General features: G+C 71.5%; 45 protein-coding genes and 1 riboswitch (2 of these 46 cut by a window edge). Of the genes, 19 read left to right on the plus strand and 26 right to left on the minus strand.

The window, feature by feature from the left end:
- The 9 genes from ACIRL2_RS17990 to ACIRL2_RS18030 form a co-directional block, all read right to left on the minus strand.
- On the minus strand, positions 1–405 hold the 5' end (the start) of the coding sequence (locus ACIRL2_RS17990) for a hydroxyacid dehydrogenase (RefSeq protein WP_402233126.1). It extends 657 nt beyond the left edge of the window; the window shows 405 of its 1,062 coding nt (coding positions 1–405); it begins with the start codon at positions 403–405; its stop codon lies off the left edge, out of view.
- A complete protein-coding gene (locus ACIRL2_RS17995) occupies positions 389–1,408 on the minus strand; it encodes a dihydrodipicolinate synthase family protein (RefSeq protein WP_402233304.1) in 1,020 nt (339 codons plus the stop codon). Before ACIRL2_RS17995 ends, ACIRL2_RS17990 begins: the two co-directional genes overlap by 17 nt.
- Positions 1,409–1,531: 123 nt before the next feature.
- Positions 1,532–2,605: an NAD-dependent epimerase/dehydratase family protein gene (locus tag ACIRL2_RS18000; RefSeq protein ID WP_395863669.1), complete on the minus strand. Its 1,074-nt coding sequence runs from the start codon at positions 2,603–2,605 to the stop codon at positions 1,532–1,534.
- 9 nt (positions 2,606–2,614) lie between these two features.
- Complete coding sequence (locus ACIRL2_RS18005; protein WP_395863667.1) at positions 2,615–3,577, minus strand: carbohydrate ABC transporter permease; 963 nt, start codon at positions 3,575–3,577, stop codon at positions 2,615–2,617.
- 2 nt (positions 3,578–3,579) lie between these two features.
- Positions 3,580–4,485 (minus strand): carbohydrate ABC transporter permease, encoded by a 906-nt coding sequence (locus ACIRL2_RS18010; RefSeq protein ID WP_395863665.1) that lies wholly within the window; start codon positions 4,483–4,485, stop codon positions 3,580–3,582.
- A 140-nt stretch (positions 4,486–4,625) separates the two neighbouring features.
- Positions 4,626–5,885 (minus strand): ABC transporter substrate-binding protein, encoded by a 1,260-nt coding sequence (locus ACIRL2_RS18015; protein ID WP_402233130.1) that lies wholly within the window; start codon positions 5,883–5,885, stop codon positions 4,626–4,628.
- Positions 5,886–6,041: 156 nt separating this feature from the next.
- Complete coding sequence (locus tag ACIRL2_RS18020) at positions 6,042–7,334, minus strand: Gfo/Idh/MocA family protein (protein WP_402233133.1); 1,293 nt, start codon at positions 7,332–7,334, stop codon at positions 6,042–6,044.
- Positions 7,335–7,416: 82 nt separating this feature from the next.
- Positions 7,417–9,633, minus strand: a complete 2,217-nt coding sequence (locus ACIRL2_RS18025; RefSeq protein ID WP_395863660.1) for a peptidase C14 — start codon at positions 9,631–9,633, stop codon at positions 7,417–7,419.
- A gap of 332 nt (positions 9,634–9,965) precedes the next feature.
- The gene (locus ACIRL2_RS18030) at positions 9,966–10,799 is read right to left on the minus strand and encodes an IclR family transcriptional regulator (RefSeq protein ID WP_395863658.1); all 834 of its coding nucleotides are present in this window, start codon (positions 10,797–10,799) and stop codon (positions 9,966–9,968) included.
- A 214-nt stretch (positions 10,800–11,013) separates the two neighbouring features.
- Here ACIRL2_RS18030 and ACIRL2_RS18035 point away from each other — a divergent pair, with 214 nt between their 5' ends.
- The 7 genes from ACIRL2_RS18035 (at position 11,014) to ACIRL2_RS18065 (ending at position 19,473) form a co-directional block, all read left to right on the plus strand.
- Positions 11,014–12,387 (plus strand): aspartate aminotransferase family protein, encoded by a 1,374-nt coding sequence (locus ACIRL2_RS18035; RefSeq protein ID WP_395863656.1) that lies wholly within the window; start codon positions 11,014–11,016, stop codon positions 12,385–12,387.
- Positions 12,387–13,577: a mandelate racemase/muconate lactonizing enzyme family protein gene (locus tag ACIRL2_RS18040; RefSeq protein ID WP_395863654.1), complete on the plus strand. Its 1,191-nt coding sequence runs from the start codon at positions 12,387–12,389 to the stop codon at positions 13,575–13,577. Before ACIRL2_RS18035 ends, ACIRL2_RS18040 begins: the two co-directional genes overlap by 1 nt.
- The gene (locus ACIRL2_RS18045; protein WP_402233138.1) at positions 13,574–14,434 is read left to right on the plus strand and encodes an amidohydrolase family protein; all 861 of its coding nucleotides are present in this window, start codon (positions 13,574–13,576) and stop codon (positions 14,432–14,434) included. The genes ACIRL2_RS18040 and ACIRL2_RS18045 overlap by 4 nt, the downstream gene beginning before the upstream one ends.
- A 38-nt stretch (positions 14,435–14,472) precedes the next feature.
- Positions 14,473–15,294 (plus strand): SDR family NAD(P)-dependent oxidoreductase, encoded by an 822-nt coding sequence (locus tag ACIRL2_RS18050; RefSeq protein ID WP_402233307.1) that lies wholly within the window; start codon positions 14,473–14,475, stop codon positions 15,292–15,294.
- 93 nt (positions 15,295–15,387) lie between these two features.
- The gene (locus ACIRL2_RS18055; protein WP_395863650.1) at positions 15,388–17,562 is read left to right on the plus strand and encodes a peptidase C14; all 2,175 of its coding nucleotides are present in this window, start codon (positions 15,388–15,390) and stop codon (positions 17,560–17,562) included.
- Between the two features lies 1 nt (position 17,563).
- Positions 17,564–18,472, plus strand: a complete 909-nt coding sequence (locus ACIRL2_RS18060) for a GNAT family N-acetyltransferase (protein WP_402233141.1) — start codon at positions 17,564–17,566, stop codon at positions 18,470–18,472.
- Positions 18,472–19,473: a lactonase family protein gene (locus ACIRL2_RS18065; RefSeq protein ID WP_402233144.1), complete on the plus strand. Its 1,002-nt coding sequence runs from the start codon at positions 18,472–18,474 to the stop codon at positions 19,471–19,473. Before ACIRL2_RS18060 ends, ACIRL2_RS18065 begins: the two co-directional genes overlap by 1 nt.
- Before the next feature lie 142 nt (positions 19,474–19,615).
- Here the strand turns inward: ACIRL2_RS18065 and ACIRL2_RS18070 are convergent, their stop codons facing one another.
- Positions 19,616–20,515: an NAD(P)-dependent oxidoreductase gene (locus ACIRL2_RS18070; RefSeq protein WP_395863644.1), complete on the minus strand. Its 900-nt coding sequence runs from the start codon at positions 20,513–20,515 to the stop codon at positions 19,616–19,618.
- Positions 20,516–20,643: 128 nt separating this feature from the next.
- On the opposite strand from ACIRL2_RS18070, the gene ACIRL2_RS18075 reads away from it, so the two are divergent.
- The gene (locus ACIRL2_RS18075; RefSeq protein ID WP_402233147.1) at positions 20,644–21,285 is read left to right on the plus strand and encodes a TetR/AcrR family transcriptional regulator; all 642 of its coding nucleotides are present in this window, start codon (positions 20,644–20,646) and stop codon (positions 21,283–21,285) included.
- 63 nt (positions 21,286–21,348) lie between these two features.
- Here ACIRL2_RS18075 and ACIRL2_RS18080 read toward each other — a convergent pair whose 3' ends face one another.
- From ACIRL2_RS18080 to ACIRL2_RS18095, 4 genes are all read right to left on the minus strand, one after another.
- Complete coding sequence (locus tag ACIRL2_RS18080) at positions 21,349–22,017, minus strand: response regulator (protein ID WP_402233150.1); 669 nt, start codon at positions 22,015–22,017, stop codon at positions 21,349–21,351.
- A 5-nt stretch (positions 22,018–22,022) separates the two neighbouring features.
- On the minus strand, positions 22,023–23,348 hold the full coding sequence (locus tag ACIRL2_RS18085) for a sensor histidine kinase (protein WP_402233152.1): 1,326 nt from the start codon (positions 23,346–23,348) through the stop codon (positions 22,023–22,025).
- A 74-nt stretch (positions 23,349–23,422) separates the two neighbouring features.
- Positions 23,423–24,547: an acyltransferase gene (locus tag ACIRL2_RS18090; RefSeq protein ID WP_402233155.1), complete on the minus strand. Its 1,125-nt coding sequence runs from the start codon at positions 24,545–24,547 to the stop codon at positions 23,423–23,425.
- Positions 24,540–25,511, minus strand: a complete 972-nt coding sequence (locus tag ACIRL2_RS18095) for an alpha/beta hydrolase (RefSeq protein ID WP_402233157.1) — start codon at positions 25,509–25,511, stop codon at positions 24,540–24,542. Before ACIRL2_RS18095 ends, ACIRL2_RS18090 begins: the two co-directional genes overlap by 8 nt.
- Positions 25,512–26,408: 897 nt before the next feature.
- On the opposite strand from ACIRL2_RS18095, the gene ACIRL2_RS18100 reads away from it, so the two are divergent.
- On the plus strand, positions 26,409–28,199 hold the full coding sequence (locus ACIRL2_RS18100; RefSeq protein ID WP_402233159.1) for a cholesterol oxidase substrate-binding domain-containing protein: 1,791 nt from the start codon (positions 26,409–26,411) through the stop codon (positions 28,197–28,199).
- Between the two features lie 66 nt (positions 28,200–28,265).
- Positions 28,266–28,805 carry a 2'-5' RNA ligase family protein gene (locus ACIRL2_RS18105; protein ID WP_402233162.1) on the plus strand — a complete coding sequence of 180 codons (540 nt, stop codon included), beginning with the start codon at positions 28,266–28,268 and terminating at the stop codon, positions 28,803–28,805.
- A 24-nt stretch (positions 28,806–28,829) separates the two neighbouring features.
- Here the strand turns inward: ACIRL2_RS18105 and ACIRL2_RS18110 are convergent, their stop codons facing one another.
- Positions 28,830–29,519, minus strand: coding sequence for a hypothetical protein (locus ACIRL2_RS18110; RefSeq protein WP_395863628.1), 690 nt, complete (start codon positions 29,517–29,519; stop codon positions 28,830–28,832).
- An 84-nt stretch (positions 29,520–29,603) separates the two neighbouring features.
- Here ACIRL2_RS18110 and ACIRL2_RS18115 point away from each other — a divergent pair, with 84 nt between their 5' ends.
- Positions 29,604–32,960 (plus strand): hypothetical protein, encoded by a 3,357-nt coding sequence (locus tag ACIRL2_RS18115; protein WP_402233164.1) that lies wholly within the window; start codon positions 29,604–29,606, stop codon positions 32,958–32,960.
- Between the two features lie 74 nt (positions 32,961–33,034).
- On the opposite strand, the gene ACIRL2_RS18120 is transcribed toward ACIRL2_RS18115, so the two are convergent.
- The 5 genes from ACIRL2_RS18120 to ACIRL2_RS18140 all read right to left on the minus strand — a co-directional run bounded on the left by ACIRL2_RS18120 (position 33,035) and on the right by ACIRL2_RS18140 (position 38,803).
- A complete protein-coding gene (locus ACIRL2_RS18120) occupies positions 33,035–33,784 on the minus strand; it encodes a hypothetical protein (RefSeq protein WP_402233167.1) in 750 nt (249 codons plus the stop codon).
- Positions 33,785–33,924: 140 nt separating this feature from the next.
- Positions 33,925–35,271: a carotenoid oxygenase family protein gene (locus ACIRL2_RS18125; protein WP_402233169.1), complete on the minus strand. Its 1,347-nt coding sequence runs from the start codon at positions 35,269–35,271 to the stop codon at positions 33,925–33,927.
- A 308-nt stretch (positions 35,272–35,579) separates the two neighbouring features.
- Positions 35,580–36,647: a threonine aldolase family protein gene (locus tag ACIRL2_RS18130; protein ID WP_402233171.1), complete on the minus strand. Its 1,068-nt coding sequence runs from the start codon at positions 36,645–36,647 to the stop codon at positions 35,580–35,582.
- Positions 36,629–37,333, minus strand: coding sequence for an SDR family NAD(P)-dependent oxidoreductase (locus ACIRL2_RS18135; RefSeq protein ID WP_395863618.1), 705 nt, complete (start codon positions 37,331–37,333; stop codon positions 36,629–36,631). Before ACIRL2_RS18135 ends, ACIRL2_RS18130 begins: the two co-directional genes overlap by 19 nt.
- 87 nt (positions 37,334–37,420) lie before the next feature.
- The gene (locus tag ACIRL2_RS18140) at positions 37,421–38,803 is read right to left on the minus strand and encodes a DUF6421 family protein (RefSeq protein WP_402233174.1); all 1,383 of its coding nucleotides are present in this window, start codon (positions 38,801–38,803) and stop codon (positions 37,421–37,423) included.
- Positions 38,804–39,315: 512 nt separating this feature from the next.
- On the opposite strand from ACIRL2_RS18140, the gene ACIRL2_RS18145 reads away from it, so the two are divergent.
- The gene (locus ACIRL2_RS18145) at positions 39,316–40,671 is read left to right on the plus strand and encodes a nucleobase:cation symporter-2 family protein (protein ID WP_402233310.1); all 1,356 of its coding nucleotides are present in this window, start codon (positions 39,316–39,318) and stop codon (positions 40,669–40,671) included.
- A 121-nt stretch (positions 40,672–40,792) separates the two neighbouring features.
- Here ACIRL2_RS18145 and ACIRL2_RS18150 read toward each other — a convergent pair whose 3' ends face one another.
- From ACIRL2_RS18150 to ACIRL2_RS18165, 4 genes are all read right to left on the minus strand, one after another.
- Positions 40,793–41,536, minus strand: a complete 744-nt coding sequence (locus tag ACIRL2_RS18150; protein WP_402233177.1) for a transglycosylase family protein — start codon at positions 41,534–41,536, stop codon at positions 40,793–40,795.
- A riboswitch (cyclic di-AMP (ydaO/yuaA leader) is annotated at positions 41,537–41,728 on the minus strand.
- A 196-nt stretch (positions 41,729–41,924) separates the two neighbouring features.
- Entirely contained in the window at positions 41,925–42,260 is a 336-nt protein-coding gene (locus ACIRL2_RS18155; protein WP_402233180.1) for an EthD family reductase, read from the minus strand.
- Positions 42,261–42,403: 143 nt separating this feature from the next.
- Positions 42,404–43,228 (minus strand): phosphoenolpyruvate hydrolase family protein, encoded by an 825-nt coding sequence (locus tag ACIRL2_RS18160; RefSeq protein ID WP_402233183.1) that lies wholly within the window; start codon positions 43,226–43,228, stop codon positions 42,404–42,406.
- Position 43,229: 1 nt separating this feature from the next.
- On the minus strand, positions 43,230–44,474 hold the full coding sequence (locus tag ACIRL2_RS18165; protein WP_395863608.1) for a Tm-1-like ATP-binding domain-containing protein: 1,245 nt from the start codon (positions 44,472–44,474) through the stop codon (positions 43,230–43,232).
- A gap of 157 nt (positions 44,475–44,631) precedes the next feature.
- On the opposite strand from ACIRL2_RS18165, the gene ACIRL2_RS18170 reads away from it, so the two are divergent.
- Positions 44,632–45,417: an SDR family NAD(P)-dependent oxidoreductase gene (locus tag ACIRL2_RS18170; protein ID WP_402233187.1), complete on the plus strand. Its 786-nt coding sequence runs from the start codon at positions 44,632–44,634 to the stop codon at positions 45,415–45,417.
- Positions 45,418–45,549: 132 nt separating this feature from the next.
- On the opposite strand, the gene ACIRL2_RS18175 is transcribed toward ACIRL2_RS18170, so the two are convergent.
- Positions 45,550–47,169, minus strand: a complete 1,620-nt coding sequence (locus tag ACIRL2_RS18175) for a helix-turn-helix domain-containing protein (protein WP_395863604.1) — start codon at positions 47,167–47,169, stop codon at positions 45,550–45,552.
- A gap of 271 nt (positions 47,170–47,440) precedes the next feature.
- Here ACIRL2_RS18175 and ACIRL2_RS18180 point away from each other — a divergent pair, with 271 nt between their 5' ends.
- The 6 genes from ACIRL2_RS18180 (at position 47,441) to ACIRL2_RS18205 (ending at position 55,389) form a co-directional block, all read left to right on the plus strand.
- Positions 47,441–48,325 (plus strand): FAD binding domain-containing protein, encoded by an 885-nt coding sequence (locus ACIRL2_RS18180; RefSeq protein ID WP_402233190.1) that lies wholly within the window; start codon positions 47,441–47,443, stop codon positions 48,323–48,325.
- Positions 48,322–48,822, plus strand: coding sequence for a (2Fe-2S)-binding protein (locus tag ACIRL2_RS18185; protein WP_402233192.1), 501 nt, complete (start codon positions 48,322–48,324; stop codon positions 48,820–48,822). The genes ACIRL2_RS18180 and ACIRL2_RS18185 overlap by 4 nt, the downstream gene beginning before the upstream one ends.
- Positions 48,823–48,825: 3 nt before the next feature.
- Entirely contained in the window at positions 48,826–51,192 is a 2,367-nt protein-coding gene (gene pucD / locus ACIRL2_RS18190) for a xanthine dehydrogenase subunit D (RefSeq protein ID WP_395863598.1), read from the plus strand.
- Positions 51,193–51,556: 364 nt separating this feature from the next.
- Positions 51,557–52,945 (plus strand): NCS2 family permease, encoded by a 1,389-nt coding sequence (locus ACIRL2_RS18195; RefSeq protein ID WP_402233313.1) that lies wholly within the window; start codon positions 51,557–51,559, stop codon positions 52,943–52,945.
- A 37-nt stretch (positions 52,946–52,982) separates the two neighbouring features.
- Entirely contained in the window at positions 52,983–54,104 is a 1,122-nt protein-coding gene (locus tag ACIRL2_RS18200) for an XdhC family protein (RefSeq protein ID WP_402233195.1), read from the plus strand.
- 535 nt (positions 54,105–54,639) lie between these two features.
- Complete coding sequence (locus ACIRL2_RS18205; protein ID WP_402233198.1) at positions 54,640–55,389, plus strand: methionyl-tRNA formyltransferase; 750 nt, start codon at positions 54,640–54,642, stop codon at positions 55,387–55,389.
- A 4-nt stretch (positions 55,390–55,393) separates the two neighbouring features.
- Here the strand turns inward: ACIRL2_RS18205 and ACIRL2_RS18210 are convergent, their stop codons facing one another.
- On the minus strand, positions 55,394–57,671 hold the 3' portion of the coding sequence (locus ACIRL2_RS18210; protein WP_402233201.1) for an ATP-binding protein. It continues 146 nt past the right edge of the window; only the last 2,278 of its 2,424 coding nucleotides appear in the window; its start codon lies off the right edge, out of view; it ends in the stop codon at positions 55,394–55,396.

Raw genomic sequence — 57,671 nt, forward strand, 5'->3', positions numbered from 1 at the left:
CGCCACCTCGGCTACGGACCGGGCCATGCCCTGGCCGGCCTGCGTCACCCGCACCCCGCGCGCGAACGCGTCCGCGCCCACCACCGGCGTGATCGCCGCGCCGGTATGCGCCAACAGCCCGACCCGGGGCGCCGCCGCGAGCAACTCGCCGGTCAGTCGGGGCATTCCCCACGACGACACCACGACGTCGGCGATCCCGAAGGCCGCGCGCAGCGTCTCGACATCGGTGGGATCGTCCACCGGCACGAGGTCGGCCGGCGCCCGCAGCCGCTCGGCCGGCCCACCCGGACCGGCCGGGTCGGCCGCGCCGAAGAACTCCGCGCGCAGCCCGGGCGGCACGGCCAGCGCGACCACGGCGCGATCGGGCCGCACACCGGCCGGGCCCGGACTAGGCGAGCCAGGCATCGAGGTGCTCCGCCACGAACGCGTCGTCGGTCAGCCACGGATAGGCATTCGACACCCGCTCGATCTCCTCCGCCTGTCCCGGCGACAGCGCCTCCGCCGGATCCAGGCACCACGTGCCGGCCAACAGGCCCTGGCGCCGGAGCACCTCGTGCACACCCGCGATGCAGCCGCGGAAGCCGCCGCGCACGTCGAACACCGCCGAGTTCGCGTCGGTCAACTCCGGTGCCTGACCAAGCAGGTCGACCATCAATCGGTGATCGCCCGCGCGGGCGCGGCGGACCCGGTCGAGCAGCGTGACCGCGGTCGACGTCCAGACCGCCCACTGGCCGAGCAGGCCACCGGCGAACCAGCGCGGCCGGTCGCCGGCCCGATACGGGGTGAGCAGGTCGGTGATGATCGCGTCGTCGTTGCCGGTGTACAGCGCGACCTCGCCCGCCCGGTCGGCGTCGGCCACCGCGGAGAGCACGTCCGAGGTGCGGTAGCGGTCGAACGGCGCGATCTTGATCGCGGCCACACTCGGGATGTCCGCGAACGCGCGCCAGAACCCGGGGGTCAGGAACCGCCCGCCCACCGCGTCCTGGAGGTAGAACCCGATCACCGGCAGCACCTCGCCGACCGCGCGGGCCCGGTCCAGCAGCCCCTGTTCGTCCGCACCGGGTACGGCGGGGCTGAGCAGCACCGCGTCGTAGCCGAGCGACGCGGCGAGTTCGGCCTCGGCCACCGCCTGCGCGGTGTACCCACAGGCTCCGGCCACCCGTACCACCGGGCGGCCCGCCTCGCGCGCGACCGTCTCGGCGGCCAGTTCCAACACCGGCCGCAGCAGCCCGACCTCGGGCCTGCGGATCTCGAACTGCGTGGTGTGCACGCCGACCGCGATCCCGCCCGCACCGGAGCCGAGGTAGTACCGGGTCAGCGCCCGCTGCCGGCGCTCGTCGAACCGTCCCTCGGCGTCCAGCGCGAGCGGATGCGCGGGGATCACGGTGCCTTCGAGCAACAACTCGATCGGTGAGAGCGGCGATCCGGCCGAACCGGTCGCGCCGGCCGAATCGATCGAACCGGCCGGGTCGACCGGATCCACCGCGCCGATCGAACCCGGGTAATCCGTTGCGGAGTTGATCACGATGCCTCAGAACTTTCCGTCGCGGACCTGGAACTTGGTGGCCTTGCCGGACAGCGGATACCCGCGCCGGATCCAGTCCGCCTGCCAGGCCACGAGTGTGCGCAGGGGGACCTCGGGATAGCCGAACAACTCGTGGCACAGACTCGCGTCGGACAACAGCGCGCTGCCCGACTCGGCGCCGGTCACGATCGCCTCCCGACCGAACTCGGCACCGAACAGCGTCGCCAGGCGCCGTACGGACGCGGTCTCGGGACCGGTCAGGTTCACCGTGAACGGCGTCGCCGCGTGCCCGAGCGAACGCAACGCGACCTCGTTGGCGTAACCCTGCCACACCACGTTGGCCTGACCCGTCGTCACATCCACCGGCTCGCCCGCGTACACCGCCGCCGCGATGTCGGCGAGCACGCCATAGCGCAGGTCCACCGCGTAGTTGAGCCGGATGAGCGCGACCCGGGTGCCGCGCGTGGTCGCGGCGTGGGTGAACACCCGCTCGCGGCCCAGGCAGGACATCGCGTACTCGCCGACCGGCCCGACCGGGTCGCTCTCCACGCTGCCGCCGAAACCCGCGGCCACCAGCGGATACACATTGCCGGTGGAGAACGCGGCGATCCGCGCGGTCGGGTAGCGGCGCGCGATCCGGTCCGGCAGCGCGGCGTTGACCGCCCACGCGTGCTCGGGGGCGCCGGCCGAGCCGAACTTGGCGCCGACCATGAACACCACGTTGCCCGCGTCCGGCAGTTCGGCCGGGTCGCCGGTCATCAGGTCGAACGCGACGGTTCGCACACCGTCGGCCTCCAACGCCTCGGCCGCGGCGCGGTCCGACCAACGCGAGACCGCGTACACGCGCACCTCGCCGCGCCCGCCCGCGTCCAGCGCGCGGCGGGCCAACCGGCACAGGCTCGGGCCCATCTTGCCGCCCGCGCCGAGCACGACCAGGTCGCCCTCCAGATCGGCCAGGTCCGCGATCAGTGCCGCGGACGGGGTCGCGAGGAGTTCCTCCAACGCGGCCTCGCCGTCCGGGAACGCGAGCCCGGTGGGCGTGCCTTTCGCTTCGGCCACAGCTACAGCCACCTCATTCATGACGCGAGATCAGCCCTTGATTCCGGTTGCCGCCACGCCTTCGGTGACGTAGCGCTGGCCCACGAGGTAGGCCATGAAGATGGGGACGAACGCGACCACGGAACCCGCGAGGACCACGTTCAGCGGCACGTTCTGTTGTTGCAGCGAGGCGATGCCGACGGTCAGCGTGCGCATGTCCGTGCTCTGACCGACGATCAACGGCCACAGGAAGTCGTTCCAGTGCCACAGGAAGACGAACGTGCCCAGGGTGGCCAGGATCGGCTTGATCAGCGGCAGCACGATCCGGACGAAGATCTGGAACTCCGAGGCGCCGTCGATCTTGGCCGCCTCGAACAGCTCGTCCGGCAGTCCCTGGATGAACTGCCGCATCAGGAACACCGCTTGCGCGTTGGCCAGCGAGGGCAGGATCAGACCCCAGTAGGTGTCGACGCCGTTCATCTTCGCGATCAGGACGAACGTCGGGATCATCGTCACGTGGTAGGGGACCATGACCATCGACAGGAACGACCAGAACATCGCCTCGCGGCCGGGGAATCGCTTCTTGGCGAACGCGTAGCCGGCCAGCGCGGACAGCAGCAGCGTGCCGAGCACGCCGACGATCGAGTAGATGAGCGTATTGATCAGCCACTGGGGGACGTCCTGCGAACCGAGGACGTCGCTGTACGCGCTGGTGGTCAGGTTCCACGGCAGCAGGCTGCCCGGGAACTCGACCGCGCCGGAGGGCTTCAGGGACAACACGACCATCGCGTAGAACGGGAAGATCGTGGCCAGCGCGACCACGCCGAGCAGCAGGCCGCGCAGCACCTTGCCGCGCCGGGTACCGCGCATCGCGTACGGCACGGTGTCCTGCTCGCGGCGGGGACCGGAGCGGTCGCGGCGGCGCAACCGCAGGCGGGCGCGCGCCGGTTCGCTCTTCGCCGCGGCGACCGGCGGCGGCGTGATCTCGGCGACCTCGTGGGTGTCGAGGGACATGGTCACTTCTCCTTCCCGATCACCAGGCGCTGGATGATCGCCACGATGAGCGTCAGCACGAACAGGGCCAGGCCGATCGCGCTGGCGTAGCCGAGATCGAAGTACTTGAAGCCGGCGTCGTAGAGCTGGAACACCAGCGTGTAGCTGGCGTTCGCCGGGCCGCCACCGGTCATCACGTACACCGCGTCGAAGACCTGGAAGCTGGCGGTGGTCTCGATCACGGCGAGGAAGAACAGCGCGGGCTTCAGGCTCGGCGCGATGATGTAGCGGAAGCGCTGCCAGGGACCGGCGCCGTCGGTGAGCGCGGCCTCCTCCAGTTCGCGGGGCACGTTCTGCAGACTGGCCAGCAGGATCAGCATGCCGTAGCCGAACCGCGACCAGATGCCCACGATCGCCAGCGCCGGCACCACGAACACGTCGTCGGCCAGCCAGGATCCGGTGTGTCCGCCGATCCAACCCATCACCGTGGACCACGGTCCGTCGGTGGAGAAGATCCAGATGAAGACGGTGGAGGCGAGCACCAGGCTGGTGACCACCGGCAGGAAGAAGATCGAGCGGAACAGCTTCGACCCGCGGAACGCGCGCCGGGTCAGCAGCGCGAGCCCGAGCGCGGCGATGATCGTGCCGGGCACGGTGATCACCGTGTAGAGCACGGTCACCCTGAGCGAGGACCAGAAGACCGGGTCGTCCCACAGGCGGGTGAAGTTGTCCAGGCCGGTGAACTTCGGCGAGTCCATCAGCGAGTAGTCGGTGAAGCCGAGCAGCACGCCGGCGATGCTGGGGCCGAACCGGAACAGCACGAACAGCACGAAGGCGGGCAGGACGAACAGCAGCCCGATTCGGGCCTCGCGGCGGGCGTGCGGCCCGCGTCGGCGGAGCCTGCGGGGTTGTTCCGCGACTGCGGCCACGGGGACCTCCTTGGGCTGAGGAACGGATGAGGGAACGGATGGGAGCGGATGGGAGCGGATCCAGCTCGGATGGCGGGAGGGAACAGGCGCGGGTGAAGGGGTGGGCGGCCCGGACGCGGGGCCGGGCCGCCCGGCCGGGGTCAGCGCGCGAGCAGCGCGTTCGCCGCCTTGGCCGCGTCGTTGAGCGCGTCCTTGGGGCTCTTGTTGCCGATCAGCGCGGCCTGGATCTCCGGCGCGAGCACGCCCATCACGTCCCGCGACTTCTCCTTGAGCGGGCCGGCGCTCATCACGTCGAGCGTCTTGGCCACGTCGGCCTGGAGCTTGTCCCCGGGGTAGGGATCGGCGGCCGAGGTGCGGGCCGGGAAGTAGCCGTTGGACTTGACCAGCGCGAGGCTGTTCTCCGGCTTGGCGACGAAGGAGATCCACTTGCCGGCGGCGTCCTTGTTGGCGCCCTTGAGCATCGCGAACGAGCCGACCGTGCCGTACCCGGCGGACTTGACGTCCTTGAGCGGCGGCAGCACGACCGTGTTCTCCTTGCCCCAGAACTTCTCCACGTCGGCCGGGGTGTTCTGCCACGTGCAGGCGACCTTGCCCTTGGCCACCGGGGTCTGCTCCAGCTTGGGCGTGGTGGTGACCTGGTCCTTGTCCGTATAGCCCTTGTCCACCAGGGTCTTGAGGAAGCTCAGCGCCTTGACGCCGGCCTCGGAGTTGAACGCGACCGACTTGCCGTCGGCGGCGAACACGTCACCGCCCGCCTGCCACAACATCGGGTACCAGGTCAGGTTCAGCGTCTGCTGGGTGTCGCCGCTGTAGCTGGTCGCCTGGTAGCCCTTGTCCTTGAGCTTCGGCGCCAGGTTGAGCAGGTCGTCCCAGGTGGCCGGGTAGTTCGTCTCGCCGACCGCGGCGAACACCCGCTTGTCGCAGATCAGCGGGTTGGCGCTGGTCAGCAGCGGGGTCGCCATCGGCTTGCCCTCCACGCTCACCGAATCCAGCGCGGCCTTGCGGTAGTCGGCCTTGTCGGCGGCGGGCATGTACTCGTCCGCGGGCACCAGGCTGCGCTGGTACTTGGGCAGTTGGTCGGGCACCAGGTAGACCACGTCCGGGCCCTTGTTCGCGGCGATCGCGGTGGCCAGCGCGGTGTCGCGGTTGGCCCACGGGTAGGTCTCGACCTTGACCTTGTAGCCGGGGTTGGCCTTGCTGAACGCGTCGCTGAGGCCGGCCCAGTACTCCTTGTTCTTCGCCTCGTCGGCGATCACCGGGTACATCCAGGTGGTGATCGACTTGCCGCCCGAGCCGGGGCCGGAGGAGCCGCCGCACGCGGCGAGGCTCACGGTGAGGGCGGTGGCGAGCACCGGGAGGGCGATCGCGCGGACGGTACGCGGACGGATGCTTCTTCTCATGGGGGTCGCGTCTCCTGACAGCGGGGTTTGACGGGGTGTCAGTTCAAGGACCGAGGCGGTGGCCCGACCGCTCGCCCCCCGCCGGGAGGCGGCGGGGGCGGGACGGCTCGAGCGGCCGGACCGGCTCGGGGGTTGCTCAACCGAACGGGGCGTCGCTCAACTCGCGGGTACGGTCTCGGTGTTGCCGCCGTGTCGGGAGCGTTCGACGGCGAACGCGGCGAGGTGGCTGCCGAGCGAGTCGACGCCGTTGGAACGGATGTGGGCGTGGTCGCCGGTGGCCAGCGCGGTGACGAACGCGTCGATCAGCGCGGTGTCGCCGCCGCCGTGTCCGTCCGCCGCGTTCGACCCGGAGGCTCCCGCGTCGTGGGTGACCACCCGGTCGTCGGCGAAGGTGTGCACGGTGACCTGCTCGCCGTCGCCGCGCAACCAGCCGTGGCTGCCGAAGATCCGCACCTGGCGGTGCGTCTGCTCGGTGAACGCGGTCATCGTGAAGGTCGCGGTGATCCCGCCGGACAACTGCATCGCCACCACCTGGTGGTCCACCACGTCGTTGTCGCAGTGGTAGACGCAGCGCCCGTACGGGCCTTCGCGCAGCGCCCGGACCAACTCGGCCTGATCCCGCGGCCCGTGCGCGGCGTCGGTGACGTGGTTGATCGGCCACGCGTCGCCGGTCTTGCGCAGCGCCGGGAAGTAGAGCTTGGGCCCCGAGTACGGGCAGTCGGGTTCGACCGCGCAGTCCAGGCAGTTGCGGGCCGATCCGGCCGGAGCGTTCTCCGGCTTGAAGTGCGCGAGCCCGCCGAAGCTTGCCACCGTCTCGATCCGGGAGCCGGTGACGTACCCGATCCAGTCCAGGTCGTGCGAGGACTTGGCCAGGATCATCGGCGAGGAGTCCGCCTCCCGGCTCCACGGGCCGCGCACGTACGAGTGCGCGTAGTGCCACCAGCCGACCGGCTCCAGCAGGTCCAGGCTCACGATCGAGCCGAGCACACCGGAGTCCAGGACGCCCTTCACCAAGTCGGTGTAGGGCGTGTAGCGCAGCACGTGGCACACCGCGAACGGGACGCCGGCCGCGGCGACACCCTCGATGATCCGCCGGCAGTCCGCCTCGGTGGCGGCCATCGGCTTCTCGGTGAGGATCGCGTAGCCGGCCCCGGCCAGTGCCAGGATCGGCTCCACGTGTTCGCGGTCCTGGGTGGCCACGATCACCGCGTCCGCGATCCGTTCCCCGAGCAGTGCACGCCAGTCCTCGAACTGCACGCTCGCGCCTGAGGCTTCCCGGGCGGAGGCGCGCGGGTCGGCCACCGCGACCAGTTCGGCGCGGTCGGGGTGCCGATGGATCCAATCGGTGTAGGTCAGGCCTCGGTTGCCCGCACCGACCAGGGCGACCCGTACGGGTCGGTCGGTGATGGCCGGTCGGCCGGTGTTCATGGTCGAACTGGGGGAGGTCATGGTGCTTCCCGTGGTGCGAGGGTGTTGCGGATACGACGGTGGCCGCGCGTACGAGCGTGCCGCGGGCCCGGGTGACGGCGGGTCAGAGGAGCTGGTTGCCGGCGGTGTGCGCGACGCGCGGGCCCTCGTCGGGCAGTGCGGTACGCGTGACGCCGTCCTCGACGCAGCCGCCGTGCAGCAGCGCGCTGTTGCCGCCGAAGGCCGCGCCGGCGAGTTCGAGCCGACCGCCGGTGAACGTGCTGCCCGCCGCGCGATAGCGGTTGGGTCCGTCGGTGACCAGCACGTGTGCGGTGGCCGGGTCGGCGGCGGTGGACACGCAGCCGTCCAACTGCCAGGAGACGGTGCGGGCACCGCCGGTGCGCGACAGCAGCGCGCGGGTCGCGTTGGTGCCGCCGAGCCGGGTCCGCGCCAGCGCCACACTCTGGTCTCCGGTGCCCGCGAACCGCAGGCCGCTGTCCCGCAGTTCGCCGCCGGACACGCTCAGCGCGGGGCCGGTCACCGTGGTCGGCGCGGCGGTCGGCGTGCCCACCAGCGTGCAGTCGGTGAGCACGAGCCGCCCGGCGTTCTTCAGGCTCGCGTTGTCCAGGCCCTTGAGGGTGACCCGGTGCAGGTGCAGTTCGCCGCTCACATTGGCCTGGGTGATCTCGGCGTCCTTGCCGAGCGTGAACGTCGAGTCGGCGATCACGTTGGCGCGCTGCGAACGGTTGGACGCCTGCGACACGATCAGCGGCCCGGAGGCGGTGCAGCCGCGGATCTGCACGCCGTCGGCGTTGACCCACAGCATCCCGGAGCCGGCCAGCGCCGGCTTGCCGATCACCTGCATGTCCTCCAGGGTCAGGTCGGTGATCTTGACCCGGGCCACGAACCACGAGCACACGTGCTTGCGCACGGTGATGCGCTTGGCCACCGAGCCCCACGCGGCACCGGAGTTGGCGAAGGTCATCAGACCCGAGTTGCCGGTGTAGACGAGGTCGTGCTCGAACTGACCGTGCGTCACGAACGGGCCCTGGTCGTCGCCGTCGCCGTGACAGTTGGTCACGTAGCAGTAAGCGGACGCGGTCAGGTCGTTGAGGTGCCGGCTGTTCGCGACGTGGCAGTCCTCGACGTGCCCGTACAGGCAGTAGATCTGCTGGGTGAGGTAGCCCGCGCCGCCCCACGTGACGCTGGCCGGGTTCTTCAGCGAGCACGCCCGGGTGCGGTAGTGGGTGCACCAGCGGCGCATCACCACCGGCCAGAACGTGCCGACCGCGTCCACGTGTTCGACGTCGCAGTGGATCGTGTACTCGTAGGCGATCGGGTGCGACCCGGTGTACTGGTCGCCGTCCTGGATGCCCTGGAAGACCATGTTGCGCACGTGCGCGCGGTCCACCGGCTCGATCCGGGTCCAGGTGAAGGTACGGCCGGCGGCGAGGTCCCAGCCGATCTTGTAGCCGACCCGGATGTGCGTCGCGTCCACGAGCTGGGTGATCTCGACCAGGCGCTGCACCTCCTGCTCGTACTTGCCCTTGCCCGGCTCCGGGTCGATGGTGACCGCCCACCAGTCGCCGACCTTGAAGGCCGCGCTGTCCGGTACCTCGAAGACGTCCGCCAGGTCGGGCATCGGCTGGGACAGCTTGGCCTTGACCACCGTGTCGGTGACCTTGCCCTTGAAGTACAGGACCGCGCCGAACGGGTTGTCGTGGGTGTTCTTCTCGATGCCGGTGGTGCGGACGGTGTGTCCGCCGAAGTCCAGGACGATCCGGGAGCGGCCGAAGGTGTGCCGCTTGACGAAGAGCAGGTCGGTGTGGGCCTCGATCCGGTGGATGTACGGATCGTCGACCATCGCGTCCAGCGCGGCGTCGGCGGGGACCTTGTCGTCCAGGATGCCGAACCGGCGGAAGTCCATCACCCCGTCGTGCACCTGGATCCACCGACCCTCCCGCTTGGGCGAGGGGTTGGCCAATACGGTCCCGCCGTTGACCGGCAGGCTCGCGCGCGGGTCCCAGCGCACCACCATGCCGCCGCCGTCGCCCGCGGCGTGATACCCGGCCACCACCACGATGGTGTTCGGGGCCAGTCGGCGAGTCTCCAGGCGCAGCAATGCGGCGACGGTGGCGACACCGGTGGGGACGTTGCCGTCCTCGTGTCGATCGTCGGAGGACGAGGACGCCGACGAGGCGGCGGCGGCCGTACCCGTCGCGGCGGTGCCGGCCAGGAGCAGGCCGCCCAGGCCGCCCGCGGCGAGCAGACGGCGGCGGGAGGACGCGGGCGCGCCGGACGGGGTCGTGGCGGCGGTGGAAGTTTCGGGGGACGTGCTCATCGGGACCTCGGCCTTCGGCGGCAGGGGGGTGAGGACGCTTCCCGTGACACGTGCCGATGCGGCGTTCCCAACGGGTGGGAAACGCGCGGCGGATGGCTTGGGGTGGGCCGCCCGGGTCCGGTGACGGACCGTCGACCCCAGGGCCGGAAACCGGGCACGATTCGTGGCAGCGAACGTGCGGGCCCTGATGAGTCAAGGAACGTAGACCCGCCCGACGTTCCTGGTCAAGACCTCGTGGCGGACTTTCATCGTCCGTGATCGGGGGAACACGATGGGGTCGCAACGTATTGTCCCGTTGCGACCCCGTCGGTCCGATTGTTCACCGGCACATCTCAGCCGGCGTCCACCTCGCCCTCGCCACTCTCCGTGCTGCCCAACTCGCGGCTGACCCGCAGCGCGCCGGCCCGCACCTGGCGGCCGAGTTCCTGGAATCGCCAGCCCGGCAGGTCGAGCTTGAGGCCGGTGATGCTGATCGCGCCCACGCACAGGTCCCGGTGGTCGCGGACCGGGCTGCCGATGCAGAAGATCCCGTCCGCGTCCTCCTCGTCGTCCAGCGCGTAGCCGGTCTGCCGGATGTCGCGCAGGTGTGCGAGCAGGGTCGCGGTGTCGGTGATCGTGTGCGACGTGCGCCGGGGCAGGCCCGAGCGCTCGATCACCGCGCGCGCCTCGGCCTCGGGCAGCGCGGAGAGGATGGCCTTGCCCAGCCCGGTGCAGTGCGGCAGTTCGCGCACCCCCATGCGCAGGTCCAGGCGTACCCGCTGCTCTATCCCGACCTGGTCCACGACCACCGCGAGCCCGCCCTCGGGCACCGCGAAGCGCGCGGCCATGCCGGTCTCCCTGGTCAGTTCGGCCAGCACCGGCCGGGCCACATCGCGCAGGGACACCTGCGACTGGGCCCGATCGCCGAGCCGGGCCAGGCCCATCCCGAGCCGGTAGCGCCGATTCATCCCTTCCCCGTCGTCCGAGACCAGGCCGTATCCGCGCAGGGTCTGGAGCAGTCCGAAGGTGGCGCTCTTGGAGATCCCGCAGGCCTGACCGACCTCGGTGACGCTCATGCCGTCCCCCGGACCACGTGTGGAGAGCACCTCGAGGATGTCCGCGGCCCGGGCGACGGACTTCACCCAGTACTTCGACTCCTCGACATTCTCGTTAACGCTGTTCGACATAGCAGAACACTTTACCGGTCCGGACCCCTTGACTGCCCCGTACATCCAAATGTAGGGTCTGGAACTGTTCGGTCCTGCCGAACAGTGTTCAGAAAACACGGTGTAGAGCAAGCGCAGCACCTGCGACGCGTGCCGAAGGCGGATGGCGCCGGTGATCCAAGGCCTGGCAGGGCCGCGGATCCGAACGGTCACGAACGACGCAAGGAGCCCACCGATGAGTGTCGGCACAGCCGCCACCGACTCCCTTCCCGCCCGAGCCCTTCGGGTCATCCCGGGCGGGGTGAACAGCGGTCAGCGCCGGATCCCGGGCCTGACCGAGCTGGTCGTCACCAACACCAGCGGCGCGAACTTCACCGATGCCGAGGGTCGCGTCTTCACCGACTACCACTCCGCGTTCGGCCCGCCGCTGCTCGGCCACAACGACCCGGACGTGCGGCGCGCGGTGCACGAGGCGGCGGGCCGCCTGGACCTGACCGGCGTGGCCGTCACCGAGGGCGAGATCACTCTCGCCGAAACCCTGGTCGAACTGGTCCCCTCGGTGGAGAAGGTGCTGCTCACCAGCACCGGCAGCGAGGCCACCTTTCACGCGCTGCGGGTCGCCCGCGCGGTCACCGGCCGCCGCCTGGTCGTCAAGTTCCAGGGCTGCTACCACGGTTGGCACGACTCGGTGAGCCTGAACGTGATCTCCTCGCCCGACGCGGTCGGCGCACACGACCCGATCTCGACCGGCATCCTGCCCGAGGTGCTCGAGGCCACCCTGGTCCTGCCGTTCAACGACCCGGCCGCGGTGCGCACCGCGTTCGCCGAGCACGGCGCGGACATCGCCGCGGTGATCCTGGAGCCGATCCCGCACAACGTCGGCTGCCTGCTGCCCGACCCCGAGTTCCTCACCACGCTGCGCGAACAGTGCACCGCGCACGGCTCGGTGCTGGTCTTCGACGAGGTCATCACCGGCTTCCGGCACGACCTCGGCGGCTACCAGAAGATCGCCGGCGTCACCCCGGACCTCACCACCTTCGGCAAGGCCATCGCCAACGGCGCCCCGGTCGGCGCGCTCGGCGGCCGGGCCGACCTGATGGACCAGTTCAGCACCCTCCCCGGCGCTCCCGCGTTCTTCGCCGGCACCTACAACGGCCACCCGTGGGTGGTCGCCGCCGCCCTGGAGACGCTGCGCAAGCTGCGCGAGGAGCCGGTACACGAGCACGTGTTCCGCCTCGGCGAACGGGTTCGTACCGGCCTGGGCGAGATGTACACCCGGCTGGGCATCCCGGCCGTGGTCACCGGCTACGGCTCGGTGTTCGTCACCTACTTCATGTCCGGCGGCGTCCCGCGCAGCTACGACGACCTGCTCGCCAACGACGCCGGCCTGTTCATCGGCTACCGTCGCCGGCTGCTGGAGCACGGCGTGTTCGAGCTGCCGCTGAACCTCAAGCGCAGCCACATCTCGTACGCGCACACCGACGCGGACGTCGACCACCTGATCGCCGCGACCGAACTCGCCGTGCAGGACGCGATCAAGGACGGCGGAATCGGCGAGTTGGCCGGCACGTCCACAATGGGCGGCGCGATCGAAGGGACGGCACGCTGATGTTGGTCGTCGACCGCACCCGACCCACCGGCCCGGCCGGCCGGATCACCCACGTCGAGACGCTGCTCCTGGGCACCGCATGGCGCGACTTCGGCTACGTGCGCGTGCACACCGACCAGGGCCTGTCCGGCGTCGGCGAGATCACCCACCCCTACCGGGTCGCCGAAACGGCCGCGCTGGCCCAGGCGCTGGCGAACCGGCACCTGATCGGCGCCGACCCGTTCGATACCGAGGAACTGTGGCTGCGGCTGTACCAGGGCGACTTCCTGCGCGGCGGAGACGTCGGCGGGATCGCGCTGTCCGGCTTCGACCAGGCCATGCACGACCTGATGGGCAAGGCGCTGGGTGTCCCGGTGTACCGGCTCACCGGCGGCGCCTGCCGCGATCGGGTCCGGGTGTACGCCAACGGTTGGTACAACGGCGAGCGCGAACCCGACGTATTCGCGGCCAAGGCCAAGGAGACCGTGGCCAAGGGCTACTCGGCGCTCAAGTTCGACCCGTTCGGGGCCGGCCTGCACGAGCTCTCGCGGGCCGAACTGCGGCAGTCGGTCGAGCTCGTCGGCGCGGTTCGCGAGGCGATCGGGCCGGATGTGGACCTGTTCATCGAGGGCCACGCGCGATTCGCGATGACCACCGCGTCCGCGCTGCTGCGGGCCCTGGAACCGTTCGACATCGGCTGGCTCGAGGAGCCGATGCCGTGGACGCACATCGAGCGCTACGCGGAACTGCGCGCCCGCGCGCCGTTCCCGATCTCCGGCGGCGAACACTTCCACAACCGCTACGAGTACAAGCAGTTGTTCGCCACGAACGCGGTGGACATCATCCAGCCCGACCTGTCCATGGCGGGCGGACTCACCGAGGTGCGCAAGATCGCCGCGATCGCCGACACGCACGGCGTCATGGTCGCCCCGCACAACTCCAACTCGCCGCTGTGCACCACGGTTTCCGTGCACGCCTCGCTCGGGATTACCAACTTCAAGATCCTGGAGACCTTCGACGGTCTGCTGGAGCCGTTCGTCTTCGACGCGGTCCGTGGCACGTTGCCGGTGACCGCCGACGGGCACGTGGAGATTCCGACCGCTCCGGGCTTCGGCGTCGAGCTGGACGACGACGTGTTCGCCGAACACCCGCCCACCCACCGCTTCTGGAACATGTTCTCGGACGGCTGGGAGAAGAGGAACCGCACATGAGCGCCGGCCGCTCGGGCATCGTCGACGTGCACTCCCATCTGTTCCGCCAGTGTTGCGACTTCGACGACGTGTTCAAGGCCGACTCGGCCCGCGCGCACGACGGTGAGGTCGACCTGACCGTGCGCTGGGCCGACTACGCGGCATCCAGCCCGGCGGACACCCGGACCGTCGTGGTCGGCGGCAAGGCCCGGCGCAGCGGCCTGTGGGTCGAGGACAAGGCGGTCGCCGAATACGTGGCCGAGCAGCCCGATCGGCTGATCGGCTACCTGTCGATCGACCCGACCCAGACCGGCTGGCAGGACGAACTGCGATTCGGTCACCAGGAGTTGGGCCTGCGTGGGATCAAGCTGATGCCGATGTACGCGGGCTTCGACCCGGGGGATCCGCAATACGACCCGCTGTTCGCCTACGCCGAGAGCAACGGCCTGCCGATCCTGGTGCACACCGGGACCACGTTCGTCTCGGCGGCGCCGATCGCCTACGCGCAACCCCGGTTGCTGGATCCGGTCGCGATCCGCCATCCCGAACTGCGGATGGTGCTCGCGCACCTGGGTCATCCGTTCGAGGGCGAGTGCATCGCGGTGATCCGCAAGCACCCGCACCTGTACGCGGACGTCAGCGCACTGCACTACCGCCCGTTCCAGCTTTGGCACAGCCTGCGGCTGGCCCAGGACTACGGCGTGCTGCACAAGCTGCTGTTCGGCAGCGACTACCCGTTCACCACGGTGGACGCGTCGGTGGCGGGTCTGCGTGCGGTGGCCGCCGTGCCGGGCATCCCCGGTCTGCCACCGCTGGATCGAGACGCGGTCGAGCAGCTGATCTTCCGCGACGCGCTGCCCCTGCTGGGGCTGTCGTGACCGGCACCTCGGCACCCGGCGGGCCGGGCGTCGCGCCGATCGGCGGATCCGGCGCGAGCTTCGCGCTCACCGATCGCACCGCCCTGGTCACCGGCGCCGCCGGTGGCCTGGGCCGGGCGTTCGCGGTCGCCCTGGCGGCGGCCGGCGCCGACGTCGTGCTCACCGACCGACCGGGCGTGGACCTCACCGAGACGAGCGCCCTGGTCGAGGCCCGCGGCCGGACCGCCCGAATCCGGCCGTTCGACCTGGCCGACACCGCCGGGTTGGCCGGCTATGTGGACGAACTGCGGGCCGAGGTCGGCCCGTTGCACATCCTGGTCAACAACGCCGGCACCGCGGCCCTGGAGCGGTTCAACGAGATCACCGTGGCGAGTTGGCGCCGGGTGCTCGCGGTGAACCTGGACGCGGTCTTCTTCCTGTCCCAACGCGTCGCCGAGCACATGATCGCGGACCGCGTGCCGGGCCGGATCATCGCGGTGACCTCGAAGAACGCGCATGTGGCCGAGGCCGGTCTGGCCCACTACAACGCCTCCAAGGCGGGTGTGGACCTGCTGGTGCAAAGCCTCGCGGTGGAACTGGCGCCGCACAGGATCACCGTCAACGCGGTGGCCCCGGGCATGGTCGAGACGCCCATCGACGGCGATTTCCCGCTCGATCGCGAGCCGTTCGAGGCCGCCTACCGCGAACGCATCCCGCTCGGGCGGTACGCCACGCCCGACGAGTGCGCGGGCGCCGCGGTCTTCCTCGCCTCCCCCGCCGCGTCCTACGTGACCGGCACCCGGATCGTGGTGGACGGCGGTGTGCTCGCCGACCAGATGCCCCGGATGCGCCACATGCCGCCGTACCGCAACTCGCTCTGACTCACCGGCGCGCCGGGCCGGCCCCGCACCGGGGTCCGGCTCCGGACGCCCCGCATCCCCTTCGTGCACGGATCGAGAAAGTGAGCGGGACCCATGTCCTCACTCGGTTCTTCCCCTTCGTCGTCCCGCCGCCGCCTGTTGGCCGCGGGTGGATTGGGCGGGCTGCTGCTCGCCGGCACGGCGGCCGCGGGTACCGCCTCGGCCTCCCCCGACGACGACCGCGACGGCGGGCGGCGCGAACCCTCCGGCAGTGTGCCGACGATCGCCGCCCTCTTGGACCTGGAAACCCGCCGTCTGCCCGCCGACACGATGGTCTCGGTGGCGGGCTATCACGCGGCGGGCGACGGCGGCGGCATGGTGGTGCGCTGGGACCCGCGCTCGAAACTGCCCGCCAACGGCGGCACGGTGCACACGATCGGCTCGCCCAAGCGAGAGGGTCGGTGGATCCAGGTGCACGACGGGGTGATGGACTTCCGCCGGTTCGGCATCCTGGACGACAAGGTCCCCGCCGACGCCGCGCTGGACGCGATGGTCGACGATCCGTACATCCACCGGATCGAGGCCCACACCGACCTGCTCTTCGTCAAGCGGCACACCTTCGGCCGCTCCCGGATCGTCCTGGACTTCGGCGGACACACCGTCCGCACCACCGGCATCGAGAAGAACACCCACGACAACCCGTTCGGCGCGGTCCTGTACTTCAAGGGCAAGGTCACCGACACGGTGGTCGCGTACCCGCTGGCCGAGACCGTCATCGAACTCACCGACGCCTTCCCGGTGCCGGACTCCGGCAGGTTCAAGGTCGGCGAGTGGTGGACCGTGGAGATCGACCCGATCGCGGGCGGCGGCACCTATGAGCGCGAGTTGCAGAAGCTGGTCGAGATCACGCAGATCGTCGACGGCAAGCACATCCGGGTGGACTACCTCAACGGCTGGGAACTGGCCGCCGGACGCCGCATCACCTGGACCCGAATCGAACCGGTCCGGCGCGCCGACGTCCGCAACATGGTGTTCCTCGGCGCCGGCCCCGCCGACGACGAATACACCGGCTCGCACCCGATCGCCTACGAATACGCGGTGCGCTGCGACGTGATCGGGATCGAGGCCACCGGGTCGTTCTGGCCGGTGATCATGCGCCGTTGGTGCACCCACTTCCACACCGCGCGCTCCTCGCTGAAGAACCCGCCGACGGTGATGTACGGCGGCGCGGGCTACCTGACCCAGCAGATCTACTGCCTGTACGGCCGGGTCGAGGACTGCGTCTCCAGCAACGCCCGACACCTGAACGACCTGACCGCGTCCGCCTACTGTCACGTGGTCAACTGCCACGGCGACGGCGACGACCAGGGCGGCAACCCGTTCACCACGCACGGGCAGTACGAGCACGACCTGCTCTTCGAGGGCAACTCGGGACTGATGGACATCGCCAACTCCGGCGCCCTGTGGGGGACTTCAGCGAAGCGCATCACCGTGCGCGACCACGTGTGCTCGTGGTTCGTCGCGGGCACGAAGATCACCGACCTGACCCTGGAGAACGTCCGGGTGATCCCCCGACCGACGTTCGACTCGGGCGGCACCCTCCAGGTCAACGCGGACGGCGTACAACTGCGCGGCTGCGTCGCGCACACCTTCGCGATCGGCCGGCGCTCGGCCCGCTCCACCCGGCCGAACGTGATCGAGGGCTGCACGTTCCACCTGCCCGCGAAGCAGGTGCTGGTGCAGACGCCGGTGACCAACACCGTGCACTTTCGGGACTGCACGTTCACCGGCGTGGACGGCGCGATCCTGCGCGGTTCGGGCGAGGTCGACTTCGACGGGTGCACGATCGTCGGGGCCTCGCCCGCGGCCGCGCCGCTGGAGGTGGGCGCGGCCGTGCTGCGGCTGACCGCGAGCACGCTGACCGACACCGGCGTAGTGCTCTCCGCGGTCCGCGACCAGAGCGTGCACGTGAGCGCCGGCACCCGGATGACCGGCGGCAACGGCTCCGGTGCACTGCTGTCCCGAGCCGCCGGAACGGGCGTCGCACGCTGGCGGTTGCACGACGCGGAGTCCACCACCGACGGCGCCCACGTGCGGCTGGAATCCGGGATCAACCACTGGGTGGCCACCGGGACCCGGTTCACCGGCGGCCGGCTGGAACTGCGCCCGCAGGCGTTCGCCGGCGCGTCCTCGGCGCTGCACACCACGTGCGTCGAGGACGGCGTCACCCGGACCGCGCTGCCCACGGACGGCCCGCGGGTGGTCACCACCGGGAACCTGGCGATCTGAGATGGAACCGCGCACCACCACCTCGGCCGACGATCCGGCGCTGCGCGCCCTGTGGGCGGTGGCCTTCCCGGACGCACCCGGCCTGCCCGCGCTGCACGCACACGACCCGGGCCGGCACGAGCGCACCCTGGTCGTCGCCGCCGACGACGGCGCGATCGACGCCGCCCTGCACTGGCAGCCCCGCCCGATCCGCGACGCGGCGGGCGGGGTCGAGACGGTCGGTTGTGTGGGCAGCGTCGCCAGTGCGCCCCGGGCCCGCGGCCGAGGGCTGATCCGCCGACTGCTCGCGGTGGCGATCGACGACATGACCCGATACGGCTGCGCGTGGTCGCTGATGTTCAGCGGCACGCCCGGCGTTTACACGGGATCCGGCTGGGAGACCTTCCCGACGCCGTATCTGCGCGGTGTGGCCGGCCCCGAGGCGGCGTGGGGCGATCGCCGGGTGCGCCGGGCGCGGCCCGCCGACCTGCCCCGGATGATCACGACGCACGCCGCCTCGAACGCGAACCGGCCGCTGAGCACGGTGCGTTCGCCGGCCGACTGGGCCCACCGCTTCCCGCACTGGTACGCGTCGCCCGCCCGGGTGTTGGCCACCGAGCAGGGCGACTACGCGGTGATCCGCCCGGACACCGGCGAGGTGCTCGAACTCGCCCTTGGCCCGGGCCGTCCGTACGCACTGCCCGCGCTGTTGCGCGAGGCGCTGTACGAACTCGGCGGCCCGGGCACGGTGGTGACGTTGCGGGTACCGATCGACGCGGCGCTCACCCGGGCGATCGGCGCCGTGTTGACCGACGTGAGCACCGGCCACACCGACTTCGGTCTGGCCCGGCCGATCCGAAACGACCGGGCGCGGGTACGCGCCACGGTCACCGCCCCCGGTGCCACGCACTGGCTGGGGGACGCGTTCTGATGCATCGTCAGGACGCCCGCACACCGCCCGGCTCGGCGAGGAATCACCCCGTGCCGCCGAGCCGGGTGCCGGTTCTGGTCGGCGGTGACACCACCGTGGTGTGCACCGCCGATCCGGACACCGGTGCGCTGGTGGAGACCGGCCCACCGGTGCCGGTGCGCACCGCGTACGCGGCCGCCCACCCGCGCCTGGACCTGGTCTACGGCGTGGACGAGGCGCTCGACGGCACGGTCACCGTGCTCGAGCCGAGCCGGCACCCCCGACTCCGGCAACGGGTCTCCGCACGCGGCTCGATCCCGTGCCACGTCGCGGTGTCCCCCGCCGGCGGGCACCTGCTGGTCGCCAACTACGGCACCGGCGATCTGCTCGTCCACCGCCTCGACACGCACGGCGCGATCGCCGAGGTGACCGAGCAGATCGCGCTCCCGGGCCCGGGTTCGCGGGCGCACCCGGAACGGCAATCCGCCGCGCACCCGCACCAGATCGTGTTCGAGGACCGGGACACGCTCACCGTCGTCGACCTCGGCGGCGACGTCCTGCTCACCTACCACCTGAGCGCGGGCCGGCTGCGGCTGCGCTCCACCCACCGCGTCCCGACCGGCACCGGGCCGCGCCACCTGAGCGGCCGTTGGCTGCTCGGCGAACTCGACCCGGCGATCCTGGCCCTGCCCGACCTGACCCGCCATCCGCTCGCCGCGCCGGGCCTGCCCTCGGCCATCGTCGCCGCGCCCGACGGCGCGCACGTGTACGCGGCCAACCGGGGCCCGGGCACGATCACCACTTTGGCCACAACCGCCCCGCACACGATGTCCGACCTCCCCGCCGGTGGCGGCGCCCCGCAGGATCTGGCCTTCGTCGAAGACGTGCTCTACGCGGCCCTGCCCGACGCGGACGCGGTCGCCGCGTTCCGGTGGACCCCCGGCACCGGCGCGCTGAGCCCGCTGGGCATGGCGCTGCGCACCCCCGATCCACGCTGCCTGCTGCCGCTACGCCGGCCGTGACCGCCGACCGGCCCGCCCGGGACCCGCATTCCGGCGCTCGAAAGGGCCCGGATGGCTCGGAGTGCTCGGATGACCCGGCCTGCCCGGCCCGCCCGACCGAGTCGCCCGCCCGAGTCGCCCGCCGCCACCCCGCCCCGCCCCGTCAGGCCGAGCGGAAGACCTCACTCACGCTGGTGAAGCTGTCCTTCGCGTGCCCGGCCTCGACCGCCCGCCGGAAGATCTCCTGGACCGCGCTCGGCAACGTCGCGTCCACCCCCGACTGGAGCGTCGTGTGCACGACGTGCTCGATGCTCGCCAAGCCCATCGCCAGGTTGTCCACGTCGCCACTGTGGTCCCCGACGTCCAGACGCGGCGTGTAGAAGGCGAGGAAGTCCGGAACCGACGCGGCCGTCGCCGACGCGTGCGGCAGGAACTCGGCGGCCGAGATGCCGTTCGCCCGCGCCACCGTCAGCGCGTGCAGGGCCGCGGTCATCGAGGTCCAGAAGATGTCCATCTGAAGCTGGTACAGGAGCGCGGCAAGGCCGGGGTCCGCGCCTCGGTAGTCGGTCCCGGTCAGCACGGCCAGGGTCTCCTGGTGTGCGGCGAACACGTCGGCCGGGCCGCTGTAGAACGTCGACATCTCGGGCGAGCCGATGCCCGACGGCGACGACTGCACCCCACCGGTCAGATGCCGGGCGCCGTGCCCCGCCGCCCACTCGGCCGCCGCCCTGGCCCGCGCGGGGGTGTCCGAACTGAGGTTGACCAGCACCCGACCCGCCAGCGCCGCCGCGGCCGGTTCCAGGATCGCGTGGACCGCGTCGTAGTCCGTCAGGCTCAACACCACCAGCTCATTCGCCGCCAACGCGGCCTCGATCGTGGCGGCCCGCGACGCTCCCTCTGCCACCAGCGCGTCCGCCTTGCTCGCGGTCCGGTTCCATACGGTCACCGGATGACCGGCGGCCAGGAATGCGCGGGTCATCGCCTGCCCCATCGGGCCGAGACCGATGACCGTGACCGGCTGCTTGTCGACCGCCTGCTTGTCGACCGCTTGCTTGTCGCCCATGAGTACTCCAAAGATCTCGCAATGGTGGACTAGAACGAACGCTCTATCCAGTCCCAGGAACGTAGCACACACTAGAGCGAACGCTCTATCCACTCTGGAGCGAACGCTCTATCCGATAAACTCGCCGCGTGAAGACCAAGGCGCAGCAGCACGAGTCGGCCGCCCCCGCCGCCGGGACGACCCCGCTCGGCACCCGCGAACGCATCGTCCGCACGGCTTCGCGGCTGATGCAGCGACAGGGCTACGACGGCACCGGGATCAAGCAGATCTCCACCGAGGCCGGCGCCACGCTCGGCTCGATGTACCACTTCTTCCCGGGCGGCAAGCAGGAGTTGGCGGTCGCCGCGATCCGGCACGGGGACGGCGAGTTCGCCGACGTCCTGCGCGACGTGCTGGCCGCCGAGCCGGACCCGGGCGCGGCGATCCGCGAGCTCACCCGCAGTCTTGCCGAGGGGCTGCGCGCGTCCGACTGGGTCGATGGCTGCCCGGTCACCGCGACCGCGCTCGGCACCGCGACCGGCGCGCCCGACATCCAGTCCGCCGCGGCCGAGGCGTTCGCACACTGGCGGGAGCTGGTGCGGGTGCGGCTGGTCGAGGTCGGCTTCGCCGAGACGGACGCCGAGGGCCTCGCGCAGACCGTGATCAGCACCCTGGAGGGCGCCGAACTGGCCGCGCAGGTCAGCCGGAGCGAGCAGCCGCTGCTGCTGGCCGGCGTCCACCTGACCCGGCTGATCGACACCTACGAGCGCGGCACCGCGCCGGCCGGCTGAGCGCACGAGCGGGCGATCCGAGAGCGGGACCGGGCGGCGGCCACGAACCCGGCCGAGTGCGAGTCAGCGCCCCTCGCCCGCCCGCACCACGCCGTTCTCGTACGCGAACACCGCCGCCTGGGTGCGATCGCGCAGGTTCAGCTTGGCCAGCAGCCGGCTCACGTGCGTCTTGACCGTCTGTTCGCTCACCACCAGCCGCGCGGCGATCTCGGCATTGGACAACCCCTGCGCGATCAGCGCGAGCACCTCGGTCTCCCGCTCGGTGAGCCGCTCGACCCGGCCGCGCGGTCCGGCGTCGGGCGGGCCGAGTCGGGCGAACTCGGCGATCAGCCGGCGCGTCACGGTCGGCGCGAGCAGCGCCTCGCCGTCCGCCACCACCCGTACCGCGTCCGCGAGTTGCACCGCCGAGGCGTCCTTGAGCAGGAATCCGCTCGCACCCGCGCGCAGCGCCTCGTAGACGTACTCGTCCAGGTCGAAGGTGGTCAGCACCAGGACCCGGGTGGTGTTGCCCGGGTCGGCGGTGATCTCGCGGGTCGCGGCCAGCCCGTCCAGCACCGGCATCCGCACGTCCATCAGCACCACGTCCGGGCGCAGTACGGCGACCTGTTCGACCGCGTCGCGCCCGTGTACGGCCTCGCCGACCACGTCGATCCCGGGCTGCGCGCCGAGCAGGACCGAGAAGCCCTCGCGCACCATCATCTGGTCGTCGGCGATCAGCACCCGGATGGCCATCGATGTCACTGCTCCTCGGTCGGCAGGAAGACGTCCACGTGGTAGCCCCCTTCGGGAGTATGCCCGGCGTCCAACGTGCCGCCGATCATCGCCGCCCGTTCACGCATGCCCAGCACGCCGTGCCCGGAGCCCTCCCGCGCGGGCGCGTCGGCGTTCGGCGTGGGCTCGTTGTGCACCCGCAGACCGATCCCGGTCGGTACGTACGCGACCTCGACCCGCACCCGCGCGCCGGGCGCGTGTCGCAGCGCGTTGCTCAGCGCCTCCTGGCCGATCCGGTAGGCGGACAGGTCGACGCCCTGCGGCAACGGGCGGGGCATGCCGACGGTGAGGTGCTCCACCGTCATCCCGGCCGCGCGGACGTTGTCGATCAGTTCGGGCAGCCGGTCCAGGGTGGGCAGCGGGGCCGGCCGGCCCTGCCCGTCGAGCTCATCGTCACCCTCCGGCCCAGTGCGCAACAGGCCCAGTACGCGCCGCAGTTCACCGAGCGCGTCGACCGCGTTGGCGCGGATCGTCACGAAGCTCTGCACCAGTTCCGGCGGCGGGTCCGGGACCCGGTAGCGGGCCGCCTCGGCCTGGATCGCGATCACCGACATGTGGTGCGCGACCACGTCGTGCAACTCGCGGGCGATCCGGGCGCGTTCCTCCAGAAGTGCGCTGCGCTCTCGCTCGGTGGCGGTCAGGTCGGCTTGCACGGCCAGCTCGCGGCGCGCGTCACTGCGACCCCGGAAGGCGACCACGACGACCATCGCGACCGCGGTCATCGTCGCGGCCACGGGCATCGTGCCCCAGCGCGAAGGGTCCTCCTGCGTGTTGCGGACCAGCGCCACTCCGAGCAGCGCGGTGATCGCCCACGTCTCCACGACGACCCGCAACCGGGCGTGGAACGCCACATAGGCGAGCACCACGATCTGCGCGAAGATGCCCACGCTGGTCCAGGGCCACTGGACCAGGTCGTGCCCGTTCCCCTCGCCGGCGACGGCGCACGCCGCGGTCGCGGCGAGCGACATCCACCAGGCGATGAGTGGCCGTTGCGGCGCGAGCAGGATCGGCGCGCCGGTGGCCAGGCCCAGGGCGAAGGCCATACCGCCGGACACCCCGGGGTAGCCCGCCAGGACCGCGCCCTGGATGCCCACGGTGAGCACGACGGCCACGTAGAGCAGGCCGAGTGCGACCGCGCGGCTGCTGAACGGTGCCGGCGGACGCTCGGTGCGAACCCGTACGTCGAACAGGTCCGCGCGCAGCCCGCTCAGCCCTCGATGCACCCGGCCCGGCCGGGCCGCGCCGGCGGCGGCCGTGTCGGATGCGTGCACTCCGCCTGCCTTCACACTCACCCGCAGCACGCTACGCGGCGCGTGTGGCCCACCGCGTCCCCGCCCCGGGTGATCCCGGGTGTCACTCTCAGGAGCTACGTGCGATGCCCGGATCTGTCCGCGCCGGCCTCCCAGCGATGGAACACCGCCCACAGCGCCAGCAGCACGGCGGCGAAGGCCGACATCCACCCGATGCGCGCCGCGATCCACGGCAGCCCGTCCGGCGCCGTGCCCAGTCCGGTCAGGCCGCCGAGCCCGATGCCGACCGAGGTCACCGCGAGCATCGCGCTCTGGTGCCACAGGAACACCGTCATCGCGGACAGGTTGATCAGCGCGACCGCCGCCCAGATCCCGGGGCGCCGGCTCAGCGCCCGCCGCAGCGGTGCCCGCACCAGCAGCGCGAGCCCGCATTGGGCCAGCCCGAAGGCGACCGCGGCGACGGTGGGCGGGTTGAGGTTGGAGATCGCCTGCCCCGGAACGCCGACCATGCTGACCGGATAGCCGCAGTAGCGGATCAGCCCGGCACACGCGAGCGCTCCGGCCACCAGCAGCGGCGCGCCGAGCCGCTCGATCCGCGCCCGGTGCGGCCCCGCCCACAACACGCCGAGGCTGTACGGGACGAGCCAGCCCGCGAGTACGTTGACCCAACCGACCGCGGCCGGCCCGTCGGCGGCGAAACGGGTCAGGTCCACCAGGACGACCGTGCCGATCGCGAGCACGGGTCCCACCCGGCCGAGCCGGACCACGAGCGGGGTGAGCGCGGTCAGGCCCGCGTAGACGAGCACGAACCACAGCGGTGACAGCACCAGTTTGCCCAGCGTGTGCAGGGTGTCGCCGGGCACGAAGTCGGCGAGCAGCGCGGTCGCGACGGTCCACACCGCGAGCAGCGCGGCGATCGGCCGGCCGAGCCGGATCATCCGCCGCCGGGCCCACGGTCGGTAGCGGTCCGCGCGTGCGTGGGATCGGGCCGCGACGTACCCGCCGACCAGGAAGAACACCGCGAGCGGCTGGAGCAGCCAGGTGACCGGCGCGTAGTCGGGCAGGCGGCGCAGCGGGCTGTCGGTCTGCCAGTGGTCGGCGCCCGCGTACACGCCCGTGACGATCCAGTGGCCGAACACGACGCCCAGGATGGCGATCGCCCGCAGGCCGTCCACCTCGCGCTCGCGGTCCGCCGGTGTCGAGTCCGCGATCCGACGGACCAGGACGCCCGGTTCACGCATGGGTCACCTCCGCGGCACGGCCCCGCGCGATCAGCGCGAGGTTGTACAGGGCCGGCCCGCCGGGCCGCAGGTAGTCCGAGTGGCCGCCGGCGCCGGCCACGAACTCGCGTGCGCCGAAGTCGTGCCCGGTCGGGTCGGCGCCGAAGCCGACGGTGGTGTCGAAGAACGGGATGCTCACGTTGGGCACCAGGTCGATCCAGTCCGCCCCGCCTCGACCGGCCCAGACCCGGGCACCGGTGGCCAGTTCGTCCCGGTCGTCCACGCCCAGGCCGGGGCTGCCGAACACGGCCAGGTCGGCGATGTCGATCCGGGAGACCGCGCGCCCGCACACCACCGAGCCGTAGGAGTGGCACAGCAGCGACACCTGCGCTGCGGGCGCCACCGTGTGCAAACCGGCGACTAAGCGGCGCAGTTCGCGCGCGCCGTGGTCGGCCCGGCCGGTGGTCAGCACGTCGAGGCTGATCGTGCGCGGCGGCGAGTAGCCCAGCCAGGCGATCACCGCGACACGCGCGGTCGGGTCCTGGAGGCGGATCTCGTCGTGGAGCGCGCGGGCGCCGCCGGCGGGGGTCGAGTACGGCTTGTCGCCGCGGGTGTCGTAGTGGTCCAGGTCGCTGTCGCTGCCCGGTACCACGACCGCGATCCGGTCGGCGCCGGCCAGGTCGCCGAGCACCTCCACCGCGCGGACCCGGCCCGCGCGACCGTCGAAGGACAGGAAGTTCCGCCCCGGGTCGGCCATCCGCGCGAGGTGCTCGGCCCGTGCGGTGTGGCCGGTGTCCCGGGCCAGGCCGGCCGCCTCGGCGATGGCGCCCTGGTTGGCCGCGTAGCGCTCGCCCAGCGTCGCGGCGGACATCGCGGGCAGCGTCGGTGGTGTCGGTGCCGCCGCGTCCGCGACGCCCGCGCCGGGTCCGGCCAACGCCCCGGCGACCAGCGCCGAGACCAAGCCCATTCGCAGCCGACCACGCATGTCCCGCTCCCGTCCTCGAAGTACGAGCACGAAGCTAGGAATCGGCGTCGGTAGCCCGCGTCGCGCCGGAGAGTGGACTCCGCGGGTAGCTCTCCGGGACTACACGGGTCACCCGCGCGACACCGAATCGGGACGATTCACTGCGCCAGTCCCGCTCGGACCGGCCCGGTGCCGGTGATCGACGCACCCGAACCGGGGTCGAACCGGGCTCCGGTGGGCCGGGGTTGGTCGGTCCGCAACGGCGGATGGAGTCGACCGGCGGCACCTTCCGCGGGGCCCACGCCCCGGCGGCGGCTTCGAACTCGACGCCCGGCTGTCGGTCGCGTCGACCGAGTCGGACCGGGCGCACAAGGTGCTCACGCCGAACGAGGCGCACGAGGCTCCGGAGCCGGCGGAGCCGGTCCGGTCCGCCGCGTCGAGCCGGGGCGAACGGCCGCCCGCGCCCACCCCGCCGCTTCGCTCACGGCCGACCCGGGCCGGTTCCGACCGGTCGCGGCGGGCCGCGCCGGACCGATCGGAACCGGAACCGAAAACGGCACCCGGAGTCCTGACCGCGTCACATCCCGAAACCGGCTGATACCCGACGGATCCCCCCGCATCGGGTTCCGTATCCTCGACACGTGTCACCGCCGCTTGGGTGTTGACTTGGCCGGCCCTCGGATGGACCCTCGGGCCAGCCACATCGCGGGTCGCCGGCGGCGGGCGCCGGCTCGACATCGCACCGTCCAGACACGTCCTCATCACGTGGCGCCGGAGCGTCCACCGACCCACGCGTCGTCGACCCATCCGGCACCTCGGCACCGCAGCATATCGATCTTCCGGAATCGGAATCTCCGCTTCCGTATGTCGAATTCCCCCGGGCTGCAGGCCCTCGGGACGCCCCGGAAAGGCCTCCTGATGCCGCGAGTTAACGATTCGAATCCGGACCACCCCTCCGACTCCCGAAGCTCCGCGCGCAGCACCACCCCCGGCACGCCCTCCCGTCGGGCCGTCCTCGGCGGTCTCGCCGGCACCGCGCTCGCCGCGACCCAGTGGACCCCCGCAGCTCTGCTGCCCGCGACCGAGGCGGTCGCGGCGCCGACTCCGCCGAACTTCCCGCCCGGCATCACGCTGGGCGTGCAGCAGTACAAGAACTGGTCCGGCGAACTGCGCGCCGACGACGTGTGGACGGCGGTGCCCGCGCACCCCTCCGACGTCGTGGTGCTCGCGAACTGGGCCCGAGCCAACGGCTATCGGCTCCGGCCTCGCGGGATGAGCCACAACTGGTCGCCGATCCTGATCCCGGCCGGCGCGGACACCTCGCGCACGCTGATGGTCGACACCACGCGGAACCTGACCTCGCTGGTGGTCAATCCGGGATCACCCACCACGGTCACCGTCCAGACCGGGTGCAGCGTCGAACGCCTGTTGACCAAGCTGGAGGAGGCCGGGCGCGGATTGATCGCGGCCACCGCGCCGGGCAAGTTGAGCGTCGGCGGCGTGCTGGCCATCGGCGCGCACGGCAGCGGAATCCCCAAGCCGGGCGAGAGTCTTCCGCAGGGCGGCACCTACGGCACGCTGAGCAACCTGGTGTTGTCCTTGACCGCGGTCGTGTGGGATCAGGCCGCCGGTGCCTACGTGCTCCGGACCTTCCAACGCAACGACCCGGAGATCGGCCCGTTCCTGGTGCACCTGGGCCGGGCCTTCGTCACCGAGGTCACGCTCCAGACCAACGCGAACCAAAGATTGCGCTGCCAGAACTTCTACCACGACCAGATCGGCACGCTGCTGGGCCCACCCGGCGGCGGCGGCAAGAAACTCGCCGACTACATCCGCGATTCGGGCCGGGTCGAGGTGATCTGGTTCCCGTTCACCACCGTGCCCTGGCTCAAGGTGTGGAGCGTGGCGCCGAGCAAGCCGTGGGTCTCGACGCAGATCAACAGCCCGTATCCGTACACGTTCGCCAACTTCGTCACCGAGGACCAGGCCGAGTTCCTGGCCGACATCGCGACCGGCAACGTAGGTGCGACCGAGGTGTTCACCAACGCCGAGATGGCGGTGGTGGGTTCGGGCCTGATCGTGACCTGGACCTGGGACATCTGGGGCTGGTCGAAGAACACCCAGCTGTTCGTCGAACCGACCACGCTGCGCATCCACGAAGGCGGCTGGGCCGTGCTGACCACGCGAGCGAACGTGCAGCGCGTACTCAACGAGTTCTTCGTGAAGTACACCGGCCTGCTGGGCGCGTACAAGGCCAACGGACAGTATCCGTGCAACAGTCCGATCGAACTGCGGGTGACCGGCGTCGACCGGGCGAACGAGGTGGTCACCGCGAACGCGGTCGAGCCCACGCTCTCCGCCGCCCGACCGCGCCCCGACCACCCGGAGTGGGACACGGTGGTCTGGCTGGATGTGGCGACCCTGCCCGGCACGCCCGCCAACCACGACTTCTACCAACAGATGGACGCCTGGATCTGGGGCAACTACACCGGCAACTACGCGTGCGTGCGCCCGGAGTGGTCCAAGGGCTGGGCGTATGGGATCGGCGGCGCGTGGACGGACACGGCCGCGATCACCGGCCGGATCCCGAACTCGTTCCGCACCGGCCTTCCCACGACGAGCAACTTCGACGCCGCGCGAGCCACCTTGAACAAGTACGACCCGAGTCGGGTCTTCTCCAACACGTTCCTGGACGTCCTGCTGCCCTGACCGCCTCCACCCGACACGGCATCCTCCCCACCCGGCGCGGCCCGAGCGGGGAGGTACCGTGCTGCGATGCACACTGTGGAACTGACCCTGGACGGAGCCGCCGAACTCGCCGTCCGTCGCGTGTGGAAGGAACTGGCCGACCTCGGCCTGCCCGGACAGAGCCCGCGTCCGTCCGCCGCCGACCGACCGCACATCACCCTCGGCACCTGCCATGAACTCAGCGACCCGGTACGTGAGTTGCTTGCCGAAGCGCTCACCGCACTGCCCCTGGAGGTGGAGTTCACCCGGCCGGTGCGATTCGGCGGCCGATCGCGCACCGTGGCGTGGGAGGTCGCGCCGAGCGACGCGCTGCTCGCCCTCCAGTTGCGGGTGTGGCGCACGATCGACGCGGAGAACCCCTACCACCACCCCGCGGCCTGGGTCCCGCACGTCACGCTCGCCCGCACGCTCCGCCCGGGCGACGGGTGGCAGGAACACGCGTGGCGACTGCTCCGGGGTCGGCCCGCCCTACCCGCGCTGCTGACCGGCGCGCGCAGCTACGACCACGCCACCGACACCGCCGAGGACCTCCTGACGCCCACCGGGGCCGTACCGGCATCCGGCTGACCGGTTCGGGCCGGGGCCCGGTCGTCAGCCGTCGCCGTCGAGCCAGCCGTCGTCCAGTGCGCCGTTGTCGTCGTACACGACGAACTCGCGTTCCACCGAGGCGATCTCGTATCCGGCCAGCGCGGCCACCAGGTCCGCCATCGCGCGCGCGGCGGCCTCGTCGCCCATCCCGTGGCAGCGCTGCGTGACGAACCGTTCGGACCGCCCGTGCGCCCGGGTCCGACGCGCGTTGTGCGACAGGTGCGCACCGTGCCCGACCACCTCGGCGGCCAACGCGGCCAGGTCGGCGTCCTCGGCGAGCACGAGCTTGAGGTGATGCTCGAAGTACAGCCCGGGCCCGAGCGCCCGCGCCTGCGCGTCGCCGGCCGGGACGCCGGGATGCCACGGCGCCGCCTCGATCTTGGTCCGGGTCACCGGATACCCGTCCCGGCGCAGTGCCGCGGCGAGTTCGCCGGCCCGCTCGCGGGCCCGGGCCAGGGTCGTGGTCGCCCGCTCGGTCACCATCGGCTGGGACACCGTGTGCCCACGCGCGAGCACGATGTGGGTCAACCCCACGCCGTACGCGCCGGCCAGACGGGCCAGCCCGTCCACGTCGTCGGTGCGCACCGTGACGTGCGTCTCGAACACCCCGGCGAGATCGGCGGGGAAGGCCCGGCCGGCCCTGCCAAAGTGGCGGGCGTGGTCGGTCTCGGTGGCTTCGGTCGGCGCGTGCACCGCCCCATCCTCGCAGGTGGCGACGGGCGGCACCGGGAATAATCGGTACTTGGACCGGGCGCCGGGATCCGCATAATGGCCCGCATGCCGACGCGAGCCGAAGAACTCATCGCCACCCTGGACGCGCTGCCCCACCGCGAACGCGTGCGGGAGATCGCCCGCGTCGCCCGGCAGCTTCGCGGGTCCGCCGAACTGGCCGCGACACTGGCCGTGTTGGCCGGACAGGGTGGCTACGAGCGCGGTGTCGCGTTGACCATGGCGATCGTCGCGGGCGATGTCGAGCACGTGCTGCGGGCCACTCGGGATCCCGATCTCGCGTTGGCCCGCCGCGCGGTGAGCGCGACCCGTTCGCTGCCGGTGCCCGACGACGCGTTGGCCGCGTTGCTGGACGACGCCCCCTCCGTGCTGCGCGACTCGATCTACCGCGCCATCCGCGCGGGCCGGCGCACCGCGTTGGCGGATCGCGTCATCGCCGAGGTGCTCACGATCCGCGGACCTGCCGAGGCGGCCCGGGTGCTGCCGGCGTGCGGTCCGACCGTGGCGGCCGAGTACGTCGGCGTGCTCGGGCACATCGACCGGGTCCGGGACGCCTTCCTGCGCCGGTATCCGGCACTCGGCCTCGACGACGCGGAGCGCCTGCTGGCCGACCTCCCCGTCTCCGACCGGGACGCGTGGTGGACGAACCACGGTCGCGGCGTGATCGCGGCCGGTCAGCGATTCCCGCATCGGGTGCTGGACCTGATCGAGCGTCACCCCACCCGCGGGCCGCTGCCGTGGGCGTTCGTCGGCGGCATCCAGCCGTTCGTCACCGCGGATCGGGACCGGGTGCTGCGCCTGCTCGCCGCCTCCGAGCGGCGCGGCCGGACCCTGTCCGGGGTGAGCGTGAGCGCGCTGCGCCGACTCGTCGACACCGGGCCCGACTCCGCCGAACTGATCGCGCTCGGTCGCGCGGTGCGCACCGACGAGGCGGTCACCATCCGCCTGCTCAAGGCGATGGCGCCGAGCCGGCGCGCCGGGTTCCTCGACGCCGTGCACGCCGACCGGGACCGGAGTCGGGACATGCCGAGCGGCGCCCTGCTCGACGTGCTCCCGCACGCGCGTCGGCACGCCGAGGCGCGCCGGATGCTCGCACTCGCCTCGATCGCGGCCGACGAGCCGCGCCGCCTGCCGCTGCTCGCCTTCCTGCCGCTCGCCGAGGCGCACGCCGAACTCGACGCGAACACGCGACTTCCCGACGCCGGCGCCCGGGCCGAGGGGTATCGGCGACTGATCGCGTGCGCGGCCCGGACCGGCGACCCCGAGCAGTTCGGCGCGGTACTGCGCTCGCTGACCCGGCTGCGGAACGAGCAGGACCCGGTGCGCGGCGCGGCGTTGTTCGCGATCGCCGAGGCGCATCCGGGCCTGTTCGACGCGGAGGTGGTGGGCGTGCTCACCGACCTGGTACGGGACACCCTGGAGGCGCGGGACACCTCGTACCGGACCCGATCGGCCTTGACCGACCTGGCCGCACGCCTGCTGACCCAGCATGTCGTGGGCGGCGCACCGGAGTTGACCGGGTGGGCTCTGACCACCTTCGAGCGGGTGGCGGGCCGGTCGGGCGTGGTCCGACTGGCCGGCCTCGCCGACGACCTGCGTCGCGGTCGCGAACGGGAGATCCTGGAGGCGCTGTTGCCGTGGATCCGGGCACAGGTGGCCCGGGGTGAGCACTGGCTCGCGTTCGCCCTCGCCGGCACCCTGGACCGGCGGGCGTGGGCGCTGGAGCCGTTGCAGGAGATCCTGCGCCTGGCCACCCGCGCCGACTCGGACGCCGTCGCGGGTACCGCGATCGGGCTGTGGTTGGCCGACCCGCGTCGGCGCGCCGAGCGGGTCGCCGAGTTGGTCGAGTGGGACGAGTCGACGCCGACCCTGCCGGTGGTCCTGCACGCGCTCGCCTATCGCCGCACCGACCTGCTCGACGGCTACCTCGACGGCCGCACGTTGCGTGGTCGCTTCGCCACGCGTGGGGTGCGCTGGATCCCGTACCTGCCGTTCGACACCATGGCGCGGCTGTTGCCCAGGCAGCGGCGGGCCTACGCGGCGCGGCTGGTCGAACTCGCCGACGACGTGCGCCAGCACGTCGACACCCGAGTGCACGCGATCCGTCGGCTGGCCCGGGTGCCCGGGTTCGGCCGTCCCGCGGTGCTGCGGTATCTGACCGCCACCGAGGTGCCGTTGATGGAGGCCGCGCTGAGTGGTCTCACCCATACCGACGACCCCGGCGCGGCGTTGCCGATCCTGCTCGCGCACGTGGGCGACGATCGGGCCCGGGTCGCGGCGTACTCGATGTCGCGCGCCGCGCGGTACGTGCCGCCGAGTGTGCTCGAACCGGCGCTGCGGAAGGTGCTGTTCGGGCCGGCCAAGGTGACCTCGCGCAAGGAGGCGGCCCGGGTCGTGGTGCGCGAGGCGCTGCCCGGCGCGGTTGAGATGTTGGCACACGCGTGGTCGGCGCCGGATCAGCATCGGGACGTGCGCGGCGCGATCCTGCACCGGTTGACCACCCGGCTGGACGACGAACGTTCGTGGACGGTGCTGCGGGCCGGAATCGAGGGTCCCCGGGAGGCGGCCCAGGCGATCGTGGCCCGGCCGCCGGCCGCCCTCGCGCCGGCCTGGCGGGCCCGGTACGCGGAGTTGATCGGCACGGCCTGCGCGAGCGCGGACACCGAGGTGCGGCGGGCCGCCTATCGGGCCTTCCCGCGCTGGGCCCGGTATTCGCCCGACGGAGTCGTCGCGATCGCCCGCGCGGTCCTGGACCCGGCCGACCCGATCGGGTGGCGCGAGGCGGCCGACGCGCTGCACACCTTCACCACGGACGGCGTCGCACCGAAGACCTACCTCGACGTGATCACCACGCTGATCGTGTCGGACAGCGCACCGGACGCGCCGAACGCCGAGCCGGAGCAGGACCGCCCGGCCCGACGACGGTTGACGGTACTGCTCGACCAGGCGCGTGCGTGGGCGGTCCGCGCACCGGCCGAATCGGCGCCGGTACTGCGGCCGGTGCGGGCCGCGCTGGCGGGCGTCCCGGAGTTGCGGATCGAGGCGGCGACGTTGACCGCGTCGGTCCTGCCGCTGTCCGGCGACGCGGTCGAGGCCGGCTTCACCGATCTGGTGGAACTGTGCGCCGGCCGGGCGCTGCCCGCGATCCGCGCGGCCGGCGTGCTGCGCGATCGCCTCGGCCGGGCCGGCGCACCGATCGATGCCATCGCGCTGACGGCCGCCGCGCGCGATCTCGCCGCGTGTCCGGCGCCGGCGGCCGGGTTGTTCGGCTGCGAACTGGCCCGCGCGCTCGGCGTACGGGCCGGGTGGCCGGCCGAGTGGCGCGCGCTGCTGCGCGAACTGCGCGCACACCCGGACCCGGACGTACGCGAGAGCGCACTGGCGGTGCGCACCACGTCGACCTGAAACTGCCGTCCCCCGCCGGGCGATCGGGGCGACAGGCCCCGACCGCCGACCGATGCCGCGGCCGAACGGGCCGATCAGCTCTGTTCGGTGCGCAGCAGGCGCAGGAACGCCTTGATACCGGAGATCACTTCCTGGTTGTCCGTCAACCGGCTCACGGTGTCCTCGAATCGGCGGCCGAGAGCGTCGATCTTGCGGTCGGTCGCGTGATGCCGCTCGGTCGCCCGCTCGGCGTCCTGCTCGGTGGCGGTGCGCAACTGCGCCACCGTCTCGGTCAGTTCCCTGGTGCGCTCGTCGAGGCTCTCGACCTTGCTCTCCAGTGTGGCCACCCGGTCGATCAGCGCGAGCACGTCCTCACGCGGGTGGGTCACCTCGCGCAGCATGCTCCGTAGCCGCTGCCCGAGGTGCTCCAGGTACGCCTGGCTGGGCCGGAACATGGTGCTGAGCAGATAGAACCCGGCGAACCAGTAGCCCACCACACCACCGGACGCCCAGGTGATCACCGCGATCACCCCGGCCGAGACGACGTGCGCGCCGATCACTCCCCACAACAACCGGCGGGCGATCCGGCGCGCCTCCGGGTCGCGCGCCTCCGGGACCGCGAGGCCCTTCTCCCGGCTGATCGCGATCTCCCGGATCAACTGCCGGGCCCGGAAGTACAGGTTCCAGGGCACGGTCAGCACCGCGATCAGCCAGAACAGACACAGCGCTCCGGCGCCCAGCGACAACAGATCGGTCAACGACGTGTCGTTGACGAAGTACAGGACGATGCCCAACACCGTCGTCCCGACCAGCAGCAACGCTCCCAAACCTTTGGCCGCACTCACCCGAACTCCACTCCCCCACCCGGTGATCCGGCCGTCCACGCGGACGACCTGCTCGGACTGTAGGGCACGCCGATCAAGCCCGCCGGTACGTCGCGCCTCGCGCGCAGCGGCGCCCGGCACCTCGCGGCGCGGGCCGGGTGTCAGGTGTGATCGGGGAACCACGAACCGTGCATGCCGGCCGGGACGCGGCGCGGCAGTCGCACGACCGCGAGCGGTGCCGCGGTGATGTCCCCGGCGTCCAGCACCAGCAATTCCGAGGTTTGCCCGGACAGATCGCCGACGATCGTGAGCAGGTACCCGTCGTCCTCGGCGGTGCCGTTCTCGGCGGGTACGAACACCGCCTCGCCGGGCATCCGGTTGGGCCCCAGGCCGGCGATCCGCCGCTCCCCGGTGGCCCCGTCGTACTTGACGATCGCGTGCTCGTGCAGTCCGCCGCCGGGAAAGGCGATCGCGTAGCCGAAGCGATGCGGGCGGCCCAGCCTGCGGGCGTCGATGGTCGGGAAATCGGTAACCAGTTCGTCGAGGTCCTCCTCGCCGGACACCCCCGAGACCGGGTCCAGGATCCAGCGGTGCCGGACCGCGCCGATCAGCGGCGTGTCCGGGTGTCCGGGCGCGCCCACCCACCACTTCCAACTGCTCTCCCACGAGGACCGGTCGAATCGTGGCCCTTCGAGCACGATCCGTCCACGCGAGTCCTGGTAGGCGTTCTCCACGTGCAACAGCGCGCCGGCCCGCACGTCGAACCAGGTCACCGAGGCGGGCCCGGTACGCGGCAGCACGCCGATCCGCGGCGCGTACGAGTCGCTCCAGCGGTACGGGATGCCGGAGCGCTCGGCCGGATTGAACACCACCGGCAGGTCCAGCCAGACGACGTGATGCTCGGTCAGACCGAAGTCGTGCATGAACGAGGGCCCCGCACCGGGGATCACCTCGGCCCGGGTGATCCGCCCCGGGGCCGACGCGACGTAGTAGGTCAGGTACGGCGGGAACGGCGAGCAGCCGAAGAAGTGCAACTCGCCGGTGACCGGATCCCGCTTCGGGTGCGCGGTCATCCCGGTGGTCAGCCGACCGGCGAAGTCGTACGGGCCGACCGTGTGCAACTCGCGGGTGACCTCGAACGGGAGGTCGCCCTCCTGGAGCGCGAGCAACCGGCCACCGTGCTCGACGATGTGGGTACCGGCGATGCTCGCGGTCGGGTCCGCGGTGCCGTCCTCGCGCACGAGCGGCGCGCCGGCCGGCGCGGGAGTGCGCACCCAGCGGTTGCGGTACCACTCGGCGCGCCCCTCGCGCAGCCGTATCCCGTGCAGCATGCCGCTGCCGCGGAACCAGTGGCCGGGCACGTCGCCGGGCCTGGGGTTGTGCCCGTTGCGGATGTACCGGCCGTTCAACTCCGGTGGAAGCGTGCCCCGCACCGCGAGGTCGTACCCGGTGATCTCGTCGACCACGGGTGCGAAGTGGCCGCTGAGGTAGGGCTTTCGGATGCTCATGATCGGTTCTCCCCGTCGAACGACTCGGACGACTCGGAACGACAACGATGGACCATCCACACCACGCCGAGCGCCTCGCGGCGGCGCCGCCGCAGCCTATTACGGGCAGTCTCGAAAGTTATATATCATCACATTTGTTATGATTGATCGCGCACCGGATCCGAGCACGCTCGATCCAAGGACGCACTCGTGACCTCCGGCACGCCCGCCGGCCCTCGGGCCCGCTTCCGCGAGCGGACGCGCGCCGAGATCAAAAAAGCGGGCCGGGGCTCTAGAGCCCCGGCCCGCCGGTCCTTCGCGCGGATCGCCTACCGCGCGCCCAACTCCTCGGCGAGCGCGGTCGCGAACGCGTCGATGTCGCCCTCGGTGGTGTCGAACGCCGTCATCCAGCGCACCTCACCGATCGACTCGTCCCACGTGTAGAACCGGAACCGCTTCTGCATCCGCTCGGTGACATCCGCCGGCAGCACCGCGAACACCGCGTTCGCCTGCGGCGTGCGGGTCAGCGTCACGCCGTCGAGGTCGGCGACCCGCTCGGCGAGCAGGGCGGCCATCGCGTTCGAGTGCCGTGCGTTGCGCAGCCACAGGTCGCCCGCGAGCAGCGCCTCGAACTGCACCGACATGAACCGCATCTTCGACCCGAGTTGCATCGCGGCCTTGCGCAGGTACCCGACACCGCGCGCCGCGTCGGGGTTGAGCACGACCACGGCCTCGCCGAACATCAGGCCGCTCTTGGTGCCGCCGAAGGACAGCACGTCCACGCCGACGTCCGTGCTCAGCGCGCGCAGCGGCACGTCCAGCGCGGCGGCGGCGTTGGCCAGCCGCGAGCCGTCCAGGTGCGCGAGCATGCCGTGCTCGTGCGCGTGCGCGACCAGCGTGGCGATCTCGTCCGGCGTGTAGACCGTGCCCAGTTCGGTGCTCTCCGCGAAGGAGACCACCCGCGGTTGCGCGCGATGCTGGTCGCCCCAACCCCACGCGTGGGTGTCCACGAGTTCGGGGGTGAGCTTGCCGTCCGGCGTGTCCACGGCGAGCAGCTTGAGACCGGCCACCTTCTCCGGCGCACCGCACTCGTCCACGTTGATGTGCGCGGACGCGGCGCAGATCACCGACTCCCAGCGGTCGGTCATCGCCTGGAGACCGACCACGTTGGCGCCGGTGCCGTTGAACACCGGGAACACCTGCGCCCGTTCGCCGAAATGCGCGCGAAAGACCTCGGTGAGGTGCTCGGTGTAGACATCCTCGCCGTACGAGACCTGGTGACCCCCGTTGGCGATGCCGATCGCGGCCAGCACCTCGGGGTGGATGCCCGCGTAGTTGTCGCTGGCGAAGCCGCGCGTGTCGGGGTCGTGACGCGGGGTCAGGGGACGTTCAGGCACAGTCGTTTCCCGTTCAGATCGATGGCCGGGGTGTTCCACAGACCGGCGATCTCGACGGCGAGATCGGCCACGTCGGTGAATCCGGCGAACTTGGCGTTGGGTCGAGCCTGCCGCATCGCGTCGTTCACGAGCGCCTTGACCACCAGGATGGTGGCCGCCGCGTCGGACTCGGCGAACGCGTCGGCCAGCGCGAGCGTCCAGGTCTCCGCGGCCGCCTTGGCCGCCGCGTAGCCCGCGTTGCCCTGGGTGGGCTGCCCGGCCGCAGCGGCGGAGACCAGCACGAACCGCCCGCGCGGGCTGCGCGCGAGTGCTTCGTGGAAGGCCAGGCTGGTGTGTTGCACGGTACGCACGAGCAGGTCGTGCAGCAGCGCCCAGTCCTCGAGCGAGTTGTCGGCGAACCGCTTGCCGCCGCGCCACCCCCCGACCAGGTGCACCAGGCCGTCCACCCGCCCGTGCTCGCGCTCGACGTCGTCCGCCCACCGGCGCGTGGCGGCCGGGTCGAGCAGGTCCACCACCGCGCCGTGCGTACCGGGCGCGGCCTCCACGCTCTCGTGCAATCGCCCGGCGTCCGCGTCCGCGCCGTACACGTGCGCCCCGGCGCCGGCCAGCCGCGCGAGCACGGCCCGCCCGGTCGGCCCACCCGCGCCGGCGACCGCGATCACCGCGCCGTCGAGACCCTTCGTCACGCCCACTCCTCGTTCACCCTGCCGTTCACTGTCCACTGTTCGTCCCGGTGTCGCCGAACCGCTCACCACGGATCCTCGCCGCGGCGTTCACGACGCCGCGGCCGCGTCCTCGTCCTCCGCCAGGCGCTCCACCGGGCTGTCCGCGGTGATCCCGCGGGTGGACGCGATCACGTCGCGCAGCCGCCGGTTCAGCGCCTCGTAGAACATGCTCAGCGGGAACTCGTCGGGCAACACCGCGTCCACGAGCGCCTTCGGCGGCCCGTCCATCGGCAGCGCGGCGGTGCCCTTGGCCCACACCGAACCGGGGTGCGGGGAAACGTACTTGGCGACCAACGCGTAGCCGGCCAGCCAGTGGCCGACCTTCGGCCGGTCCACACCCTCGCGGTAGAGCTGGTCCACCTCTTCGTACAGCCCGAGCACCGCTTCGGTGATCCGGTCCCAGTCCACCGTCAGCCGGTTGTCCGCCCACTCGAGCACACCCGCGCGGTGCAGGTAGGCGAACAGCAGTTGCCCGCCCAGGCCGTCGTAGTTGCGCACCCGGCCCCCGGTGACCGGGAAGCGGAACAGCCGGTCGAAGATCACCGCGTACTGCACCGAACGCGCGGTCGCCACGCCCTCGCCGGCCAGCGCGACCGCCTCGCGGAACGCGGTCAGGTCGCAGCGCAGTTCCTCCAGCGCGTACATCCAGAACGGCATCCGCTGCTTGATCATGAACGGGTCGAACGGCATGTGGCCGCGCATGTGGGTGCGGTCGTGAATCAGGTCCCACAACACGAAGGCGTCCTGCGCGAGCTGCTGGTTCTCCACCAACTCCGCTGCTTCCGACGGAAGTTCGAGATCGAGGCTGTGTGCGGCGGCAGCCGCGACCCGACGGAAGCGGGCCGCCTCGCGGTCGCAGAAGATGCCGCCCCAGGTGAACCTGGGCACCTCGCGCACGGCCACCGTCTCCGGGAAGAGCACCGCCGAGTCGGTGTCGTAGCCGGCGGTGAAGTCGACGAACGCGACCGGCACGAACATCGCGTTGTCGTAGCGCTCGGCCTCCAGCGCGGCCAGCCACTGCGGCCACACCACCCGCAGCAGCACGGCCTCGACGTTGCGGTTGGGATTGCCGTTCTGGGTGGTCATCGGGAACACCACCAAGTGCTCCAGACCGTCGTGCCGAGCCTGCTCGGGGCGGAACGCGACAAGCGAGTCCAGGAAGTCGGGACGGCCGAAGCCGTCCGCCGCCCAGCGGGCGAAGTCGGCGACGACCGCTTCCAGGTACGCCTCGTCGTGCGGGAACAGCGGTGCGAGCCCGGTGACCGCCGACGTGATGTCGGCGACCAGCGCCCGGGCGGACGCGTGCTCGGACGGCTCGATCGAACCGTCCTTGGCCTGCAACGGACGCAGGTCGGCGACGGCTTCCTTGAGCACGGGCCACAGCGGGTGGTCTACGGCGGTACGGACGGCTACGCGGGTCATGTTCGACATGGAACCCTCTCAGGAGAAAGCAGGAACCACGGTCAGAAGAACCTATGTCAAAAGAATTTAACGCCGCAAGGGCGTTCCAAACGCAATCTTATCGTCGCTGGTACGTTTTGCCCGAATAAGTTGAGAATGCCATCCAGCCGCCTTCCGAAGATCGACGCCGCGTTCGGAGGAAGCCACAAGATGTGACCGGCCCGAACCGCCGACGCCTGTGCCTATTGACCGCCGATCCGGCCCGTCCCTACAGTCTCCTTCTGATCAACGGAATATTGATTCCGCATAGCGAAATACTTGGCAGGGGAACGCCCCGGATCCGCATCCACTCCCACTGCCCGATCCTGCGATCCAGTACGTCCAATGGGCCGGGCCGTCCTACGACGGCATCCGATGTGGAGGCGCCGATCATGGGCTGGAGAACCACCAGGAAGACTGCGGGCGCGGCACGATCGCCGGGCGATGCCACCGCCGGGGCGTCACCGGGGACCGGGGCGTCGCCCGTGCACCCCGTGGACGAGATGCTGCCGCCGGGACGCATGCTGGCCGGCGCCCTGCAACACGTGGCCACGATGTACGCCGGGGTCGCCGCGCCACCGCTGATCATCGGCGGGGCGCTGGGCCTGTCCACCGCGGAGCTGACCACGCTGCTGGGGGCGAGCCTGTTGATCGCCGGGCTCGCCACGCTGCTGCAGACGCTCGGCTTCTGGCGGATCGGCTCCCGACTGCCGTTCGTCAACGGCGTCACCTTCGCGGTGGTCTCGCCGATCCTGGCGGTGGCCGCGGCCAAGCAGGACGCGACACTGCCGGTGATCTTCGGCGCGACGATCGTCTCGGGCGTGTTCTGCTTCCTGCTCGCGCCGGTCTTCTGTCGACTGATCCGCTTCTTCCCGCCGGTGGTCAGCGGCACGGTGATCACCTTGATCGGGGTGTCCCTGCTGCCGGTCGCCGGGAACTGGTCGCAGGGCGGCGACAGCAAGGCGGCCGACTACGGCTCGACGACCAACCTCGGGCTCGCCGCGGCGACGCTGGTCGCGATCCTGGTCCTGCACCGGGTGCTGACCGGTTTCCTGCAGCGCATCGCGATCCTGCTCGGCCTGCTCTTCGGCACCCTGCTGGCCATCCCGTTCGACAAGGTGGACGGCGGCGCCCTGGGCGACCTGGCCGTCTTCGAGGTCCCGCAGCCGTTCGCCTTCGGCGCGCCGCAGTTCGACGTGTCGGTGACCGTGTCCATGCTCGTGGTGATGATCGTCTGCATGACCGAGTCGACGGCCGACATCATCGCGCTGGGCGAGGTGGTGGACAAACCCGCCGACGACCGGACGATAGCCGGCGGTCTGCGCGCCGACGGCCTGGCCACCGCGCTCGGCGGGGTGTTCAACGGCTTCGCGTGCACGGCCTTCGCACAGAACATCGGCCTGGTCGCGCTGACCCGCATCCGCAGCCGGTTCGTGGTCGCGGTGTGCGGCGGATTCCTGGTCCTGATGGGCTTGATGCCGATCGTCGGCGGCCTGGTCGCGCTCGTCCCGCAGCCGGTCCTCGGCGGCGCCGGCGTGGTGCTGTTCGGCACCGTCGCGGTGGCCGGCATCCGCACCCTGGGCAAGGCCGAACTCGACACCGGACCCAACGCGCTGATCGTGGCGGTGGCCCTGGCCTTCGGCGTCTTCCCGATCGCGTTCCCGGACTTCTACCACGCGTTCCCGGACAAGATCGCGATGATCGCCGAGTCCGGCATCTCGGCCGGCTCGATCATCGCGGTCGTACTCAACCTGCTGCTCAACCACACCGGATCCGCGTCCGGCGAAGCGGCCGACGAACCGGCGATCCCCGCCCCCACCCGGTCCACCGAACCCGCCGAACTGCCCAGCCGGGCCTGATCGATCGACGAAGCGAACGGCAACACGGCCAATCGACATCCCGTTTCGATCACCACCGACCGGACATGGGCGTGGGCCCCGCCGAAGTACTCGACGGGGCCCACGTGTTGCCGTTCGCGTGTCAGACGGAGAGCTTGGTGCCCACGCTGATCACGTTCGGGTTGTCACCGATGACACCCGAGTTGGCGCTGTACAGGGCCTGGTAGCCACCCTTGACGCCGAGCTTGGCGGCGACGGAGGAGAGCGTGTCACCGGCCTTGACGGTGTAGCTGCCGGAGCCCGAAGCCTGCTTGCTCGCGGCCGACTTCGACGCGTCCTGCGCGGCGACGTCCTGCTTCGGCTGCACCCGGACCTTCGGCGCATCGGCGCCGGAGTTGCGCGGTGCGGTCTCGGTCGCCGACTCGGCCTTGGCCGCGGCCTTCGGCGCGTCCTGGGCCTTGGTCTTGCCGGTGGTCGAGGACTCGGCCGTGGCGGACGCGTTGCCGCCCTTGGCCAGACCGGCCTTCTGCGAACAGACCGGCCAGGCGCCGGGGCCCTGCGCGGCCAGCACGCGCTCGGCGACCGCGATCTGCTGCGCCTTGCTCGCCTGCGCGGCACTGGCCGCGTACTCGCCGCCGCCGAAGGCGTTCCAGGTGCTCGGGGTGAACTGCAGACCGCCGGAGAAGCCGTTGCCCGTGTTGATGCTCCAATTCCCGGTGCTCTCGCACTGCGCGACCGCGTCCCACGTGGACGAGGACGCCGCGTTCGCGCTGCCCGCCATGCCCACGAGGGGAAGGACGAGACCCGCACCGGCGGCGACGGCGATGCCGGCGCGACGGCCACGAGAGAGCGAGCGAACGGGAGCGGTGATGGCACGGAAGGTCATTGATTACCTCGTCGGGCGCCTACGAAGTTAGCTGTCGGGTTCGGACGATTGGCCCGGCCTCGCCTGAAAACAGGCATGGCTTCACCCCACGGCATCGACATTGCCGATGCCGGCACTCACTTGGTTCCCCCGCTCCTGCCGCCAGTCGATATCGACTGCTTCCCTCGGGCGGCGGCAGGATTCGGCGTACCGCCCGGGGAGTCCGCTTGTGCGAACAACCACGAAGCTACGCACCGGGCCGCCGGGTTGGCAAACATTTCGGGCGCTTTGTGAGGTGCCCCATAAGCAGGAATAACACCGATTTGCCCGATATGTCGCCATCCTCGCAGGTCACGGCGCCGGCGTCCACGGTGCGCGGCCGCGTGGTCACCCGTGCTTCACCGTCGGGCTATTCCGTCGCGGGCAGCTCCACAGGTACGACTACCCGCTCCTCGTCCCAAAGGAACGTCGCGCCGCCGGTCGCGAAATTGGCGACGTCGGCCACCGTGGCCCGGCCCTCGGGCGAATCCAGGGTTGCCTGGATACCCGCGCGGGTCGGCGCGTACAACCCGACCACCAGGTAATAGGGCGGCTGCGCGCCGGAGGGGTCCGGATCGCACTTGCCGATGGTCCAGCCGGTCAATCCCGGCATCGTGCGGGCGAGCGGGACGTGCTTCTCCCAGTAATAGGCGTCGAACGCCGCCGGGTCCTCGGGGTGGCCATACAGCACGGTCAGCTTGTACACACGCGACTCCTCGCGGTCGTGGTGGATGTGTCTCCTGCCGGTGGTGCCCTGTGCTTCCTGCCTCCGACGTGGGACGCCCTGTGCGTCCCACCGGTACCGCCCTGCGCCCGGCACGTGCTGCCCGGATTCGTACGGCGCGGCGCCTACCGGGCTCCGATCGCCTTGAACGCCCGCGCCTGCTCGGTGATGGCCGTCTCGGTCGGCAGCCGTTCCATGCTGGAGGCGCCGAAGAAGCCCACCACGCCGGTGGTGTGCGCCAGCACGTACGCGGCGTCCTCGGGCTCGGCGATCGGCCCGCCGTGGCACAACACCAGCACGTCCGGGTTCACCTCGGCCGCCGCGTCGCGCATGCGCTGCACCCGCTCCACCGCCTCGTCGAGCGAGACCGCGGTGCTCGCGCCGATGCTGCCCTTGGTGGTCAGCCCCAGGTGCGGGACCAGGACGTCCGCGCCGGCCGCGGCCATCGCGCGGGCCTGCTCCGGGTCGAAGACGTAGGGCGCGGTGAGCAGGCCGCGCTCGGCGGCCAGCCGGATCATCTCCACCTCCAGGTCGTAGCCCATGCCGGTCTCCTCCAGGTTCTGCCGGAAGACACCGTCGAACAGGCCGACCGTGGGGAAGTTCTGCACGCCCGCGAAGCCCATCGCGGCGAGCTGGTCCAGGAAGTGCGGCATGATCCGGAACGGATCCGTGCCGCACACCCCGGCCAGCACCGGAGTACCGCGCACCACCGGCAGCACCTCGCCGGCCATCTCGACCACGATCGCGTTGGCGTCGCCGTACGGCAGCAGCCCGGCCAGCGAGCCGCGGCCGGCCATCCGGTAGCGGCCGGAGTTGTAGATGATGATCAGGTCCACGCCGCCGGCCTCGGCGCACTTGGCCGACAATCCGGTGCCCGCGCCCGCGCCGATCACGACGCCGCCCTGCCCGACCGTCCTGTGCAGTCGGCCCCGCGCCTCGCGTCCGTCCATCTCAGTCCACACGTCCCTTCGTGATCATCTCGTGCAGTCGATCCGCCGCCGCCGTGGCGAACGCCGGATCGTTGATGTCCGTCGCCGCCTCGTGCAACTCGACGGCACTGCCCGCGAGTCCGGACCGCAACTCGTCGAACAGCGCCTTGTCGGCGACGGAATCGTAGAAGGGCGCGCCCTCGACGTCGATCGCCGAGACCCCGCGCAGTGGCAGGTAGAGGGCGGTGGGACCGGTCGCGGCGATCAGTTTCGCGGCGATCCGCCGACCCAGCTCGGCGTTCTCCGCCGGCGTGGTGCGCATCAGCGTCACCGTCGGGTTGTGCACGTACAGCTTCCGCTCCTCGAACCGCTCGGGCACGGTGTCGCGCGGGCCGAAGTTGACCATGTCCAGCGCACCCACGCTGACCACCTGCGGCAGCCCCATCCGCCCGGCCGCGGTCAGCCGTTCGGGGCCCGCGCTCAGCACCCCGCCCACCAGGTCGTCGGCCAGCTCGGTGGTGGTCAGGTCGAGGATCCCGGCCAGGAAGCCCGCCTCGGCCAGGTTCTCCATCGAGGTGCCGCCGGCGCCCGTGGCGTGGAAGACCAGCACCTCGTAGCCCAGCTCGGTGAGCCGCTCGCGCGCGGCGTCCACGGCCGGCGTGGTCACCCCGAACATCGACGCGGCGACCAGCGGACGGCCCTCGCCGCTCACCCCCGCCACCGCCGCGCGATCCTCGGCGTAGCCGCCCGCCATGCCCGCGATCGCGTCCGCCGCGTTGCCCAGGATCCGCTCGGAGAGCCGGTTTATCCCGGCGATGTCCACGACGCTGTACATCATCGTGACGTCCACCGCGCCGACGTAGGGCGACACGTCGCCCGCGGCCATCGTGGAGACCAGCAGCTTGGGTACACCGACCGGCAGCGCGCGCATCGCGTAGGAGGCGATCGCCGACCCGCCCGAGCCGCCCATCGCGAGCACACCGTCCACCCGGCCCTGGTCGAACAACTCACGCAGGATGGACGCGGCGCCCTCGGCCATCGCGGCGGTGGCCGCGCCCCGGTCCGCGCGGGTGCGCAGGTCGGCCAGATCGGTGCCGGCCGCCGCCGCGACGTCCGATGCCTGCACGTCGGCCTGGGCGAGCGACTCGCCCAGCACACCCACGTTCATCAGGACCACCTCGGCTCCCCGAGCCCGCAGCCGGTAGGCCAGCCACGCGTATTCGGATCCCTTGGTGTCGAGCGTTCCGATCAGTACGACGGTGGGCATCGGTGCCTCCGGTGGTGTCGGTACGGCTGGCCGGGTTGACTCTTCGGCGGCAAACGGCCGCGCACAGTAACCCAACCGGATGATCATGGCGATTGAAAGCACCGTGCGGTAGGACGGGTGGCGAGTTACGAAGTTTTGGCACGTCACGGAGGTATCGATGGCGGAGGAACCGGACGCACGGGTCGCAATCGTCGCGGGAGCAGGCGACGGCATCGGGCGCGCCTGCGCGATCGCCCTGGCCCGGGACGGCGCGGATCTGGCGCTGGCCGCGCGCCGACCCGAGCCGCTGCGCCGACTCGCCGAGGAGATCGGCGGGCTGACCGGCCGTCGGGTGCTCGCGATACCCACCGATCTGGCCGACCAGGCCGGGTGCCGGGCGCTGGTGGACACCGCGGCCCGGGAGTTGGGCCGGGTCGACGTGGTGGTCAACGTCGCCACCTACAACCCCTCGGGGCGGCTGGAGGACCTGGATCCGGCGGAGTTCCGGCGGGCGTTCGAGATCAACGTGCTGGGCGTACTGGCCGTCTCGCGCGCCGCGCTGCCGTACATGCGCGCGGTCGGCGGGGGCTCGATCGTGCAGATCAGCTCGGAGGCGCCGCGCGCGAAGCTGGTGAACCTGGGCGCGTACGCGGCGACCAAGGCCGCGATGGAGGTCGCCTCCGGCGTGCTGGCCAAGGAGGTCGGGCCGGACGGCGTGCGGGTGAACGTGGTGGTCGCGGGCTACACCGAGAACGCCAAGCTGGCCGCGTACATCGCCGACATCGCGGCCCGCCGACAGGTACCCGAGGCCGAGGTGCGCGCCGAGATGACCAAGTCGTCGGCGCTGCGCCGGATCACCCTGCCCGAGGACATCGCGGACGCGGTCGCGTTCCTGTCCTCACCCGGGGCCAAGGCGATCACCGGCACGGTCACCCCGGTCACGTCGGGCGTGTCCTTCGGCTGACCCACCACGGCGCACACCGGCCGCGCGGTCGGCCCGGCGCGGGCCGGTCGAGAGCGCGTCGCGGCCGGTCGAGGGCGCGCCGCGCGCTTCTCCGCGGCCCACCGCCGGCACGCGGCGGCGTCCCGGACCCGCTCAGCGCAGCTTGAGCGCCAGGAAGAAGTCCACCTTGTCCTCCAGCCGGGCCAACTGACGCCCGGTCAACTCCTCGATCCGGCCGATCCGATAGCGCAGCGTGTTCACGTGTACGTGCAGCCGCGCCGCGCACCGCGTCCAGGACCCGTCGCAGTCCAGGAACACCTCCAACGTGCCGACCAGATCGGCCTGATGGCTCGCGTCGTACGCGCGCAGCGGCTCCAGCAGGCGCCCGCGGAACGCCCGCCGCACGTCCTCCGGCACCGCGGCCAACAGCGCGACGTGCGACGCGAGTTCGGCATGCCCGACCACCTCGACCCGGCCGGACCTGGTGGCCGCGATCCGGCCCGCGTGCCAGGCCTCCTCCAGCGCGCCGCGCAGCCCGTCGGCGCGGGCCACCCGCGCGCTCACCCCGATGTGCACGCGTACGCCGCTCGCGATGGGCCCCTCCAGCGCGGCCAGCCGCTCGCGCAGCAGCCGCGTGGTGGGGTCGGGTTCGCCGCCCTCCTGGTCCTGCGGAGGCTCGCCGGGGATCAGCGCCACCGCGCCCGGCCCGGTCGCCGACACCAGGGCGGCGCTCGGTTGATCCGCCAACGCCTCCTCCAGCAGCACCCGGGCCAGCCGCTGCGCGTCGCGTGAGGGCAGGTCGGGGATGGTGGCGGTGGCGAACTGCCAGCAGGTCTCGCCGGATTCGTCCGGTTCGGCGGCACGCAGCCGCGCGGCCACCTCGACCGGATCGGCACCGGCCGCGAGCAGGTTGAGCACGTCCTCGGACAACCGTCGGGTGCGCCGACGCTGATCCTCGACCCGATCCCGACCCACCGACACCAGCCGGACCAACTCGCCCAGCAGCGTCTGGTGGCGGTCCGGCCAGTCGGTGACGTCGTCCTCGACCGCGAGGAACCAGTCGCCCCACGCGTCCAGGTCGGCCGAGCCGCCCGCCTCGGGCACCGGAAGCAGCGAGAACGAGCGCCCGTCCACGCGATAGCGGAACGGCACCCTGGCCTTGCGCTCGCGGGCGGCGAAGTGCGCGCGGGCCATCTTGACCCGCAACCCCGGCGCCAGGTCCGGCCCGCCGGCGGCGGCCTGGCGCCCGGTCAGCGAGAGCACCCAGCAGTGGATGTCGATATCGGCCGCGATCAGCCCGAGCACCCCGTCCAGCCCCGCGCCGCCGGCGGCGGCCTGAACCAGGCGCCGGTGCCGGTCGACCACCGCGGTCAGGTCGCCGGCCCGTTCGGCGGAGATCCGGCGGATCACGAACTCGGTCAGATGCGCGAAGGAGAGCTCCTCCTCGACCGCGAACAACGGCAGGTGGTGCCGCTCGCAGGCCAGCACCAGATCCGCCGGGATGTCGCCGATCTCGGCCTGCCCGGCGGCCAGCGCGGTGGCCCCGCCCCCGGTCAGCACCCGGACGAAGCGCTCCGAGTCCTCCGGACCCGAGCGCCAGCCCATACCGGTCAGCACCAGGGCCCCGGCCGTCAGGTACCGGCTGGGGTCGTGCAGGTCGGTGGTCATCACGGCCCGCACCGCCCGGTCCAGCTCCCCTTGCCCCACCAACAGCCGGATCCCGGGTATGCCGGTACCGGCTGTTCCGTCGCCGAGAAGCGCGCGCAATCGCATCGACGGCCCCCTCTCGATCGAGCCTGCGTGGCCTCGGCACACGCGGCGGATCCGTCATACCGGTTCGACGAGCGGACGAACACTTGGAGAAAAGTACGGGAACAACGCCCGCTTGACACGCCTGGGTCATGTCTTTGGTGGGTACTCACAGTGACCCTCGTCTCGGTGTACTGGTGCGCACCCTCCGATCCACACCACCCGAAGCGAAGCGCCCCCCGCGACGGGTACAAGGACGGTAGGGCCATACGCAAGGCAGAAGGAGACACCCGTCATGGAATTCCTGCGGCCCGCGACGTGGGAGGAGGCGCTCGCCGTCAAGGCGCAGCACCCGTCCGCGGTCCCGATCGCCGGTGGCACCGACGTGATGGTCGAACTGAACTTCGATCGACATCGTCCGGAAGCCCTGTTGGATCTCAACCGTATCCACGAGCTGCACACCTGGCAGATCGAGAAGGACGACACCGTGCGTCTCGGCGCCTCCGTGCCGTACGCGAAGATCATCGACTCGCTGCACGACCGGCTTCCGGGCCTGTCGCTGGGCGCGCGCACGGTCGGGTCACCACAGATCCGCAACCGGGGCTCGGTCGGCGGCAACCTCGGTGGCGCCTCGCCCGCGGGAGACGCGCACCCGCCGCTGCTCGCGTCCGGGGCGACCGTCGAGGCGGCCTCGGTGCGCGGCACCCGGCTGATCCCGATCGACGACTTCTATCTCGGGGTAAAGCGCAACGCGCTGGAGCCGGACGAACTGATCCGGGCGATCCACATCCCGTCCGCGACCGGGCCGCAGCAGTTCGCCAAGATCGGCACCCGCAACGCGATGGTGATCGCGGTCTGCTCGTTCGCGGTCGCGCTGCATCCGCGGGCCCGCGACGTGCGCACCGGGATCGGCTCGGCCGCACCCACCCCGCGGCGGGCGACCGAGGCCGAGGCGTTCATCCGCGCCGAGCTCGAGGACACCGGCCTGTGGGCCTCCGGCGCCGAGCTGCCCGTGGCCACCGCCAAGCGCTTCGGCGAACTGGTCGCGCAGGCCGCGGCGCCGATCGACGACGTGCGCGGTTCGGCCGCGTACCGGCGACACGCGCTGGCCGTGATGGCCCGGCGCACGCTGATCTGGACCTGGAACGACCACCGCACCACCGGGAGGGCCGCCGCATGAAGGTCACATTCACCGTGAACGGCCGCCCGACCGAGGCGGACGACGTATGGGAGGGCGAGAGCCTGCTGTACGTGCTGCGCGAACGGGTCGGCCTGCCCGGCTCGAAGAACGCGTGCGAACAGGGCGAATGCGGCTCCTGCACGGTCTATCTCGACGGCGACCCGGTCTGTTCGTGTCTGGTCGCGGCCGGCCAGGTGCAGGACCGCGAGGTCGGCACCGTCGAGGGCCTGGCCGACGGCGACACCCTGGACCCGGTCCAGCAGGCGTTCGTGGACGCGGGCGCCGTGCAGTGCGGGTTCTGTACGCCGGGGTTGCTGGTCCAGACGCACGACCTGCTGAACCGGGCGCACCACCCCTCCGACGCGGAGATCCGCGAGGCGCTCTCGGGCAACCTGTGCCGCTGTACGGGCTACGAGAAGATCATGGACGCGGTCCGCCTCGCCGCCGCCCGCAAGGCCGACGCCCGCGACGCGGCCTCGACCGTAGCGGAGGGCTGAGCCATGGCCGGTCTGACCAAGCCGAAGAACCTCCAGGACGTGACCGCACACGGCCGGGACGGCATCGGCGCCTCGCCGCTGCGCCCGGACGGCATCCTCAAGGTCAAGGGCGACTTCGCCTACTCCTCGGACCTGTGGCACGAGGACATGTTGTGGGGCACGGCCCTGCGCAGTCCGCACGCCCGGGCCCGGATCCTGTCGGTGGACGTGTCCGGCGCACTCGCCCAGCCGGGTGTGTACGCGGTGCTCACGCACGAGGACATCCCCGGCGCCAAGTACTACGGCCTGGAGATCCAGGACCAGCCCGTGCTGGCGATCGACGAGGTGCGCTTCCACGGCGAGCCGATCGTGATCGTCGCGGCCGACCACCCCGAGACCGCGCGCCGCGCGGTCGCCAAGATCGTGGTCGAGTACGACGTGCTGCCCTCGATCGGCCCGGTCGAGGCGTTGGATCCGGAACGGTTCGGCTATGTTCACGCACCGGCCGACTACAAGGCGCACGCCTTCGGCAACATCGTGCACAGCCAGCACATCCACCACGGCGACGGCGATTCGGCCGAGGTGCGCGCGCTCGCGGACGTGATCGTGCGCGGCGAGTACGAGGTCGGCATGCAGGACCAGGCGTTCCTGGGCCCGGAGTCCGGTCTCGCGGTGCCCGCCGAGGACGGTGGCATCGACCTGTACATCGCCACCCAGTGGCTGCACGTGGACCAGCAGCAGATGTGCCCGGTGCTGGGCCTGCCGCCGGAGAAGGTCAGGCTCACCCTGGCCGGCGTCGGCGGCGCGTTCGGCGGGCGCGAGGACATCTCGATGCAGGTGCACGCGTGCCTGCTCGCGCAGCACACCGGCAAGCCGGTCAAGATCGTGTACAACCGCGAGGAGTCCTTCTTCGGCCACGTGCACCGCCATCCCGCGACGATGGTGTTCGAGCACGGCGCCACCCGGGACGGCAGGCTGGTCTTCGTCAAGGCCGAGATCGTCCTGGACGGCGGCGCCTACGCGTCCGCCTCACCCGCCGTGGTCGGCAACGCGGCCTCGCTGGGCATCGGGCCGTACGTGATCCCCAACGCGGTGGTCGACTCGACGGCGGTGTACACCAACAATCCGCCGTGTGGCGCGATGCGCGGTTTCGGCGCGGTGCAGATGTGCTTCGGCTACGAGACGCAGATGGACCGACTGGCCGAGGAACTGGGCCTGGATCCAGTCGAGTTGCGCCGGTTGAATGCGATGGAGCAGGGCTCGGTGCTGCCCACCGGGCAGACCGTGGACGCCCCCGCGCCGGTCGCCGATCTGCTCCGGCGGGTCAAGGAGATGCCGCTGCCCGAGGTGGAGAACTGGCGCACGGCCGACGGCCCGGATGTACGCGAGCTGCCCGGCGGACTGTCCAACACCACGCACGGCGAGGGCGTGGTGCGCGGGGTCGGCTACGCGGTCGGCATCAAGAACGTCGGCTTCTCCGAGGGCTTCGACGACTACTCGACGGCCCGGGTCCGGTTGGAGGTGATCAACGGCGCGCCGGTCGCGCTGGTGCACACCGCGATGGCCGAGGTCGGCCAGGGCGGGGTCACCGTGCACGCGCAGATCGTGCGTACCGAGCTGGGCGTGGACCAGGTGACCATCGCGCCGGCGGACACCCGGGTGGGCTCGGCGGGTTCGACGTCCGCGTCCCGACAGACGTACATGACCGGCGGCGCGGTCAAGCTGGCAGCCGAGACGGTGCGCGCCGCGGTGCTCGCCCGCGGTCGGGCTCGGCACGGCTGGGCGCCCGCGTCCACGGCGGGCCTGCGGCTGTCCGGCGGCAAGGTGGTCAACGCCGCCGGCGAGGTCGTCGCCGACCTGGCCGAACTGCTCGGCGACGAGCCGGTGGACGAGACCACCGTGTTCCACCACCGGCCGACCGAGGCGTTCGACAAGGTCACCGGGCAGGGCTTCGGGCACGTCCAGTACACCTTCTGCGCGCACCGCGCGGTGGTGGACGTGGACGTGGAACTGGGTCTGGTCAAGGTGATCGAGCTGGCCGCGGCGCAGGACGTCGGCAAGGCGATCAACCCGCTCGCCGTGGTCGGCCAGATCCACGGCGGCAGCACCCAGGGATTGGGCCTGGCGGTGATGGAGGAGATCATCGTCAGGGACGGCAAGGTCCAAAACCCCTCGTTCACGGACTACCTGATCCCCACCATTCTCGACACCCCGCCGATGCCGGTGGACGTGCTCGAACTGGCCGACCCCAACGCGCCGTACGGGCTGCGCGGGGCCGGCGAGGCGCCCACCCTCTCCTCGACACCGGCGATCGTCGCGGCGATCCGCGCGGCGACCGGCCTCGCGCTGAACCGGGTACCGGTTCGGCCGGAACATCTCACCGGGACCTGAGACACCGTCAGTTCTGGTTTCAAGACCGTAGTACGGCCCCGGCGGCGGCGCAGACGCCTCCCCGGGGCCGGACCGGCCCGACTCCGCACGGCCGATCGCCGTGTCGTCGAACGGACGCGCCCCCACGCAGAAAAGTCGTCGCATTCGCCTGCCCGAAGCGGTCGGGCAGCCCCGACGCGGCGACCGGCTCCACCCCAACAACACCTAAGACACTTGGGAGTGGGAAGTGGCTCAGACCTCGGTTCCGACGGAACCCGGCGAAAATCCCCCGCATCCGCCACACGGATCCGGGACGACCCTCACCGGCGACCCGTCGCCCCCGACCGGCTCGGGCGGCTCGGGCGGCTCGGGCGGCTCGGGCGCATTGGACAAGTACTTCAGGATCAGCGCGCGCGGCAGCTCGGTGGGCCGCGAACTGCGCGGCGGCCTCACCACGTTCATGGCGATGGCGTACATCCTGCTGCTCAACCCGATTCTGCTCGGTGGCAAGGACGTCAAGGGGCATCAACTCGACCCCGCGCAGATCACCACGATGACCGCGCTGGCGGCGTTCATCACCACGGTCGCGATGGGCCTGATCGGCAACGTGCCGCTCGCGCTCGCCGCGGGTCTGTCGGTGGCCGGCGTGGTGGGCAGTCAGGTGGCCGCCGAGATGACCTGGCCGCAGGCGATGGGCCTGTGCGTCATCTACGGCCTGATCATCATGTTGATGGTCGTCTCGGGTCTGCGCGAGCGGATCATGAACGCCATCCCGATGGCGCTCAAGCACGCGATCACCATCGGCATCGGGCTGTTCATCGCGATGATCGGCCTGAACAAGGCCGGCGTGGTCACCGAGAACGCCGCGCCGGGCGGACCGCCGGTCACGCTCGGCCCGGCCGGGGAGCTGGCCGGCTGGCCGGTACTGATCTTCGCGGTCACGGTGATCAGCATCTTCCTGCTGATGGCCCGCAACATCCGCGGCGCGATCCTGATCGGCCTGGTGTTCGGCACGCTGCTGGCGATGGTGGTCAACGCGGTCGTCGACATATCCGACAAGACCTGGGGCGGTGGCGTCCCGAACCTGCCGGACAAGGTGGTCGACGCGCCCGACTTCGGGCTGTTCGGTGACGTGAGCGTGTTCGGCGGCTTCGCCGAGGCGGGCGGGATCACCGCCTCCGTCCTGGTGTTCACCCTGGTGTTCGCGGGCTTCTTCGACGCGATGGCGACCATCATCGGGATCGGCAACGAGGCCAAGCTCGTGGACGACAAGGGTCGGATGCCCGGCCTGTCCAAGGCGCTGGCCATCGACGGCGCGGGGGGCGTCATCGGTGGCGTGACCAGCTCGTCCGGTCAGACGGTGTTCATCGAGTCGGCCACCGGCGTCGGCGACGGCGCGCGCACGGGTCTGTCCAGCGTGGTCACCGGCGGCATCTTCGGCCTGATGTTGTTCTTCACACCGATCGCCGGCGTGGTCCCGGACCAGGTCGCGGCCGCGGCCCTCGTGGTGATCGGCTCGATGATGATCACCCAGGTCAAGCACATCGACTGGGACGACAAGGCGGCGGCGATCCCGGCGTTCCTGACCATCGTGCTGATGCCGTTCACGTACTCGATCACCGCGGGCGTCGGCGCCGGCGTGATCGTCTACACCCTGATCAAGGCCGCCCAGGGCAAGTTCCGCGACATCGGCCCGCTGATGTGGGTCCTCACCCTGGCGTTCCTCGTGTTCTTCGCCCTGCATCCGATCAAGGAGTGGTTGGGCGTCAGCTGACGCACCGACCGCGCCACCCACAACCCAGGAGACGTCGATGCTCGACCTCGGGACCGAAATCGCGGCATGGCGACGTGCGGGAACGCCATACGCCCTGGCCACCGTGGTCGGCGTCAGCGGGAGCGCGCCCCGCCCCCCGGGTGCGGCGCTCGCGGTGGCCGCCGACGGCACGGTGGTCGGCAGCGTCTCGGGCGGGTGCGTGGAGGGTGCGGTGTACGAGCTGTGCCGCGAGGCGCTGGACAGCGGGACCCCGGTGCTCCAGCGCTTCGGCTACAGCGACGAGGACGCCTTCGCCGTGGGGCTCACCTGCGGCGGAGTGCTGGACGTGTTCGTTCGACCCGGCGGCGACGCCGCCGTGGAGGCGGCGTTGGCCGCGGCCGAGCGGGACATCCCGGTCGCCGCGGCCCAGGTCGTGGCCGGGCCGGCCGAGCTGCTCGGCGCGGTGATCACGGTGATCGCCGACGCGGAGGTGATCGGTACGTACGGCGCCGATCCCGCGCTGGACGCGTCGGTGATCGACACGGCCCGGGCCATGCTGAACGCGGGCCGCACCGGCTTGTCGACGCTGCGTCCGGACGGCCGCCCGTGCCCGGAGGCGGGCCCGGACGACATCACCGTCTTCGTCGAGAGCCGCACCCCGCCGCCCCGTCTCCTGGTCTACGGCGCGATCGACTTCGCGGCGGCGGTGGCCCGGATGGGCAAGCTGCTCGGCTACCACGTGACGGTGTGCGACGCCCGCGAGGTGTTCGCGACGCGGCGGCGCTTCCCGGAGGCGGACGAGGTCGTCGTGGACTGGCCGCACCGCCACCTGGCCTCGATCGCGCCGTCCCTGGACCGACGCACGGTGGTCACGGTGCTCACCCACGACCCGAAGTTCGACATCCCCCTCCTCGACCTCGCGCTGCGCCTGGACCTGGCCTACGTCGGCGCGATGGGCTCCCGCCGCACCCACGAGGCCCGCCTCACCCGCCTCCGCGAAACCACGCTCACCGAAAGGGAGTTGGCCGCCCTCCACTCCCCCATCGGCCTGGACCTGGGCGCCCGAACCCCGGAGGAGACAGCCCTGTCGATCTTCGCCGAGGTGATAGCCACCCACCACGCCGCCACCGGCCTCCCCCTACGCACAGCCACAGGCCCCATCCACTCCAAGGCCGCCTGACCCCCACCCCCGGCCGACCCAACCGACACCCCTCCAACCCAACCGACACCCCCCAGCCGACACCTCCCAGCCCGGCCGAAACTCGAGGCCACCTCCCAACCCGACCAGGCACCCCAACAGCCCGGCCGCCGCTTGAGGCCAACCATCAACCCGACCAGGCACCCTCCAGCCCGGCCGGCGCTTGAGGCCACCCATCACCCCCACCAGGCACCCCAACAGCCCGGCCGGCGCTTGAGGCCAACCAAGCAACCCAACAGCCCGCCGGCGAATGAGGCCCCCAATTCCGCTGTTGCCCGCGCGAGCCACGCAACTCTCGGAATAGTGGAACCAGCCAGGCCAACACGACCGTTGCCCGGCCGTCCACCCTTCCGTCAGGAGCCCCATGACCGCGCCCCCACCAGCCCGACCAGCCCCAACACCCCCCGCACCCGCAACACCCCCGCCGCTCCGCGTCGCAATCGCATCCCATTCCGCCGCGAGCTTCGCCCGACTACACGCGATCTGCGCCGCCGCCGGCCACCACCCCGTCACCTACGTGCGCGCCCGCTCGCTACGCCCCCGTCGCGCCGCCGACCCCCGTACCCCGGCCGAGGTCGCGGAGATCGTCGAACGCCTGCCCGCCGACGTGGATCTCGCGCTGCCCCGCGACGGCGCCGGGTTGACCCGGTTACTGGCCGGCGCCGACCTCGACCTGATCCTGGTACACGGCTTCCCGTGGCGCGTCCCGGCGAGCGCGTTGCGCCTCCCGCGCCTGGGCGCGATCAACATCCACTCCTCGCTGCTGCCTCGACACCGGGGTCCGTGCCCCATCCACTGGGCCATTCGAGCGGGAGACGCCACGACCGGCGTCACCATCCACCGAATGACCGAGGACTTCGACACCGGTCCCGTCCTGGCCCGCGCCGGCGGCATCGAACTCGCCGACGACATCGACCCGGACGCCCTGTTCGCCGAGATCGACGCGACGATCGAACGTCTGCTCCCCGAGGCCCTGGCCCTGGTGGCGGCCCGCGCCCCCGGCACACCCCAGGACGACACGGCGGCCACCACCGCCGGGTGGGTTCCCGAGGAGGATCGGCTCGTGGACTGGTCCCGCCCCGCCCGCGACATCCACAACGACGTACGAATGTTCCATTTCTTCGTCGACCGCGCCGCGATCGCCACCGTGGCAGGTCGCCGCCTGCTCGTACACCGCACCTCCCCGACTCCGGTGTCCGGGGCCGTCCGGGTGGAGTGTGGGGACGGTCCGCTGTGGATCGTGGAGAGCGAGGAGATCGCGACGTAACGGCTCAGTCGCCGAGGATCCGCGCCTGTCGCTCCCTCAGTCGCGATGCCCGCACGTCGTCATAGCGGGCCAGAATCCCCACCGCCTCACGCCGGGCCGCCGCACCCGCGTCGTGCTCTCCCGAGCACGACCGGGCCTCGGCGAGATCTGCCAGGACGACCGCGAGGCGCCGCCCGTCGTCGAGTTCGCGAAAGACCGCCGCAGCCGTCAGGTGGAAGTCGACGGCCTCGCGATGCCGGCCCAGCGCCTGATACGCGACACCGGTCAGATGCCAGGCCCTCGCCTCACGCACACGGTCACCGAGGCCGTGCTGGAGGGCGGCCGAGCGCCGATAGGAGGCCAGCGCCTCGTCGATGTCGCCGCAGGCCTGCTGGGCACGGCCGAGGGTGCACAACCAATGGCCCTCCCAGACCCGGTTGTGCCGGCTCGTGGCGACTTCCACGGCCGCCGCGGCCGCCGCGCGTGCGGACTCGGCATCGCCGAGCCCGAGCCGCGCCGTACTCAACACATTCAGCGCGTTGCCTCGATGACCGGCCGAAGCCGGCTCCCGCAACTCCGGCAGCACCTCGCTCACGAGCGCGACGGCGGAGCCGAACTCTTCGGCCTCGCAATATGCTTCGGCGAGATTCACCCGGGAGATCCGGGCCCAATGCCACTCGCCGATCGCCTCGAATGCCTCGGCCGCGCGCCGAGCCCACAACAGCGCCGCCGCCGAATCGAGAGTGCGCAACCCGAGTACGGCGAGATTGTTCAGCGCGAACGCCACTCCCCGCGGGTCCAGCAATTCCTGACGGATCGTCAGGCAATTCCGGTGGAAGTCGGCCGCCTCGACCGCCTGCCCTCGCTGTGCGTACGCCATCCCCAGGCTTTCCAGAACTTCCGCCTCGGCCGCACGATCCCCCGAGCGTCGAGCCGCCACCAGGCCGGCGTCGGCGATCGCGATCCATTCGTCGAAGGGTTGCAGGCGCATGTGAATGGCCCGCAGTACCACCGCCAATTGCCATGCCGGCCGATCGAGTCCCGCGTCGACCGCCGCGAGGATTATCGCCGGCAGGCCGGCGCGCTCGGCCTCGTACCACGCGACCGCCTCGTCGTGACCGGAGAAGACCAGCGGTACGACGCCCTCTTCCGGCGCGTCGAGTTCGACATGCGGCTCGTGTGGATTGATCCAGGTCTGCGCCGCGTCCGCGGTATGCCCGTACCAGTTCAGGACCCGACGAAGCAGACCGTTCCGCAGCTCCGGGGCCTCCTCGTGGCAGGCCTGGTCCCTGGCGTAGGTCCGCAGGAGGTCGTGGAAGTGGTAGCGGTCCGCCTCGTGTTGCTCGATGAGGTGGGCACCGATGAGCACGTCGAGCAGGGTCCGTGCCCGCGCGAGGGTCACCCCGGCAAGCGTCGCCGCGACGCCCGCCCCGAAATCGGGCCCCGGGTGCAGGCCGAGGAGTCGGAACAGCCGAGCCTCCTCGGGCGGCAACGCGCGGTACGACCACGCGAAGACCGTGCGTACGGCGTCCGCCTCCTCGCCGTCGTCCACCGTCAGCGCGTCCCACAACACCGACTCGTCGCGCAGATCGCGGATCAGGTCGGTGAGCCGCATCCAGGGACGGGCCGACGCGCGCTCGGCGGCAATCCGCAGTGCCAACGGCAGGTGGGCGCACAGCCGGGCCAGTTCGGCCAGCGCGGCCGGTTCGTCGTCCGGGCGCTGTCCCGCGGTGACCTCACGCACCAGTCGCACCGCCTCGTCCTCGGACAGCACGTCCAGGGTGATCCGGCGCGCACCCTCCCGGGCGGCAAGCCCGGACAGCCGACTCCGGCTCGTCACGAGCACCTGACAGCCACCCGAGCCGGGCAACAACGGGCGTACCTGGGACACGCCCGCGGCGTTGTCCAGCACCACCAGGATGCGCCGCCCGGCCAGCAGGGACCGATAGGCGGCAGCCTTGTCGGGCAACTTCCGGGGGATCGCCCTCGGCGGTACGTCGAGCGCTTCCAGGAAACAGTCGAGCGCGTGTTGCGGCGTCACCGGCTTGCCCGGGTCGTAGCCCCTGAGGTTGACGTACAACTGACCATCGGGAAATCGATGCTGTTCGCGATGCGCCCACCGCAGGGCCAGCGACGTCTTGCCCACCCCGGCGGTGCCGGCGATGACCGCGAGGGCCGTGACGCCCGGTTCCGTGCAATCGGCGGCGGTGATCTCGTCCAGGCGTTCGAGGTCCCGGGTTCGATTGACGAATCCGCGCACGTCGCCCGGAAGCTGGCGAGGCACCGGGCGTCGGGGCGCACCG

This window comes from Embleya sp. NPDC127516 (assembly GCF_044765325.1).
GTDB lineage: Bacteria > Actinomycetota > Actinomycetes > Streptomycetales > Streptomycetaceae > Embleya.

Excerpts from the sequence above, each read along its gene's own strand:
- ACIRL2_RS18000 (WP_395863669.1), bottom strand. The coding sequence starts at position 2,605 with ATGAATGAGGTGGCTGTAGCTGTGGCCGAAGCGAAAGGCACGCCCACC.
- ACIRL2_RS18005 (WP_395863667.1), bottom strand. The coding sequence starts at position 3,577 with ATGTCCCTCGACACCCACGAGGTCGCCGAGATCACGCCGCCGCCGGTC.
- ACIRL2_RS18015 (WP_402233130.1), bottom strand. The coding sequence starts at position 5,885 with ATGAGAAGAAGCATCCGTCCGCGTACCGTCCGCGCGATCGCCCTCCCG.
- ACIRL2_RS18020 (WP_402233133.1), bottom strand. The coding sequence starts at position 7,334 with ATGACCTCCCCCAGTTCGACCATGAACACCGGCCGACCGGCCATCACC.
- ACIRL2_RS18025 (WP_395863660.1), bottom strand. The coding sequence starts at position 9,633 with ATGAGCACGTCCCCCGAAACTTCCACCGCCGCCACGACCCCGTCCGGC.
- ACIRL2_RS18030 (WP_395863658.1), bottom strand. The coding sequence starts at position 10,799 with ATGTCGAACAGCGTTAACGAGAATGTCGAGGAGTCGAAGTACTGGGTG.
- ACIRL2_RS18035 (WP_395863656.1), top strand. The coding sequence starts at position 11,014 with ATGAGTGTCGGCACAGCCGCCACCGACTCCCTTCCCGCCCGAGCCCTT.
- ACIRL2_RS18040 (WP_395863654.1), top strand. The coding sequence starts at position 12,387 with ATGTTGGTCGTCGACCGCACCCGACCCACCGGCCCGGCCGGCCGGATC.
- ACIRL2_RS18045 (WP_402233138.1), top strand. The coding sequence starts at position 13,574 with ATGAGCGCCGGCCGCTCGGGCATCGTCGACGTGCACTCCCATCTGTTC.
- ACIRL2_RS18055 (WP_395863650.1), top strand. The coding sequence starts at position 15,388 with ATGTCCTCACTCGGTTCTTCCCCTTCGTCGTCCCGCCGCCGCCTGTTG.
- ACIRL2_RS18060 (WP_402233141.1), top strand. The coding sequence starts at position 17,564 with ATGGAACCGCGCACCACCACCTCGGCCGACGATCCGGCGCTGCGCGCC.
- ACIRL2_RS18065 (WP_402233144.1), top strand. The coding sequence starts at position 18,472 with ATGCATCGTCAGGACGCCCGCACACCGCCCGGCTCGGCGAGGAATCAC.
- ACIRL2_RS18070 (WP_395863644.1), bottom strand. The coding sequence starts at position 20,515 with ATGGGCGACAAGCAAGCGGTCGACAAGCAGGCGGTCGACAAGCAGCCG.
- ACIRL2_RS18080 (WP_402233150.1), bottom strand. The coding sequence starts at position 22,017 with ATGGCCATCCGGGTGCTGATCGCCGACGACCAGATGATGGTGCGCGAG.
- ACIRL2_RS18090 (WP_402233155.1), bottom strand. The coding sequence starts at position 24,547 with ATGCGTGAACCGGGCGTCCTGGTCCGTCGGATCGCGGACTCGACACCG.
- ACIRL2_RS18095 (WP_402233157.1), bottom strand. The coding sequence starts at position 25,511 with ATGCGTGGTCGGCTGCGAATGGGCTTGGTCTCGGCGCTGGTCGCCGGG.
- ACIRL2_RS18100 (WP_402233159.1), top strand. The coding sequence starts at position 26,409 with ATGCCGCGAGTTAACGATTCGAATCCGGACCACCCCTCCGACTCCCGA.
- ACIRL2_RS18105 (WP_402233162.1), top strand. The coding sequence starts at position 28,266 with ATGCACACTGTGGAACTGACCCTGGACGGAGCCGCCGAACTCGCCGTC.
- ACIRL2_RS18115 (WP_402233164.1), top strand. The coding sequence starts at position 29,604 with ATGCCGACGCGAGCCGAAGAACTCATCGCCACCCTGGACGCGCTGCCC.
- ACIRL2_RS18125 (WP_402233169.1), bottom strand. The coding sequence starts at position 35,271 with ATGAGCATCCGAAAGCCCTACCTCAGCGGCCACTTCGCACCCGTGGTC.
- ACIRL2_RS18140 (WP_402233174.1), bottom strand. The coding sequence starts at position 38,803 with ATGTCGAACATGACCCGCGTAGCCGTCCGTACCGCCGTAGACCACCCG.
- ACIRL2_RS18145 (WP_402233310.1), top strand. The coding sequence starts at position 39,316 with ATGCTGCCGCCGGGACGCATGCTGGCCGGCGCCCTGCAACACGTGGCC.
- ACIRL2_RS18150 (WP_402233177.1), bottom strand. The coding sequence starts at position 41,536 with ATGACCTTCCGTGCCATCACCGCTCCCGTTCGCTCGCTCTCTCGTGGC.
- ACIRL2_RS18160 (WP_402233183.1), bottom strand. The coding sequence starts at position 43,228 with ATGGACGGACGCGAGGCGCGGGGCCGACTGCACAGGACGGTCGGGCAG.
- ACIRL2_RS18165 (WP_395863608.1), bottom strand. The coding sequence starts at position 44,474 with ATGCCCACCGTCGTACTGATCGGAACGCTCGACACCAAGGGATCCGAA.
- ACIRL2_RS18170 (WP_402233187.1), top strand. The coding sequence starts at position 44,632 with ATGGCGGAGGAACCGGACGCACGGGTCGCAATCGTCGCGGGAGCAGGC.
- ACIRL2_RS18175 (WP_395863604.1), bottom strand. The coding sequence starts at position 47,169 with ATGCGATTGCGCGCGCTTCTCGGCGACGGAACAGCCGGTACCGGCATA.
- ACIRL2_RS18180 (WP_402233190.1), top strand. The coding sequence starts at position 47,441 with ATGGAATTCCTGCGGCCCGCGACGTGGGAGGAGGCGCTCGCCGTCAAG.
- ACIRL2_RS18185 (WP_402233192.1), top strand. The coding sequence starts at position 48,322 with ATGAAGGTCACATTCACCGTGAACGGCCGCCCGACCGAGGCGGACGAC.
- pucD (WP_395863598.1), top strand. The coding sequence starts at position 48,826 with ATGGCCGGTCTGACCAAGCCGAAGAACCTCCAGGACGTGACCGCACAC.
- ACIRL2_RS18200 (WP_402233195.1), top strand. The coding sequence starts at position 52,983 with ATGCTCGACCTCGGGACCGAAATCGCGGCATGGCGACGTGCGGGAACG.